Origin of the sequence: Pseudomonas sp. A-RE-19, assembly GCF_019956555.1 — a bacterium.
Classification (GTDB): domain Bacteria; phylum Pseudomonadota; class Gammaproteobacteria; order Pseudomonadales; family Pseudomonadaceae; genus Aquipseudomonas.
Map to the genome: position 1 here is coordinate 57,672 of NZ_JAHBDQ010000008.1, position 57,671 is coordinate 115,342.

General features: G+C 57.1%; 41 protein-coding genes and 3 pseudogenes (1 of these 44 only partly in view). 29 read left to right on the top strand and 15 right to left on the bottom strand.

The genetic code is table 11. The annotated features are described in order from the left end of the window. Positions 1 to 158: 158 nt before the first annotated feature. The 4 genes from pgm to KGB14_RS06300 form a co-directional block, all read right to left on the bottom strand. Entirely contained in the window at positions 159 to 1,805 is a 1,647-nt protein-coding gene (pgm, locus tag KGB14_RS06285; protein WP_223484874.1) for a phosphoglucomutase (alpha-D-glucose-1,6-bisphosphate-dependent), read from the bottom strand. Between the two features lie 109 nt (positions 1,806 to 1,914). Beyond that, positions 1,915 to 3,315, bottom strand: a complete 1,401-nt coding sequence (locus KGB14_RS06290) for a PLP-dependent aminotransferase family protein (protein ID WP_223484876.1) — start codon at positions 3,313 to 3,315, stop codon at positions 1,915 to 1,917. Between the two features lie 67 nt (positions 3,316 to 3,382). After that, positions 3,383 to 4,873, bottom strand: coding sequence for a hypothetical protein (locus KGB14_RS06295; RefSeq protein ID WP_223484878.1), 1,491 nt, complete (start codon positions 4,871 to 4,873; stop codon positions 3,383 to 3,385). Between the two features lie 547 nt (positions 4,874 to 5,420). Next, positions 5,421 to 6,443, bottom strand: a complete 1,023-nt coding sequence (locus KGB14_RS06300; protein WP_223484880.1) for a zinc-dependent alcohol dehydrogenase family protein — start codon at positions 6,441 to 6,443, stop codon at positions 5,421 to 5,423. A gap of 268 nt (positions 6,444 to 6,711) precedes the next feature. Between KGB14_RS06300 and KGB14_RS06305 the strand changes: the two genes are divergently transcribed. From KGB14_RS06305 to KGB14_RS06315, 3 genes and pseudogenes are all read left to right on the top strand, one after another. Next, positions 6,712 to 7,626, top strand: a complete 915-nt coding sequence (locus KGB14_RS06305) for a LysR family transcriptional regulator (RefSeq protein WP_223484882.1) — start codon at positions 6,712 to 6,714, stop codon at positions 7,624 to 7,626. 250 nt (positions 7,627 to 7,876) lie between these two features. Beyond that, positions 7,877 to 8,331: pseudogene (locus KGB14_RS06310) on the top strand (tyrosine-type recombinase/integrase); the annotation flags it as partial. A gap of 24 nt (positions 8,332 to 8,355) precedes the next feature. Then, positions 8,356 to 8,577, top strand: a complete 222-nt coding sequence (locus KGB14_RS06315) for a helix-turn-helix domain-containing protein (RefSeq protein WP_223485044.1) — start codon at positions 8,356 to 8,358, stop codon at positions 8,575 to 8,577. A gap of 256 nt (positions 8,578 to 8,833) precedes the next feature. Here KGB14_RS06315 and KGB14_RS06320 read toward each other — a convergent pair whose 3' ends face one another. From KGB14_RS06320 to KGB14_RS06330, 3 genes are all read right to left on the bottom strand, one after another. Then, positions 8,834 to 10,060, bottom strand: a complete 1,227-nt coding sequence (locus tag KGB14_RS06320) for a maltoporin (RefSeq protein WP_223484884.1) — start codon at positions 10,058 to 10,060, stop codon at positions 8,834 to 8,836. Positions 10,061 to 10,299: 239 nt separating this feature from the next. Then, positions 10,300 to 11,964, bottom strand: coding sequence for a glucose-6-phosphate isomerase (gene pgi, locus KGB14_RS06325; RefSeq protein ID WP_223484886.1), 1,665 nt, complete (start codon positions 11,962 to 11,964; stop codon positions 10,300 to 10,302). Between the two features lie 335 nt (positions 11,965 to 12,299). Then, positions 12,300 to 13,310: a LacI family DNA-binding transcriptional regulator gene (locus KGB14_RS06330; RefSeq protein ID WP_008006387.1), complete on the bottom strand. Its 1,011-nt coding sequence runs from the start codon at positions 13,308 to 13,310 to the stop codon at positions 12,300 to 12,302. 517 nt (positions 13,311 to 13,827) lie between these two features. Between KGB14_RS06330 and KGB14_RS06335 the strand changes: the two genes are divergently transcribed. The 5 genes from KGB14_RS06335 (at position 13,828) to KGB14_RS06355 (ending at position 19,249) form a co-directional block, all read left to right on the top strand. Then, positions 13,828 to 15,387 carry a sugar ABC transporter ATP-binding protein gene (locus tag KGB14_RS06335; protein ID WP_223484888.1) on the top strand — a complete coding sequence of 520 codons (1,560 nt, stop codon included), beginning with the start codon at positions 13,828 to 13,830 and terminating at the stop codon, positions 15,385 to 15,387. Beyond that, positions 15,384 to 16,406 carry an ABC transporter permease subunit gene (locus KGB14_RS06340; protein WP_223484890.1) on the top strand — a complete coding sequence of 341 codons (1,023 nt, stop codon included), beginning with the start codon at positions 15,384 to 15,386 and terminating at the stop codon, positions 16,404 to 16,406. The genes KGB14_RS06335 and KGB14_RS06340 overlap by 4 nt, the downstream gene beginning before the upstream one ends. A gap of 44 nt (positions 16,407 to 16,450) precedes the next feature. Beyond that, a complete protein-coding gene (locus tag KGB14_RS06345) occupies positions 16,451 to 17,377 on the top strand; it encodes an ABC transporter substrate-binding protein (protein ID WP_223484892.1) in 927 nt (308 codons plus the stop codon). Between the two features lie 164 nt (positions 17,378 to 17,541). Further along, positions 17,542 to 18,180, top strand: a complete 639-nt coding sequence (locus tag KGB14_RS06350) for a nucleoside/nucleotide kinase family protein (protein ID WP_223484894.1) — start codon at positions 17,542 to 17,544, stop codon at positions 18,178 to 18,180. A gap of 130 nt (positions 18,181 to 18,310) precedes the next feature. After that, positions 18,311 to 19,249 carry a carbohydrate kinase family protein gene (locus tag KGB14_RS06355; protein WP_223485046.1) on the top strand — a complete coding sequence of 313 codons (939 nt, stop codon included), beginning with the start codon at positions 18,311 to 18,313 and terminating at the stop codon, positions 19,247 to 19,249. Positions 19,250 to 19,466: 217 nt separating this feature from the next. Here KGB14_RS06355 and KGB14_RS06360 read toward each other — a convergent pair whose 3' ends face one another. After that, positions 19,467 to 19,943, bottom strand: a complete 477-nt coding sequence (locus KGB14_RS06360; RefSeq protein ID WP_223484896.1) for a cupin domain-containing protein — start codon at positions 19,941 to 19,943, stop codon at positions 19,467 to 19,469. Positions 19,944 to 20,526: 583 nt separating this feature from the next. Between KGB14_RS06360 and mexE the strand changes: the two genes are divergently transcribed. Genes mexE through KGB14_RS06375 form a run of 3 tightly spaced genes read left to right on the top strand, consistent with a single transcriptional unit; the run spans position 20,527 to position 26,393 of the window. After that, positions 20,527 to 21,780: a multidrug efflux RND transporter periplasmic adaptor subunit MexE gene (gene mexE / locus KGB14_RS06365; RefSeq protein ID WP_223484898.1), complete on the top strand. Its 1,254-nt coding sequence runs from the start codon at positions 20,527 to 20,529 to the stop codon at positions 21,778 to 21,780. 15 nt (positions 21,781 to 21,795) lie between these two features. Then, a complete protein-coding gene (locus tag KGB14_RS06370; protein WP_223484900.1) occupies positions 21,796 to 24,975 on the top strand; it encodes an efflux RND transporter permease subunit in 3,180 nt (1,059 codons plus the stop codon). After that, positions 24,972 to 26,393 carry an efflux transporter outer membrane subunit gene (locus tag KGB14_RS06375; RefSeq protein WP_223484901.1) on the top strand — a complete coding sequence of 474 codons (1,422 nt, stop codon included), beginning with the start codon at positions 24,972 to 24,974 and terminating at the stop codon, positions 26,391 to 26,393. Before KGB14_RS06370 ends, KGB14_RS06375 begins: the two co-directional genes overlap by 4 nt. A gap of 221 nt (positions 26,394 to 26,614) precedes the next feature. On the opposite strand, the gene KGB14_RS06380 is transcribed toward KGB14_RS06375, so the two are convergent. From KGB14_RS06380 to KGB14_RS06390, 3 genes are read right to left on the bottom strand one after another with little or no spacing between them, the layout of a single operon-like run. Beyond that, on the bottom strand, positions 26,615 to 27,580 hold the full coding sequence (locus tag KGB14_RS06380; protein WP_223484903.1) for an HlyD family secretion protein: 966 nt from the start codon (positions 27,578 to 27,580) through the stop codon (positions 26,615 to 26,617). Between the two features lie 4 nt (positions 27,581 to 27,584). Further along, the gene (locus KGB14_RS06385; protein ID WP_223484905.1) at positions 27,585 to 27,785 is read right to left on the bottom strand and encodes a DUF1656 domain-containing protein; all 201 of its coding nucleotides are present in this window, start codon (positions 27,783 to 27,785) and stop codon (positions 27,585 to 27,587) included. Continuing rightward, positions 27,775 to 29,922 carry an FUSC family protein gene (locus tag KGB14_RS06390; protein WP_223484907.1) on the bottom strand — a complete coding sequence of 716 codons (2,148 nt, stop codon included), beginning with the start codon at positions 29,920 to 29,922 and terminating at the stop codon, positions 27,775 to 27,777. Before KGB14_RS06390 ends, KGB14_RS06385 begins: the two co-directional genes overlap by 11 nt. A 126-nt stretch (positions 29,923 to 30,048) precedes the next feature. Between KGB14_RS06390 and KGB14_RS06395 the strand changes: the two are divergent. Both KGB14_RS06395 and KGB14_RS06400 read left to right on the top strand, forming a co-directional pair. Further along, a pseudogene (locus KGB14_RS06395) lies at positions 30,049 to 30,165 on the top strand (bestrophin); the annotation flags it as partial. 75 nt (positions 30,166 to 30,240) lie between these two features. Then, a complete protein-coding gene (locus KGB14_RS06400) occupies positions 30,241 to 31,296 on the top strand; it encodes a tetratricopeptide repeat protein (protein ID WP_223484910.1) in 1,056 nt (351 codons plus the stop codon). 155 nt (positions 31,297 to 31,451) lie between these two features. On the opposite strand, the gene KGB14_RS06405 is transcribed toward KGB14_RS06400, so the two are convergent. The 4 genes from KGB14_RS06405 to KGB14_RS06420 are packed head-to-tail and all read right to left on the bottom strand — an operon-like array spanning position 31,452 to position 37,432. Further along, entirely contained in the window at positions 31,452 to 31,829 is a 378-nt protein-coding gene (locus tag KGB14_RS06405; RefSeq protein ID WP_223484912.1) for a response regulator, read from the bottom strand. 44 nt (positions 31,830 to 31,873) lie between these two features. Beyond that, a complete protein-coding gene (locus tag KGB14_RS06410) occupies positions 31,874 to 33,088 on the bottom strand; it encodes a hybrid sensor histidine kinase/response regulator (RefSeq protein WP_223484914.1) in 1,215 nt (404 codons plus the stop codon). Between the two features lie 40 nt (positions 33,089 to 33,128). Next, a complete protein-coding gene (locus KGB14_RS06415) occupies positions 33,129 to 33,941 on the bottom strand; it encodes a CheR family methyltransferase (protein ID WP_223484916.1) in 813 nt (270 codons plus the stop codon). Then, positions 33,941 to 37,432: a response regulator gene (locus KGB14_RS06420; RefSeq protein WP_223484918.1), complete on the bottom strand. Its 3,492-nt coding sequence runs from the start codon at positions 37,430 to 37,432 to the stop codon at positions 33,941 to 33,943. The genes KGB14_RS06415 and KGB14_RS06420 overlap by 1 nt, the downstream gene beginning before the upstream one ends. 258 nt (positions 37,433 to 37,690) lie before the next feature. Here KGB14_RS06420 and KGB14_RS06425 point away from each other — a divergent pair, with 258 nt between their 5' ends. From KGB14_RS06425 to KGB14_RS06500, 16 genes and pseudogenes are all read left to right on the top strand, one after another. Then, positions 37,691 to 38,059, top strand: a complete 369-nt coding sequence (locus tag KGB14_RS06425) for a response regulator (RefSeq protein WP_223484919.1) — start codon at positions 37,691 to 37,693, stop codon at positions 38,057 to 38,059. Positions 38,060 to 38,111: 52 nt separating this feature from the next. After that, positions 38,112 to 39,404, top strand: coding sequence for a glycosyltransferase (locus tag KGB14_RS06430; protein ID WP_223484921.1), 1,293 nt, complete (start codon positions 38,112 to 38,114; stop codon positions 39,402 to 39,404). 165 nt (positions 39,405 to 39,569) lie between these two features. After that, entirely contained in the window at positions 39,570 to 40,442 is an 873-nt protein-coding gene (locus KGB14_RS06435; protein ID WP_223484922.1) for a phospholipase, read from the top strand. A gap of 185 nt (positions 40,443 to 40,627) precedes the next feature. Further along, positions 40,628 to 41,533 (top strand): AraC family transcriptional regulator, encoded by a 906-nt coding sequence (locus tag KGB14_RS06440; RefSeq protein WP_223484923.1) that lies wholly within the window; start codon positions 40,628 to 40,630, stop codon positions 41,531 to 41,533. 345 nt (positions 41,534 to 41,878) lie between these two features. Then, the gene (locus tag KGB14_RS06445) at positions 41,879 to 43,189 is read left to right on the top strand and encodes an ABC transporter substrate-binding protein (protein WP_223484924.1); all 1,311 of its coding nucleotides are present in this window, start codon (positions 41,879 to 41,881) and stop codon (positions 43,187 to 43,189) included. A 180-nt stretch (positions 43,190 to 43,369) separates the two neighbouring features. Continuing rightward, the gene (locus tag KGB14_RS06450) at positions 43,370 to 44,269 is read left to right on the top strand and encodes a carbohydrate ABC transporter permease (RefSeq protein ID WP_223485048.1); all 900 of its coding nucleotides are present in this window, start codon (positions 43,370 to 43,372) and stop codon (positions 44,267 to 44,269) included. A gap of 10 nt (positions 44,270 to 44,279) precedes the next feature. After that, positions 44,280 to 45,110: a carbohydrate ABC transporter permease gene (locus tag KGB14_RS06455; protein WP_223484925.1), complete on the top strand. Its 831-nt coding sequence runs from the start codon at positions 44,280 to 44,282 to the stop codon at positions 45,108 to 45,110. A gap of 130 nt (positions 45,111 to 45,240) precedes the next feature. After that, a complete protein-coding gene (locus KGB14_RS06460) occupies positions 45,241 to 46,344 on the top strand; it encodes an ABC transporter ATP-binding protein (protein WP_223484926.1) in 1,104 nt (367 codons plus the stop codon). Between the two features lie 14 nt (positions 46,345 to 46,358). After that, positions 46,359 to 47,831, top strand: coding sequence for a mannitol dehydrogenase family protein (locus KGB14_RS06465; protein WP_223484927.1), 1,473 nt, complete (start codon positions 46,359 to 46,361; stop codon positions 47,829 to 47,831). Positions 47,832 to 47,989: 158 nt separating this feature from the next. Beyond that, positions 47,990 to 49,486 carry a xylulokinase gene (xylB, locus tag KGB14_RS06470; RefSeq protein WP_223484929.1) on the top strand — a complete coding sequence of 499 codons (1,497 nt, stop codon included), beginning with the start codon at positions 47,990 to 47,992 and terminating at the stop codon, positions 49,484 to 49,486. 13 nt (positions 49,487 to 49,499) lie between these two features. Further along, positions 49,500 to 50,444, top strand: a complete 945-nt coding sequence (locus KGB14_RS06475) for a carbohydrate kinase family protein (RefSeq protein WP_223484948.1) — start codon at positions 49,500 to 49,502, stop codon at positions 50,442 to 50,444. Positions 50,445 to 50,695: 251 nt separating this feature from the next. Next, positions 50,696 to 52,987, top strand: a complete 2,292-nt coding sequence (gene tssI, locus KGB14_RS06480) for a type VI secretion system tip protein VgrG (RefSeq protein ID WP_223484950.1) — start codon at positions 50,696 to 50,698, stop codon at positions 52,985 to 52,987. Then, a complete protein-coding gene (locus KGB14_RS06485) occupies positions 52,984 to 54,552 on the top strand; it encodes a hypothetical protein (RefSeq protein ID WP_223484952.1) in 1,569 nt (522 codons plus the stop codon). The genes tssI (KGB14_RS06480) and KGB14_RS06485 overlap by 4 nt, the downstream gene beginning before the upstream one ends. A 4-nt stretch (positions 54,553 to 54,556) precedes the next feature. Further along, positions 54,557 to 55,498, top strand: coding sequence for a PoNe immunity protein domain-containing protein (locus KGB14_RS06490; RefSeq protein ID WP_223484955.1), 942 nt, complete (start codon positions 54,557 to 54,559; stop codon positions 55,496 to 55,498). Between the two features lie 15 nt (positions 55,499 to 55,513). Continuing rightward, a pseudogene (tssI, locus tag KGB14_RS06495) lies at positions 55,514 to 56,600 on the top strand (type VI secretion system tip protein TssI/VgrG); the annotation flags it as partial. A 441-nt stretch (positions 56,601 to 57,041) separates the two neighbouring features. Further along, positions 57,042 to 57,671 carry the 5' portion of a DUF2235 domain-containing protein gene (locus KGB14_RS06500; RefSeq protein ID WP_317851015.1) on the top strand. The gene runs 456 nt beyond the window's last position, so 630 of the gene's 1,086 nt are visible here — the first part of the coding sequence; it begins with the start codon at positions 57,042 to 57,044; its stop codon lies beyond the right edge, outside the window.

Below are 57,671 nucleotides of genomic sequence, written 5' to 3' on the forward strand. Positions count from 1 at the left end.
GCGACCGTGGATGGTCGCCCTTTTTTTGGCTGAAATTCCGGGTGACTGTAGCGACGCCTTCGCGGGCAAGCCTCGCTCCTACAGAACGTAGTCGCCCACAAATTATGTGATCGACGCTATTCCTGTAGGAGCGAGGCTTGCCCGCGAAGGGCCCTCAATCACTTCGCAGAAATTGCGCCATCCACAAGTGTCTGAGCTTCTGCCACCAGCTGCTTCAGGTGGTCGTCACTGACAAAGCTTTCCGCATAGATCTTGTAGATATCCTCAGTGCCCGACGGACGCGCCGCAAACCAGCCGTTCTCGGTCATGACTTTCAGACCGCCGATGGCTTGGTCGTTGCCCGGTGCGTGGCTGAGAATGCTCTGGATCGCTTCGCCCGCCAGTTGAGTCGAGGTGACCTGATCCGGCGACAATTTGCTCAGCAGCGCTTTCTGCTCAGGATTCGCCTTGGCATCGACCCGCACCGAGAACGGTTCGCCCAGTTCATCGGTCAATGCACGATAGGCCTGGCTTGGGTCACGGCCCGTGCGAGCGGTCATTTCGGCGGCCAGCAGTGCCGGAATCAACCCATCCTTGTCGGTGCTCCAGACGCTGCCGTCCTTGCGCAGGAACGACGCGCCGGCGCTTTCTTCACCGCCAAAGCCCAGAGAACCGTCGAACAGACCGTCGGCAAACCATTTGAAACCGACCGGTACTTCGTACAGACGACGACCCAGACGCTTGGCAACGCGATCGATCAAGCCGCTGCTGACCACGGTTTTGCCCACTGCGGCATCGGCGCGCCACTGTGGACGGTTCTGGAACAGGTAGTCGATCGACACGGCGAGGTAGTTGTTCGGTGCCAGCAAACCACCGGACGGGGTCACGATGCCATGGCGGTCGTGATCCGGGTCACAGGCAAAGGCCACGTCGAAACGCTCTTTCAGACCGATCAGGCCTTGCATGGCGTGGCTGGACGATGGGTCCATGCGGATCTGCCCGTCCCAGTCGACGGTCATGAAACGGAATGTCGCATCAACCTCTTTATTCACCACTTCCAGATCCAGGCGATAGTGCTCGGCAATCGCCGACCAGTAGCGCACCCCTGCTCCGCCCAACGGATCGACACCCAGACGCAGCTTCGCATCACGGATGGCGTCGAAGTCGATCACGTTGATCAGGTCAGCGACATAGGTGTTGAGGTAATCGTGACGATGGGTGGTGCTGGCCTTCAGGGCCTGCTCGTAACTGATGCGCTTGACGCCAGCGAGTTTGGCCGCCAGCAATTCGTTGGCCTTGGCTTCGATCCACTTGGTGATGTGGGTATCGGCCGGGCCGCCATTGGTAGGGTTGTACTTGTAACCACCGCTTTGCGGCGGATTGTGGGACGGGGTGATGACGATGCCGTCCGCCAGGCCCGAGGTGCGCCCACGGTTGTAGCAAAGAATCGCGTGGGAAATGGCTGGCGTCGGCGTGTACTCGTCGCCTTCGGCGATCATCACCGTCACGCCGTTCGCCGCCAGGACTTCCAGGGCGCTGGCACCGGCCGGCGTGGACAGCGCGTGAGTATCGATGCCGACAAACAGCGGGCCGTCGATGCCCTGGGCTTCGCGGTACAGGCAGATCGCCTGGCTGATGGCCAGAACGTGCCACTCGTTGAAACTCAGGTCGAACGAGCTACCTCGGTGTCCGGACGTGCCGAAGGCGACACGCTGGGTAGAAATGGCTGCATCGGGCTGGCCGGTGTAATAGGCCGTTACCAGTCGCGGGATGTCGACCAACAGTTCTGCCGGTGCCGGTTTGCCCGCAAAAGGACTGAGTGTCATGCAAAACCTCTGAGAGAGAGTGGTTCGGGAATTGAACGCAGTTTACTGACAGTTTGACCCAAGCGCGATGTTATCGATTGTCAGGTATTCAGGATGCTGGCACCTCGGCTCAATCGATCGACTCCAGGCGCAAGGCATCCCCCAGCAGGCCCAATGCGGCGGCGAGGTCGTGGTGGCCACCGAAGGTATGACTCAGGCGCAAGTGTTGCGCATGCAGGCCCCTCAGGCTGAATAACTCCCCCGGCGCAACGACTACATGCTGCTTGAGCAGGCGCTGGAACACTCGATGCACATCGACCTGGCGCAACGAGCGGATCCAGATCGTCGCCCCGCCCCGGGGTTCAATAAAGTGCAGGGCATCAGGCAGACGCTCTTGAAACAGTTGGGTCATCTGCCCCATGCGTTCCCTGAGCAGTCGACGTAACACCAGCAGATGCTGATCGATACGTCCATTGCTATATAACCGCGCAATGGCTTTCTGGCGAATCAGTGACAAGCGGAACGAACGCAGCAGAAAGTACCGCTGCAGTTCGGCGCGCAAAGGTCGCGAAAGCAGATAGCCGTATGGCGCCTCCGGGCCGATGATTTTCTCGAACGTGGAAAACACGATCAATCGGTCAGGGTCCAGCAGATCGCGAAACCGCAGGCCGCTGGGCTCGAACTCAAGTTCACCATAACAGTCGTTTTCCAGCACCCAACTGCCATGTCGCTCCAGCAACTGCGCAGTGGATTGTTTGTTGCTGTCAGGCGCCACACTGCCTCGCGGCATGTTCAGTCCCGATGAAAGCATCACCAGTCGCACCGGCTCGGTTTCAAGGACCTTCTCCAACTGCTCGAGGTCCAGACCCCCATCGGGATTCAACGGCAGTTCGATCACCTGCACGTCTGCGTCCTGCAGCAAGCGCAGAATCACCCAGTCGCACGGCGATTCGACTACCACCGTGGTGTCTTTGAGGCCAAGGACGGCGATCAGTATTTCCAGTACGCCGCGCAGGTCTGCGCCAATATAGACATCGTCGGCATGCCAGCAGCGCGTCGGCGAAGTGGTGTAGCGCGCCGCGAGGGCTGTTCGCAACTCCAGTTCGCCACAGGGTTGCGAAGACGGTTGTGGCTGGCGCGGATACTGACGCAGCAGCTCCCTCTCCAGCAGCAGCAGCGGGCTGTCGAGGGATTGCAACAACGCCGGCTCATCACCACTCAACACCAGCATGCCGGGACGCCTGGCGTTGACGTACACCGTTTCGAGCAGGTCATTGCCACTGCCGGGCATGCCGATGGACGACACGGGCAGCGCGTAGTAGCCGGACTTGGCGACTGAATAGACCCGCCCTTCCTTCTCCAACAGCGAATAGGCGTACTGAATGGTCGAGATCGATACACTCAGACGGTCCGCCAACTGTCGCAATGAAGGCAGACGCACCTGAATGTCGGTGCCCGCTTCATTGATCAGATTAGTCAGATAACGGTACACCGCCTGGTAAGCAAAATCGGTTTCTCGTGGTCCTTTCATGGGTAATGGCCGAACACGCTACGAGCGTCGCGAGGCATGCTTGATGAATCCGGCAAACCAGGCACTCTCACCGGCCCGTCGACCATTCGCCAGGCGCGGTCGTCTGATTTTCAGGGTCCATGGCTTCCGCTTGCACAGGCACCTCGCCGGTTTCGCTGTCAGGCACCCCGCTCTCGTCCCGGACCACCGGGGCCATGCGGTAAAGCGTACCGATCAGGTTCACTGGCAACCCGCTGACATCGACCATCCACTGCACAACCTGCTCGGGCGCGGGCTTGCCTTGCATCGCCCGGTGCAAGTCCGGCAACGCCACCAGCATGCCGGGATGGCATTGACGCAGAAAATGCTCGAGCGCCGCGCCGTTATCGACAAAAGGCGCGAATAGCAGACACACCAGTTGGGCTTCGCTCAGCCCGAGACTCTTCTGCGCCTCGGCGGCCGCCAGGGCACGCCGGTCAGCCATGGCCACCGGATTACCGAAGGCTTCCATTGCCTGCTCGCAAAAACGTTCGGGCAGTTGTTTACGACGCATCATCACCAGCGCCCGCTGCAAATATTCACCGACACCTGCCTCGTAGGTGCGACCCTGCACAAAGCACGCTTGCAGGCCGCGAAGGTGTGCGGATATCGACGGGCTGGCGTAGTCGTTTTCACGGAGCTGAGCCGACAGTTCATCTGGTTGAAACCCGAGGAAATCGGTGAGCAGTGGCCAGCGCTCTTCCAGGTTGCTGACCAGCATGTCGTGAATATCGATGAAGGTCGTGCGGCGACAGGCCTCAAAACGATCGGCGGGACGCCAGGCGGCTTGAGCGACATCAGCGTAAAACTCGCGATAACAGTCGCTACCCAGTTCATCGAGCCGTGCGAACAGGCCCTCGTAGCCCGTTTCATTTTGATCCGATGCCGTGAGCCCGGCCTTGGCCGCTGCACGGTTCAATCCATCGAGGAACTGCTTCTGCCGACGGGGTGTATCGCTACTGACCAATGCATCGACACCGCGGTCCCAGCGGGCAATTTGCCCATAAAACTCACCGGTTGCCAGGTAGCCGTCATCCCACAGATCAAGCGGTTCACTCGAGGCGCGACGGTGCCCGACCATCAACAGGTTGAGCCTGTTCGACTCGCGACCGGCTTCAGAAATGGGCACCAGATGATTGAATGGCAGGACCTCGCGATTATCGACCATCAATACTTCGACCCGGGGATCATCATAGAGAAACAACGCACTGCAGCTGCGATGAATGTTTTCCAGGGCTGTCGAAGCCGCTCCGTTCAAGCGCAAGGTGGCCACTCGCAGTTGAAACGTTGCGGGTGCCCGGCAGGCGATACTCAGTTGCGCGGCGCGCAGCAGCGCCAGGGTGTAGCAGTTGTCGCGAGACCCGGACTGGATCGCCAGCACCTTGTAATCGCCGATACGCTCCATGCCTCCGGCGGACACCATCAGGCGCTGAATCAACAATTGCAACGCCGTGCGCTCGGCACGAGAGAAAAACCCCAGCAAGCGCTGCAGTATTTGTTGATAAACATAAGTCATTGCCTGTTCATGGGTATTGGTCATCATTGTTTACCTGTTACTCATAAGTCCGATGCCACGCAAACGGTTTTATGCATAGCGTGATGGGCTGCCTGTCATGAATGAAGTGCCGACTCATTATCAAATGCTAGCACTTAAGTTCTGTGTAATTATTTGAAATGATTGCGCGAGGCGAAACTCCCAGACAGGGCAAGGCAGCCGCAACATCCCGCAGAATGCACGTCTCGGAGCTGCACCCAACTTCCTAGGAAATTTCCGACAGCGTCCCACAGACATTTAGCACAAGAAATAAAGAAAGAAGTCGCCAATGATTTTATGGCAACGGAATGACGCCACACTATTTGTTGAGCATATATTGCCGCGCACTGAGAAGTTTCAGCCTGATACTTGGCCATGACTCTTTCCTTGAGATGAAAGTAATCATTCAATTATCAGGGCTTATATGATGATTAGAAGATACAGATTGAAAGAAAAAACCAGCTCAGTTGCTGAGCCAGCGCATGACCTGTCGTCTCATTTGGAAGGTATTGCAGCAAAAGAGTCCGTGTGGCCACGGACTCTTACAGAGCGTTTATGCCGGTTCGATCTGAAGGGCGACCCGTTCGCGGCACGGGCATTCGTCCATGTAGCGGTGGGCTTCGACAAACTCGGAAAACGGGAAGACCCGGGTCTTGAGCGGCAGCAGCACACGGTCCGCGGTCAACTGATTGATGTCGCGCAGGGCGCGTTGCAGTGCGACCTGATCCTGAATGATGCCCAGTTCCGGCTTGCCGGTGAAGTTACCGATGCAGTGTACGAAGAACTGGATGTTCTTCTGGAACGCTGCGCAGGCCGGGAATGGCGTCTGGTTACCCCCTTGCAGGCCATAGAGGACCAGGCTGCCACGAGGTGCGAGCACATCGCCAAGCAGCGACATCTGCGGCCCGCCAAGACCATCGAACACCACATCGACGCCGCGGTTGTCAGTCATCTTGTTGATCTGCATCAGCAGATCCTGTTCTTCAGTAACGATGACTTTCTCGGCCCCCAGGGACAGCAGGTATTCTCGCTCATCCGCGGTTTTGGTCGCAGCGATCACTCGCACACCGAGAGCTTTGCCCAGTTGCACGAACGACGGCCCGGCGCAGTGGCTGGCGTCGGTCACCAGGGCGAATTGCCCGGGTTTGACTCGCGCCAGATCGACGTAAGCAAAATAAGCGATCAACAGTGGCGTGTAGTGCACGCTGGCTTCGATCGGGCTGAGCACGTCCGGGTAACGGGTCAATGCCGAGCGCGGCAGAACGATCTGTTCGCCATAGACCGGATAGTCGTTGGGGCTTTCGGCCGGAAAGCTGGCGACCTTGTCACCGACCGCCAGGTCATCGACGCCCTCGCCGACCATGGTGACCACGCCAGCCATTTCATGGCCAAGTCCTGAAGGCAGACGAGCATGGGATGAGGCCAGGTTCTGGCGCCAGAGAATGTCGTACCAGCTGATGCCAATCGCTTCGACGCGCACCTGCACTTCGCCCGGCGCAGGCAGAGCGGCCGCATGCTCTTCGCATTTGAGCACCTCGGCTGGACCAAACTTGTGAAAACGGATCGTGCGGGACATCGCAAACCTCGTCAAAGTAACCTCTAATGCCCCGAACTCTATCTGGGCTTTCTACCCAAGACCATCAGTGGCTATTAATAGTCGACATGCCTGTCATTGATTCCGCAGCGACGGCGACATCATCCAATGCCGTGAAAACCGAAGCAGCCTTTCAGAAAAATCTGAATTACCCTGTGCAGAGTACCAGTCTTTCCCCGTAAGATTCATGCCGGCCATTGTTCTCATATGGTCGCTCACGTCAAGTTTGCTGAATCTGCCAGGACTCCAGATGAATCGTAATGACCTGCGTCGTGTCGACCTGAACCTGTTGATCGTTTTCGAAACACTGATGCACGAACGCAGCGTGACCCGCGCTGCGGAAAAATTGTTCCTTGGCCAACCCGCCATCAGTGCGGCGCTTTCGCGTCTGCGCGGGCTGTTCGATGACCCGCTGTTCGTGCGCACCGGCCGCAGCATGGAGCCTTCCGCCCGGGCGGTGGAAATCTTCGCCCTGCTCTCGCCGGCGCTGGATTCTATTTCCACCGCGGTCAGTCGTGCGGCGGAGTTCGACCCCGCAACCAGCAACGCGGTGTTCCGTATCGGCCTCTCGGACGATGTCGAGTTCGCGCTGCTGCCAATGCTGCTCAAGCGGCTGCGCGCGGAATCGCCGGGGATCGTGCTGGTGGTGCGTCGGGCCAACTACATCCTGATGCCGAACCTGCTGGCCTCGGGCGAGATTTCCATTGGCGTCAGCTACACCGCCGATCTGCCGGCCAACGCCAAGCGCAAAGTGCTGCGCCGCAGCATGCCGAAATTGTTGCGAGCCGACACGGTGCCGGGGCCGTTGAGCCTGGATGATTTCTGCGCCCGCCCCCACGCGTTGGTTTCGTTCGCGGGCGACCTGAGCGGCTTTATAGATGAAGAGCTGGAGAAACTGGGACGCAAACGGCATGTGGTGCTGGCGGTGCCGCAATTTAATGGGTTGAGCACACTGATCAGCGGGACTGATATCGTGGCCACCGTCCCGGACTATACCGCCGAAGCGTTGACCGCGGCCGGTGGCGTTCGGGCTGAAGACCCGCCGTTGCCGGTGCGCAGTTTTGAATTGCACATGGCCTGGCGCGGGTCACAGGATAATGATCCGGGTGAGCGTTGGTTGAGGTCGCGGATTCAGATGTTTTTCGGGGACCCCGATAGCCTGTAATGGAATTCCACAAAATTCCATAAAACTCTTTAATAACAATATCTTATTGGTATTTACAGTCTGTTGTCGCCTGTCTAAATCCAATGGATTCCAAAGGGGGCATAATTGGGGGCAAATTTCGACTTTTAAAAAACGGTGCCCCCACCGATGCCCCCCCAGATAACGCGCCTGTTTTCAGACGAAAACTCAGTGATGCCTTCATCCGCTCGCTGACTGAACCCGGCAAACACGCCGACGGCGAAGTCCCTAGGTCGGCGCCGATTGGCGTTACGTAGTCAGCAAGACCAAGCACCTGGATAAGAGCAAACACATCGTGCCGTTGCCTGAGCAAGCCTTGGTTCTGTTGCGCGAGCTACATAAAACCCGCGAGGTCGATGAAGAAGGCAATGGCTGGGGGTTCGTCTCGCCGGTCTATCCGGGTCGCCCCATCAATCCAACCTCCATCCTCAAGTCCTTTCAGCGTATTTGGCCGGAGTACGACATCACTGCCCACGGCTTTCGTGCTACCTACCGAACGATTGCCCATGAGCACTTAGGCATCGATCCAATCGTGCTTGAACTCTCATTATCCCACCGGATGCCAGGCGCTCTGGGGGCGGTGTACGCGCGCGCGCAACTGCTAGCGCAACGCCGGGAGGCGCTCAGCAATGGGCGAACTACTTAGACCAGTTGCGGCAAAATGCAGAGCGAGTGACGACAGATTGAACCAGTAAACGGCAACTTGAGCGGCTGTTTGTCGCCGAAACCAGTAACACTCCAGCCCAATTCTACCGTCAGGTTCGACTCAGGTTTGGCCGATGGCTCCTCATCAGCTCGGATCGACATATAGGGGAAATCGCTTTCGAATGCGGGCTCGCCGATGCACCTCATTTCATTCGACATTTTCAGAACATGTTTGGCATGTCCCCCGGGAAATTGCGCAAAGAGTTGATGCGAAAAGCGACACAGTGACGCAATTACAAACCCGATCACCGGATAAAAGGATAGTGACGTCGTCTCTCGCTCTGAGTGACTCGCCTGATAAAGCTTCAACAATGTTCGATCGACGATGGCGCTGAACGCCACAACGTTCAGCACCCTCTGACTCGCTCACTTCCTCTCGCGGTTCACCACTCCCTTCTGTTTGAGAAGAAGCGTTAGATTGCCCTCGCTATCCGCAGTTGTTGAAGCAGATCCGGGCTGATTGTCAGCACTGTCATTTCAGGATTTATTTCCACCAATACTCGACCTGAAACCCTACGTTGGAGCCTTGCAGATCTGTACCAAACGCACCGGTATCAGACAACGCCGATCCCGGAGATTGTAAGCTGGCGGCGCGTTGCGCAGCCTTGTTCCAGGTGGCGTAGGTGTAATACAGACGAAATTCCGGCCTGTCCCAGAATCCCGGCCCCTTCGGTGACCAGGTCGGCGCGATGGTGTACTTAGTGAGTTTTCGGGTACCGTCTGGGGCTTCAACCTGGTCGCGCCCAACTTCTGTGATCAACTTGAACTGATCCGTGAACGCATAAATTGGCCGAACACCAATGGATAACCAGTTCTGATCATCACCATCAGGGCGCGTGTCTTTTTGATAGACCAATTCAACTTGACCACTGAAAGCATGAGTCATTTGCCAGTCGAAAAACTCCACGAGCCGCCAGCTCTTGTTGCTCTCATCCAACGTGGTATCACCGGTGTAGCCCAATGCGGTGCCCGGCCCTCGGCCGTATTGAACAGCGAACTTGTTGACGCCGCCGAGAAACGCGACCTGCTTGTGCTGGGCAACCACCGACCAGCCCTGATGAGCATTCTCGCGGCTCGGTTTGTCCAGATAACTGACGCCCAGCTGAACTTCGCCACCGGGATTTGTGTTGAATCCGCTGACAGTCACATCATGGCGGGTAACAAAATCCTTTTGGAAGACGTTGTCCTTGCGTGAGAGCACGTAGCTGTACTTCAGATCTCCCAACGCGACCTGATCGAACCCAAAACCTGTTGAGCTTTGGTTCCAGTAGAAGTAGTCGGAAATATTGATGTCGTTTCGGTTGTAGTAACGACGGCCCGCCCAGAAAGAACCGCCATTCAATGCCGGCATCTTGCTCCACTCAGCATAGAGCTGGCTCATCCGCGTATAGCCGTGCTCCCCGTCAAATTTTGGTTCATGGCCATACTCGTTGTAAAACTGTGCCATGCCTTCCACGCTGACCACCGAGCCGTCGTCCAGTGAAAGCAGATCCTGACGCAAGTCCAGTTCCAGATATTGCTCACATTCGTTGCCAAGACGGTATTTGGATTGCGCGCCCGGTAGCTGAAAACACGACTGTTTCCCTCCTTGAGTCGAATCTCCTACTCCGGTTCTGAAATAACCACTAAAGTCTGTTGCATACGCATCAACCGGCAAAAAGCCGACAGCAAAGGACGCACCCAGAACTGCGCTGAGAGTTTTAACGTTCATTCATAACACCTTTGGTTTGTTATATTTATTGGACAAGGCCGATAACGCGAACAGCATGGTTTTGATTCAGATACGTGACTAATTCCACGCACCGGTTTCCGACAGGGAAATACCAAGTTAAATGGAATACAAAAGGCACTGCATTACCTGAACCAAAAGCATGCGAAAAATCCAGGCAGTGCAAAGTGACCACGACGAGCTAACGATAAGGCATTAGTCCCGTCCAATCTTATGAGGCTCTACCCCCGATGACGTCCTCGGAAGAAATCTATAAGCCCCTGCGTCGAGGAGTCATCAGCCTGTTGCGCGTCATAGCGAGTCAAGAGGCTATGGACGCTATTGCTTAGCTCCTTGCCCAGTTCCACGCCCCATTGATCAAACGAGTTGACTCCCCAAATTACGCCTTGGACAAAGACCTTGTGCTCATAAAGGGCGATCAGCGCACCAAGGCTATGTGGATTGATGATCTCAAGAGCAACTGTATTGCTTGGCCGGTTACCGGGGATCACTTTATGCGGTGCCAGTCGTTCAATCTCACTGGATGAAAGGCCTTTGGCTTTTAGCTCTGCCTCAGCTTCACTGCGGGTTTTGCCCCACATCAGCGCTTGGCTTTGAGACAAGCAATTGGCGTACAGCCATTCCTGATGATCGGCCACTGGATTGTGGCTGACCACAGGCACAATGAAGTCAGCTGGAATCAGAGGCGTTCCCTGATGCAGCAACTGGTGGTAAGCGTGCTGTCCGTTACACCCCACGCCGCCCCAGATTACGGGGCCCGTGGTGCAGGACACTGGCGTGCCGTCATGACGAACACTTTTGCCATTTGACTCCATGTCCATCTGCTGCAGATGCTTAACGAAGTTGCGCAGGTAATGGTCATAGGGCAAGAAAGCATAACTTTGCGCACCCCAAAAGTTGTGATACCAAACGCCGAGTACCGCTAAAAGAACAGGAAGGTTCTGTTCCAATGGTTCGTTCAGGAAATGCTGATCCATAGCGTACGCGCCGGATAGCAGTTCCTTGAAGTTAGCGATGCCAATGGCTAGAGCAATCGGCAGGCCAATTGCAGACCATAGTGAGTAACGGCCACCGACCCAGTCCCACATAGGAAAGATGTTTGCTTCACGGATGCCGAAATCCAGCGCTGCCTGGCGATTACTTGTCACAGCAATGAAATGGCGATATAGCTTCTCTTCCGTCCCGCCCTTAGCCAAGTACCAGCTACGAGAAGCTTGTGCATTCTTCAAGGTTTCAAGCGTACCGAAGGTTTTGCTGGAGATGATAAACAGCGTTGTTTCTACGTTCAGTCCGGCTGTAACCTCTCGGAATTCACTGCCATCGATATTAGCCAGATAATGGCACCGCACCCCATGCCGAGCAAAAGGCGCCAGTGCCTCAGAGACAAGCTCCGGGCCCAGAAATGAGCCACCAATACCAATGTTTACGACATCGGTGATGACCTTGTCGTTGTAACCACGCCACAGATGGTTATGGATACGACTCACAACATCAGTCATCTGCGCCAGGGCGCCATGCACATCGCGCATCAAGTTGCGACCATCGACCATCAACGCGTCCCCCACTGGACGCCGCAGCGCGGTATGCAGCACTGGACGCCCCTCGGAGCCGTTGATTTTCTCTCCACTGAACATGGCATGCGCTGCCTGTTCCACGCCTGTCTCGCGAGCAAGGTTTACAAGTAATGAACGCGTTTCGTGATTGATCAGGTTTTTGGAGTAATCCAAAAAAAGCCCGCAGCCCGCCAAGGAAAAGTCTTGAAAGCGTTTACTGTCATCTCGAAAGGCATCGCGCATACTAAAATTTTTCATGCTCTCCCGATGGTCGAGCAGATTGCGCCATGCCGGCAGTGCAGTTACATCATTCGTTTTGTTGTAGTTATTCATGCCCAGCCCCTCTTCGCCAATATGGCTTGTGCCGTCTAAATCGACTCTTGTCTTGCCATTCAAATTTAAGCATTTCGTAATTCTGCGAACGCAGAAGCGCCATCACAGGAATAAGCCCTGCATTTTGTAGTTACAACCAATTACCTGAAGAAAAACAAAACCGAACGCGGGGCACTCAAGCAGAAAACACTGAAAACATACACATACGTGCACGACAAATGAAAACCAGGTGCTAGTCGTTTAGTCTCAAAGTTATCCAGGCGGCGAGACGTGAACAAGCGTCAAATAATTCACGTCTGCACCGCTAGATCCTCAGGACGAAACCCTGAGTACAGTCATTTGGGAGCGCCGCATGAATCTCGCTGAATTAAAGAAGGTTTCAATCTAATAGTCTGACGTCTACCCTCAGGTTGCTTGATACGCTTCAATAAAAGCTTCACAGCCTGGGCTCCGAGTTCCTCGAGAGGTTGCGCTACAACTGTCAATCTTGGGCTAAAAGCATCCGCCCAGTCGAAATCGTCAAAGCCAACCAACGCGATATCCTTTGGCACCTCAAGCCCCGCTTCACGAAGGGCCTGCATTGCACCAATGGTCATCAAGTTGTTTGCAGTCATTATTGCGGTGGGCGGGTGCTCTAGCGATAGCAAATGGCGAGTGGCTTCCATTGCCGGCGCAATCGCCGATTCACCACAGCAAACCAATTGATCTTCGTACTCAATTCCAGCGTCAGCTAAAGCCGCACGGTAGCCGTCAATTCGCTCATGAGAAGAAGACTGGGTCAATCGTCCGGATACCATCCCGATACGCCGATGACCCAGCTTAATCAAATGTGCAATCAACTCTTGAGAGGAGTGCTTATTCTCTACCCCCACCTGATCAAAAGACGTCGAGAGAAGTCGATCGATGAGAACCGTGGGTATCTTGTTGGCTTTTAAGTAATTAAATACTCGATTTTCTGGATCATATTCCGAAGCGAGTACAATCCCGTCAACACGTCGCTCATGCAGTGCCTTGACCGCTTTGAGTTCCTGTTCCGGATCTCTTTGCGTATTGACCAGTATCATCATCAAACCGCTTTTCGCGCATGCCGCTTCGATGGCACGTACTGTTTCACTGAAGTAATAGTTTGAAAGCGTAGCAATCGCCACGCCGATCGCACCCGAACCCGAAGAGGAGCGAGCCAGAGACCGAGCGAGTGAGTTTCGAATATAGCCTACGGACTCTACAGCCTGATTCACACTACGGACGGTGTCAGGATGTACTTTACGAGTACCGTTGAGAACATGAGATACCGTAGACATTGATACGTTCGCGGCTCTCGCGACATCGCTCATCTTTGCGCCCACTGTGCATCACTCCTTTCTCACGTGATTTGATGGATAGCGCTGAACTCATGTCCAGTTGCTACCTATTGTAAAGCTCACGGCGAGAAAATGCGTCGATGGCTCTCGGAATTGATGCCGGGGCGAGCCCGCAATTTCGTGAAAGACCCAGCGAGATGCGCAGCGCATCTGAAGTCTGTGAATCGAGATGGTGGAATCCGCTATGCAGCATAGCCGGGCACTCCTTTTTATTATCGTAGCGATCATCCTGCGAACCAATTGATGGACGCAGCAGCGCTTGTTGAAAAAAGCATAGCCGAGACGAAAGCGCTTGCGCAAGCGCTTTTCTAACATCCTTTTCATGTGCTCTTTGATCGGAGCTTCCCTAGGGGATGGACGTTGAAGTGCTTTTTGGAGAATTCCTCGAACGAAAAGGAAAGCGCTTGCGCAAGCGCTTTCCTTTCGACTATGTTGCTCAAACAAGAACACCGATGAGAGGTTTCACCTGCTTCTCAAATCGGTAGATAAGGAGTTAACAGCTATGCTGAGCACTGGATCTGAAAGCCCCCCTCCTGCCCTATTGGAAATGCATTCCATCTCGAAGTCATTCAATGGGGTGCGCGTCCTGCATGACATTGACCTCAGTATTTTCCCCGGACAAATCCACGCGCTAATGGGCGAAAACGGCGCCGGAAAATCCACTCTGATGAAAATACTATCGGGGGCCTATGTCGCCGACAGTGGCACTATACGAATCGACGGATGTGATATTCGAAACTATGGCGTGAACGATGCGAAGCGCCATGGCATATCCGTCATCTATCAAGAGCTCAGCTTGTGCGCAAATATGAGCGTGGTGGAGAACATCTACCTGGGTAGAGAGATTCGTCGATGTGGCGTTATAAACCGCAAGGCAATGACCGAAGGCGCGCTCGTAGTACTAAAGCGACTTGGCGTCACATTTGATCCGCATGCACTGGTCGGCACCTTGTCGATTGCGGACCAACAACTTGTTGAAATCGCGCGGGCAATTCATGCCGATACGCGAATCCTGGTGATGGACGAGCCTACAACCCCACTATCCACAAAAGAGACCGAAAGTCTTTTTACATTGATTCGGCAGCTACGTGATGATGGCGTCGCGATCATCTATATCAGCCATCGAATGGCCGAGATATACGCATTGTCCGATTTTGTTTCGGTGCTCCGGGACGGTCGTTACGTTGGTTCGCTGGATCGCGTCACGCTGTCAGCTGAAACCCTGGTCCGGATGATGGTTGGCCGCGATGTTTCCGGCTTCTACGCCCATGAGCGTTCTTTGTGCTCTTACGAGCAACCGATACTACGTGTTCGCAATCTTACAGATGACTTCAATATTCAAGATTGCAGTTTCGATCTGTATGCCGGCGAAATCCTCGGGATTGCAGGACTGGTGGGCTCAGGGAGAACCGAACTTGCCCGATTAATCGCAGGTATCGATGCACACTCAGGCGGAAAGATTGAAATGGACGGCGAAGTTGTAGTCATACGCTCTCCTCGCGATGCAGGTAATGCAGGCATCGCCTATCTGACAGAAGACCGCAAAGCACTGGGCCTTTTTCTCGACATGAGTGTCCACGACAATATCAATGTATGTGTTGTGGGAAGTGATGCTCGACTTGCGGGGTTTGTGGATCGAACGGCCGGAACTGGACGTACCGAACAAGCAATCCAGGCACTCAATATCAAAGCGTCCTCAGATATCAATGTTGGAGCGCTGTCTGGAGGCAACCAGCAAAAAGTTTTGCTGGCTCGTCTGCTGGAGATGAAGCCCAGGGTATTGTTCCTCGACGAGCCTACATCGGGTGTCGACATTGGGGCTAAATCAGAAATATATAAAATCATCAATGCATTAGCAGCATCCGGCGTTTGCGTAGTGATAATTTCAAGTGAACTACCAGAGATCGTTGGAATTGCCGACCGTGTATTGGTCATGTGTGAAGGTAAACTTGTCACCGAACTCGGTGGCCACAGCGGTCTTGATATCACACCTGAAGCCATTATCGCGTCTGCCACAGGCAGCGACAGGTTGACTCTAGCCAACGGAGACTTAGTCCAATGACTTCCCCACTGCAAAGCAAAGTAGCAAGTGACTTCACCGCGCCTGATGTACGAAGCATCGCCGGAGTTTCCACGCAGGATAAAATGCGCCAATTGATGAGAGTGGCGGGCATGCTGCCCGTATTGTTACTCCTTTGTGTGGGCTTTGGCCTGATGAGCGAGAGCTTTTTCTCGGTTCAGAATTTCTCAATCATCAGTCAGCAAGCCTCTATCAATGTGGTATTGGCGTCAGGTCTGACTTTCGTGATTTTGACCGGTGGAATCGACCTTTCGGTTGGTTCGATTCTGGCTGTTTCCGCAGTAGTGGCGCTATTGGTATCGCAAGTTCCGGGCTTTGCTCCCCTGGCCATTGCAGCGGGGCTTGGAGTCGGACTTCTGCTAGGGCTCGTCAATGGTGTATTGGTCGCGTTTGGAAAGCTACCGGCATTTATCGTCACGCTAGGCGGTTTAACTGCGATGCGTGGAATCGCACGCCTCATCGGCGAAGACAAAACGGTTTTCAATCCCGACCTGTCCTTTGCTTACATTGGAAACGATACGTTGTTCGGGGTGCCATGGCTGGTTGTAATCGCGGTAGTCGTGGTTACTCTTTCGTGGGTTATTCTTCGACGTACGGTGTTAGGCGTACAGATTTACGCAGTGGGCGGTAATCCTGAGGCCGCACGGTTGTCGGGAATCAAAGTCTGGAAAGTCCTGTTATTTACTTATGCCCTGTCCGGTTTGTTGGCGGGCGTGGGGGCCATCATGACTTCCGCCCGACTGATGGCTGCTAACGGACTGCAAATGGGACAGTCTTATGAACTCGACGCTATCGCCGCCGTTATTCTGGGAGGTACGCGCTTTACAGGAGGCGTCGGCACTATCGTCGGTACGCTAATTGGCGCCCTGATTATCGCTACACTTTCCAATGGCCTGATATTGCTGGGAGTTTCGGATATCTGGCAATACATTATCAAAGGTGTTGTCATTATCGGAGCGGTAGCCCTCGATCGCTTTCGGCAGTCAGGTGCACGAACCTGAATCATATATAACCCCCCACACTCCAATAACAAGAGACAGTGCTCATGAAAAAAATAATATTTACCGCTGTTTGTACACTACTGGCATTCAGCACCGCTCAGGCGCGAGAGTTGAAATCCGTCGGCATAACTGTTGGCTCGCTGGGTAATCCTTATTTTGTAGCGATGGTAGATGGCGCCAAAGCCGAGGCACTGCATATCAATCCAGCCGCAAAATTTATCTCAGTGTCGGCAGATTACGATTTGAATAAGCAGTTCACTCAAATCGATAACTTCATTTCTTCGGGCGTGGACTTGATTCTTGTCAACGCCGTCGACCCTGTCGCAATCGCACCTGCGATTGCGAAAGCAAGGAAGGCAGGCATAGTGGTTGTGGGCGTAGATGTCATGGTGCAAGGTGCCAACGCCACGGTACAAACCGATAACGTCGAAGCCGGCAGGATTGTATGTCAGTACATCTCTGAGAAGCTGGGTGGCAAGGGTAACGTTATTATCCAGAATGGTACGCAGACTTCAGCAGTCCTGGACCGAGTCAATGGCTGTAAGAGTGTTTTCGCGCAAACACCTGATATCAAGATACTGTCTGATAATCAGGATGCCAAAGGCTCGCGCGAAGGTGGCTACAGCGTGATGCAAGGCGACTTGACTCGCTTTGCAAAAGTCGACGCGGTGTTCGCGATCAATGATCCCCAGGCCATAGGTGCAGACTTGGCGGCAAAACAACTCAAGCGCAAAGGCATCATTATCGCATCGGTGGATGGAGCTCCCGATATAGAGACTGCGCTCAAAAGCGATACACAGATCCAGGCATCCGCCTCTCAATCCCCTTGGGGCCAGGCACAACAGGCCGTAACGATGGGTTATGACCTGTTGAATGGCAAATCTTTGGAAAGCACAACGGTACTGCTTCAACCTTCACTTGTAACCCGGACTAATGTCATGGAGTACAAAGGCTGGCAAGCTGACCACTGACCGACCACTAAGCGGTTGAGTCAAGTGACATCGGGTCTCTAGCCACCCTCTGTAATGCGGGGAATGGCTGCTGCGAGATGCTCGCAGCAGCCGAACGGCATGAAAATCCCTAGAGGGCGAACCTGTGGGACGCCTGAGCGACGGCTGCTGACGAGAGACTTTGCATGTTTACCGAAACAAAACAAATAGTAAGCACAGAGCTACTCAACTACGTTAAGGCTCTGTCTGGGAATCGAATTGTCGTTGCGCTAGCGGGGCCGCCTGGTGCCGGTAAGTCCACCGTCTCTCAGGCCTTGGTAGAGGCTCTTAATAGCGTTATGCCGGGGAGCGCAGCTGTCGTTCCCGGGGATGGCTTTCATTACGATGACGCGGTTCTTGGATCCTTGAACCTTTTAGATCGTAAGGGCTCACCTGATACATTCGATGTGGGTGGCTTCAGGAGTCTGCTGCTACGGCTTCGTGCGAACAACGAACCAGCGGTTGCCGTTCCGGTATTCGATCGAATCCTGGAGATATCCCGTGCTGCAGGACAATTGATTTCCTCTGACGTGAAATATCTCATCGTGGAAGGAAACTACCTTCTATTAGACCTCGCCCCATGGTCGTCCTTAAGAGACTGTTTTGACGCCACCATCATGCTGCAGGCTGACCGCAAAACCCTGGAAGCGCGCCTGCTTGATCGATGGCGATCATTGGGTTTCGATGAGTCTACTTCCTATGAAAAAGTTCATCGCAACGACCTTCCGAATGCCGACATTGTGATTTCGGCCAGCAATATCGCTGACTTCACGATCACAAATTAAGATCCCACTTCCTCTCTTCTGAGAAAAAATCACGCGTTAACCAAGCGCTTTGCTTGGCTAGCTTTTTAACGCTAACAGGCCTACGAACGCTATCAACAACTTGTAGCGAACCTTTAAAGAGCAAATGACTATGTATCTGGTATGTGGTGAAGCGCTGTTCGATTTCTTCAGTGAAAACGACGTCAACGCTCAAGCTTCAAAAGTGAACTACAAAGCGATTGCCGGTGGTTCGCCGTTCAACGTCGCCGTCGGCTTGCGCCGTCTGGGCATCGACGTGGCGCTATTCGCCGGACTGTCCAGCGACTACCTCGGCCGGCGTTTACAGCAAGTGTTGCAGGAGGAAGGCGTGCGCCCGGACTACCTGCAGGATTTCGACGCACCGACCACCCTGGCGATGGTCGCCGTCGGTGCCGACGGTTCGCCGCATTACAGCTTCCGAGGCGAAGGCTGCGCCGATCGCCAGCTGTTGCCGGGGCATTTACCTGAGTTAGGCGCTGAGGTGCGTGGGTTGCATATTGGCTCGTTCTCGCTGGTGGTGCAGCCGATTGCCGACACCCTGTTGGCCCTGGTCCGCCGGGAAAGCGGCAAACGCCTGATCAGCCTCGACCCCAACGTGCGACTCAACCCAGAACCGAATATCGAACTGTGGCGCGAACGTATCAATACTCTGGTCGAGCATGCCGACCTGATCAAGGTCAGCGACGAGGACCTGAACCTGCTCTACCCCGAGCGTGATCCGCAGAGCGTGATCGAAGGCTGGCTGGAACACCGTTGTCAGTTGGTATTCCTTACCCGTGGCAGCCAGGGAGCAACGGTATTCAGCCGCCGCCATGGCACCTGGTCGGTACCGGCCTGCGCCGTGGTGATGGCTGATACCGTGGGCGCCGGCGACACCTTCCAGGCGGCATTGATCGCCTGGCTGACCGAACAGCAGTTGGATTCGGTGGAGGGCTTGCAGCGCTTGAGTCGCGAACAGATCGACGCGATGCTCACCTTCGCCGTCAGCGCCGCTGCCCTGACCTGCGGCAAGACCGGGCCGGACTTGCCGTATCGGCATCAGTTGGATTGATATCTGGTCAGGATCTGTGTCGCGGGCATTGCAGTCTTCGCGGGCAAGTCGGGTCGCCGCACCGCTCCCACAGGAGTACGCACATTTACTGTGGGAGATCCGTATTTCAATGCACGGGCGCGGTACCACAGCGAATGCCGATGGAGTCCCGTCATTCCAATTTGACTCTTGCCTCTTGCCTGAAAGTCGTGCCCACCAGGCAGTCAGCAGGCACTGCCTATTTCGACAAAATTACCAGCGGAGTATCTTTCTTCACGATGTAGGTTGCCAGTTCAGCCCCAGTGGTCGTGCCGATGTTCGTGGCGATATGCGCGGTACCTTCAGGAATGTACAACGAATCACCGGCTTTGAGCGTCACAGTTGGCTGCCCTTCCAGCTGATATTGGAAGGTGCCGCTGATTACGTACGCCACTTCCACACCAGGGTGAGAATGCTTAGGTGCTGCGACGCCCGGTTCGAAATCGACGCGAACCTGAATCACTTCACGATCGGAAACACTGAGATCACGCTTTACAAGATCCGTGCGATGGAGTCCGGTCTGCCAGCTTTTTGCCGCTGCTGTTTCATGGGCAGGTTCAGCCGAGGTCTTTACTTCTTGGGCATATGCCACGCCTGCGAATGCGGCGAAAGTCACGGCAGTAGCAAGGGCTGCACCAAAAAAGCCAGCAGTTTTACGGGTATTGAAACGAGACATTGATCTTCTCCAGGTTAAGCACGGCAAAGACCGTGACAGGGGCCGCTTGTGCAATAACTCCATTTAGCGGCCGCGGTGTATCTGTCACGTGTCGAGAAAGGCGTGCTTTTGTATGTGTAGTTAGCTGACTACATAGGAGATACGTTGAGATACAACCCTTGGGAACACGTTCTCAATTTTGTCCGACACCGCTAATTGGCTGAATCAAACAGCCCCACGAACGCCGTCAACGCCACGGAATATCCCGGCGAGATCATGAAATGCTCATTCACTGGCACGGGTAATGCGTACGCTCCCAACTACAGCCTCGCTCCTACAGGGAATTTCATTAGCACCGTAATTCCTGTGGGAGCGAGGCTTTCCCGCGAAAACCGAGACACGGTTTCAGCCAGTCCTTTGCACTTACTGCAACACTGATTTGTCATCATTTCATTTGATAGCCCACTGATGGAAGGTGCATGCTAGAGAGCTCGCTTTGAGCTGATATCATTCCGAATGATAGTTACCTTCGCCTCATTCGATTCGTGCCATACATCCTCGCCAAGCATCATCCGTCCATCTCAATACATTGGCGGATGCATCCATGGAACAATCACTCAAACATTTGCGCTTCCCTTTGGCCCTGTTGGCCGTGCTGGTGATGAGCGCCTGCGGCAAGACTCCGGGGGCTGCCGCCACGATGCCCGCGGCCAAAGTCAGCGTGGCCAAGGTGCTGGAACAACCGGTCAACGAGTGGGACGAATTCACCGGGCGTCTTGAAGCGCCGGAAACGGTAGAGATTCGTCCACGGGTCTCCGGTCAGATCGATGACGTGGCCTTCACCGAAGGCGCGCTGGTCAAGAAAGGCGATCTGTTGTTCCAGATCGACCCGCGTCCATTCCAGGCGGAGGTCCGCCGCCTCGAAGCCCTGGTGGCCCAAGCCCGTGCCACGGCCACCCGCAGCGAAAACGAATCCCAGCGTGGCGAACGCCTGCGTACCAGCAACGCGATTTCCGCCGAACTCGCGGACTCGCGTACCAGCGCCGCTCAAGAAGCTCGCGCCGCCGTCGGCGCCCTCCAGGCACAATTGGACCTGGCCAAACTGAACCTGAGCTTCACCCGTGTCACCGCGCCCATCAGTGGCCGTGTCAGCCGTGCGGAAATCACCGCCGGCAACCTGGTGACCGCCGATACCACCGCGCTGACCAGCGTGGTGTCCACCGACAAGGTCTACGCCTACTTCGACGCCGACGAGCGTGTCTTCCTTAAATACACCCAGCTCGCCCGCCAGGGTCAACGCGGCGCCACCACCCCGGTTTACATGGGCCTGTCGAATGAAGACGGCAACCCGCACCAGGGCCAGATGAACTTCGTCGACAACCAGGTCAACCCAAAGACCGGCACCATCCGCGGTCGTGCGGTGTTCGACAACAGCGACGGCACCTACACCCCGGGTCTTTACGCACGCCTGAAACTGGTGGGCAGCGGTACTTACTCCGCGGTGTTGATCAACGACGAAGCGGTCGGTACCGACCTGGGGAAAAAATTCGTTCTGGTGATGGATGCCGACAACAAAACGGCTTACCGCCCCGTCGAACTGGGTCCGAAGATCGAAGGTCTGCGCATCGTACGTAGCGGCCTGAACAAAGACGACACCATCATCGTCAAGGGCTTGCAGCGGGTTCGTCCTGGTTCACCGGTCACCCCTGAAGTGATCCCGATGGCCAGCCAGGAAACCCTCGCGGCTCTCGCACAACAACGTCAAGCGCTGGAAGCCAGCAACCTGCCCCAAGTCGCACCTGCCAAGGTCGCGCCGGGTACGGTTGTGAAAGTGGCTGCTGCGACTCCACGCGGTTAAGGGACAACTACTCCGATGAATTTTTCCCAATTCTTCATTTCACGGCCGATCTTTGCAGCGGTACTGTCGCTGCTGATCCTGATCGCCGGCGCCATCTCGCTGTTCCAGTTGCCGATCAGCGAATACCCGGAAGTGGTGCCACCGACCGTTGTGGTGCGTGCCAACTTCCCGGGCGCCAACCCTAAAGTCATCGGTGAAACCGTGGCCGCTCCTTTGGAGCAAGCCATCACCGGCGTCGAGAACATGCTGTACATGTCCTCGCAGTCCACCGCTGACGGCAAGATCACCCTGACCATCACCTTCGCCCTGGGCACCGACCTGGACAACGCGCAGGTGCAGGTGCAGAACCGCGTGACCCGGTCCGAGCCGAAGCTTCCCGAGGAAGTGACTCGCATCGGTATTACCGTCGACAAGGCGTCGCCCGACCTGACCATGGTTGTGCACTTGACCTCGCCGGACAAACGCTACGACATGCTCTACCTGTCCAACTACGCCTTGCTCAACATCAAGGATGAGCTGGCGCGTCTGGGCGGTGTCGGTGATGTGCAGCTGTTCGGGATGGGCGATTACTCGCTGCGGGTGTGGCTCGATCCGAACAAGACTGCTTCGCGCAACCTGACCGCCACCGATGTGGTCACCGCGATTCGTGAACAGAACCGTCAAGTAGCGGCCGGTGCTCTCGGTGCGCCCCCTGCCCCGAATGCCCAAAGCTTTCAGCTGTCGATCAACACCCAAGGCCGTCTGGTTTCCGAAGAAGAGTTCGAGAACATCATCATTCGCTCCGGCGAGAATGGTGAAATCACTCGCCTGAAAGACATCGCTCGCGTCGAACTCGGCTCCAGTCAATACGCCCTGCGTTCCTTGCTGAACAACCAGCCGGCGGTGGCGATCCCGATCTTCCAGCGCCCTGGTTCCAACGCGATCCAGATCTCCAACGACGTTCGGGAGAAAATGGCCGAGCTGAAGAAGAACTTCCCGGAAGGCATGGATTTCAGCATCGTCTATGACCCGACGATCTTCGTGCGCGGTTCCATCGAGGCGGTGGTTCACACCCTCTTCGAAGCGCTGATCCTCGTTGTGCTCGTGGTGATCCTGTTCCTGCAAACCTGGCGCGCCTCGATCATCCCGCTGGTGGCGGTGCCGGTTTCGCTGATCGGTACGTTTGCCGTGATGCACCTGTTCGGCTTCTCGTTGAACGCCCTCTCGCTGTTCGGGCTGGTACTGGCCATCGGTATCGTGGTCGACGATGCGATTGTGGTGGTGGAGAACGTCGAGCGAAACATCGGGCTCGGATTAACCCCTGTAGAAGCCACCAAGCGTGCCATGCGCGAAGTGACCGGTCCGATCATTGCCACCGCGCTGGTGCTATGTGCGGTGTTTATCCCGGCCGCGTTCATCTCCGGCTTGACCGGGCAGTTCTATAAACAGTTCGCCCTGACGATTGCGATTTCGACCGTGATCTCGGCCTTCAACTCACTGACCTTGTCGCCGGCGCTGGCCGCCGTGTTGCTCAAAAGCCATGACGCGCCGAAGGACCGTTTCTCCAAGGTTCTGGACAAAATCTTCGGTGGCTGGTTGTTCCGTCCGTTCAACCGCTTCTTTGACAAGGCCAGCCACGGCTATGTCGGCACCGTGGGCCGGGTTATCCGCAGCAGCGGCATTGCCCTGTTGTTGTATGCCGGCCTGATGGTGTTGACGTTCTTCGGTTTCTCCAGCACCCCGACCGGTTTCGTACCCGGCCAGGACAAGCAATACCTGGTGGCCTTCGCGCAATTGCCGGACGCCGCGAGCCTGGACCGTACCGAAGACGTGATCAAGCGCATGTCCGACCTGGCCCTGAAACAGCCTGGTGTGGAAAGCGCGGTGGCCTTCCCGGGCCTGTCGATCAACGGGTTCACCAACAGCCCGAACGCCGGCATCGTGTTCGTCACCCTGAAACCGTTCGACCAACGTAAGGATCCGAGCATGTCTGCCGGTGCGATTGCCGGTGCATTGAACGGCCAGTACGCCGGGATTCAGGAAGCCTATATGGCGATCTTCCCGCCGCCACCGGTACAAGGCCTGGGGACCATTGGTGGTTTCCGCCTGCAGATCGAAGACCGGGGCAACCTGGGCTATGACGAGCTGTACAAAGAAACCATGAACATCATCACCAAAAGCCGCAGCGTGCCGGAACTGGCCGGTTTGTTCACCAGCTACACCGTGAACGTGCCGCAGGTCGATGCTGCCATCGACCGGGAAAAAGCCAAGACCCACGGCGTGGCCGTCAGCGACATCTTCGACACCCTGCAGATTTATCTGGGTTCGCTGTATGCCAACGACTTCAACCGCTTCGGTCGCACCTACCAGGTCAACGTTCAGGCTGAGCAGCAGTTCCGCCTCGAATCGGACCAGATCGGTCAGCTGAAAGTGCGTAACAACCGGGGCGAGATGATCCCGCTGGCGACCTTCATCAAGGTCAGCGACACCTCGGGCCCGGACCGGGTAATGCACTACAACGGCTTCATCACCGCTGAAATCAACGGTGCGGCCGCCCCCGGCTACAGCTCCGGCCAGGCCGAGAAAGCCATCGAGAAACTGCTCAAGGACGAATTGCCCAACGGCATGACCTACGAGTGGACCGACCTGACCTACCAGCAGATTCTGTCCGGCAACACCGCGTTGTTCGTGTTCCCGCTCTGCGTATTGCTGGCGTTCCTGGTGCTCGCGGCGCAGTACGAAAGCTGGAGCCTGCCACTGGCGGTGATCCTGATCGTACCGATGACCCTGCTGTCGGCCATTACCGGTGTGATTGCCTCGGGCGGCGACAACAACATTTTCACCCAGATCGGCTTGATCGTACTGGTGGGACTTGCCTGTAAGAACGCGATTCTGATCGTCGAGTTTGCCAAGGACAAACAGCAAGAAGGCCTCGGCCCGCTGGCAGCGGTACTGGAAGCCTGCCGTCTGCGTCTGCGGCCGATCCTGATGACCTCCTTCGCGTTCATCATGGGTGTTGTGCCTCTGGTCTTCTCCAGCGGTGCCGGTGCCGAAATGCGCCATGCCATGGGTGTGGCGGTGTTCTCCGGGATGCTCGGGGTGACCTTCTTCGGTCTGTTGCTGACGCCGGTGTTCTACGTACTGATTCGCAACTTTGTGGAGCGCGGTGAGCAACGCAAAGCAGCCAAGGCGCTGAAATTGGAGGCGCAACAATGAGCCTGAAAGCCTTCCTGCCAAGCCTTCTGGTACTGGCCCTGAGTGCCTGTGCCGTCGGCCCGGACTACAAAACCCCAGCTACGGAGGCGGCCAACATCACGGCCGCCACCGATGGCAGCGCCGGTCAGAAGAACTTCGACCGCGCTCGTTTCGAAGGCATCTGGTGGCAGCAGTTCGACGATCCGACCCTCAACCAGTTGGTGACGCAATCCTTGCAAGGCAACCGTGATTTGCGCGTGGCCTTCGCCCGCTGGAAAGCGGCTCGGGCGATTCGCGATGACGTCAGCAATGACGCCATGCCAACCATCACCAGCCGCGCAAGCAGTGACCTGGCCAAAGGGCAGATTCCCGGCCAGACCACTAAACGCGTCAACAGTGAACGCTATGACCTGGGCCTGGACATGGCCTGGGAACTGGACTTGTTCGGTCGTATCCAGCGCAACCTGGAATCCAGCGACGCCGAACAGCAGGCGGCCGAGGCCGATCTTTACCAACTGCAAGTCACCATGATTGCCGAACTGGTGGACGCTTATGGCCAACTGCGCGGTGCGCAACTGCGGGAAAAGATCGCCCTGGCCAACCTGAACAACCAGCAGGAATCGCGCAAGATCACCGAAAGCCTGCGTGATGCCGGTGTCGGCGATCAGCTGGACGTGGTCCGCGCCGATGCGCGCCTGGCCTCTGTCGAAGCCAGCGTGCCGCAACTGCAGGCCGAGCAGGTTCGGCAGAAAAACCGTATCGCCACCCTGTTGGGTGAACGTCCGGACAAGCTGACCGTAGACTTGAGTCCGAAAGACTTGCCGGCCATCGCCAAGGCCCTGCAGATCGGTGATCCGGGTGAATTGCTGCAACGTCGTCCGGACATTCTCAGTGCCGAACGCAAACTGGCTTCGGCCACCGCGCGGATTGGCGTGGCCAAAGCAGATCTGTTCCCACGGGTCAGCCTCAGCGGCTTCCTCGGCTTCACTGCCGGGCGCGGTTCGCAGATCGGCTCCTCGGCAGCCAACGCCTGGGCGCTGGGCCCAAGCATTACCTGGGCGGCGTTCGACCTGGGCAGCGTACGCGCTCGTTTGCGCGGCGCCGATGCTGAAGCCGAAGGCGCACTGGCGACCTACGAGCAGCAAGTACTGCTGGCGTTGGAAGAGTCGGAAAACGCCTTCAGCGACTACGGCAAACGCCAACAGCGTCTGATCTCGCTGATTCGTCAAAGCGAATCAAGCCGCGCCGCTGCCGACCTCGCGGAGATTCGCTACCGCGAAGGCACGGCGGACTTCCTCGTGCTGCTCGATGCCCAGCGTGAGCGCCTGGCGGCGGAAGACACCCAGGCCCAGGCCGAAGTCGAGTTGTATCGCGGCATCGTCGCGATCTACAAAGCCCTCGGCGGCGGCTGGCAGCCAGAGACAGTCGCCAGCAAGTAATGGTTTAAGAGCCCCTTTGGTTGGCCGCAACCCAACCAATTTTTTTGCCCCGCACCTCATTCGGTCGCGGGGTTTTTTTTGTATGCCGATTTTTTGTCAGCTTCACCCGACCCTGTAGGAGCTGCCGAAGGCTGCGATCTTTTGATTTCGATCTTGATCTTCGGCGGCTCCAAGTCCGTCAAAATCAAAAGATCGCAGCCTTCGGCAGCTCCTACAGGGGGTTAGTGGGCGGTCTCGTTATCTCGGTGTTTTTCAACGGTCACGGTAGCCGTGGTCCCGGCACGCAGGCGGTTTTTGGCGACATAGTCGGCATCGATCTGAATCCGCACCGGCACCCGTTGCGCCAGCTTGACCCAGGTGTAACTGGGGTTGATGTTGGCCAGCAGGCGACTGCCGGGGGAGTTCTCGCGATCGGCGATAGCAAAAGCGATGCTTTGCACGGTGCCGCCGAAGGTCTCGCCGCTCATCAACTCGACCCTGACCCGGTCGCCCTCCTCGATTCGCGGCAGCTTTGTTTCCTCAAAGTAGCCGCTGATATAAAACGAGTCGCTGTCCACCAGCGCCAACAACGCCCCCCCGGCACTGGCGTAATCGCCCTGACGAGTCAGCAGGTTGGTCACGTAACCACTGACAGGCGCGGTGACCCGCGTGCGTTGCAAGTCCAGTTCGGCCTGGGTCAATGCGGCGATCGCCAGCTGCACGTTGGCTTGTGCCAGGCCCAGATTGGCCTGATTACGCAACAGATCCGCCTGCGCCACAGCCACTTCGGTACTGGATTTTTCCCATTCTTCGCCGGAGATCGCAAAACGCTGTTTGAGGGTTCGACGGCGACGTTCTTCGCTTTCGCGTTGCCTGAGCAGCGCTTCGCTGGCGACAATCGTCGCTTCGGACTGGCCAAGCGTGGCTTTCGCGACTTCCACCGAACGTTTGGCATGCTCCACTGCCAGCGTGTAACGAGCCGGGTCGATCTCCAGCAGCAACTGGCCCTTCTCAACATGCTGGTTGTCTTGAACACCCAGGCTGACGATGCGCCCCGCGACATCGGCGGATAACGTCACCACATCGGCGCGAACCCGTGCATCCCGAGTCCAGGGCGCGCGGGTGTAATGTTCCCAGGCGAACCAGCCGAGCACAAAGGTCAGCAATACCACTGCCACAGTCACGAGTCGGGCAAGGATCTTCTTCAAAGCATCAAGCTCCCATCACCAGAATCAGCGTCGCGCAAACGCAGGCGTACAACGCACCTTCGAACAAGGCCTCATGCCAGACAAAACGCAGCACACCTAAGCGGCGCAAGACCCAGTCCAGCAGCAGGAAAATCGGCAGGGCCAGCAGTAACGCCTGGGCAATCGGCGGCAAGTAGACGCCACCCAATTCAAAATCAATGGGCAAGGGCCAGCTCTCCTTCCGTTTGGGCGGGTTGAAAGTATTTGCGATGTCGCTCCAGAAACGACACCACGATCAACAACGCCACGCGCATCCTGAATACCGACCACAGGTGTTCGTGAACGTCTAAATGCAAGTCGTCCATTTCATCGCCCAAGACACGCAAGTTCCCGAGCAACAGCTCAAGGTCGATCCCGGGTCGCCCGGCGATCAATCGTCCTGTTTCACGCACGGCAGCCAGCAAGCGGTTTTGTTGTTCTGTACTCAACAACGTGTTGCTTTGCCCCTGTTGCCTGAGCTGGTTCAAAGCCACACCCAGCGCCATGCAACCGAGGCTGACTTCGAACAGCTCCCGGGAATGCTTGTCGTGGGTAGCCGGCAAAAGTCCCAACATCATGGTCAGGCGATCGACCATACGGCTTTCAAACGCAAATTGCTGTTCATCGGTGGCCGGCGTCTTCAGCAAAGCGTAGACCTGCTCGCAGCTTTCATTGAACAGCCGGCGTATCCGCAAAGCTGGCCTGAACGGGAAGATCAAGGCGTAGACGCTGAGCGCCAGCGCGGCGGCGCTGATATACGCACCGGCAAACTCGAACCACTGAATGGCACTGTTTTGGCCGATGCCTGCGTTTTGCGGGCCCAGCAACAGCATTGTCGTCAGTCCAAGACCAATGCCTGTGCCAGTGGTTGACGGACTGGCCAGCCCCACCGCGACGGCATACAGCAATGGGACAAGCAACAAGGCAAGTAACTCAAAGTCGCTGATCATCGGTACCAGCATGAACAGATAGAGCGCCGACACCACCAAGGCCAGACCCAGCCCCCTGGCAAAGCTTTGCGCGGCCAGCAACGGCCGCGGAAAAGTCGCCATCAGCGAACAGAGAATGCCCACTACAATCATGCCGCCACGGGCACCGTCCCAAGCGGTCTCGATCCAGATCAGACCGGCCACCAGCAACGCGGAAAATGCCCGGATTGCATTCATTGCCGCCAATGTGAAGTCCAGATGCAGCGGATTTTCCTGGCCACGGAACACGCAACTGGCTTCACGCCCTTCCTGAATTGCGTCGCTCAGCTCCAGAACCTGCCCCAGTTGCTCTAACATCCGTGCCTGCTCCCAGCGCAGTGCCCAGGCCAATGAACGCAGGGTGGCCGGCATCGTCTCGGTGAGTTGTTCGGCCTTGTAGGCCTGATCTTCGAAACGCTGTTGCAGCGCGGCGAAATGGTGCCGCGCCTCGCTCGACAGTGAACGCCCTTGCAGGGCCAATTCATCGAGAAACGCCAGTTCTTCGGCGCGCAAACGCTGTATCTCTTCCGGCAGTGCACCTTCCCAGCGTTCGGTGAGCAGTAACCGCTGGTGACGCAAGGCCGTCAACCGCGAAGTCAGCAGCACCAATTGATTGCCAAGCAACTGCACCAGACTATTGGCGCTGCGCAACCGTGGCGCATCGTAATATAAATGCCGACGTACCCCCTCCAGAGCACTGATTGCGCCGAGCAGTTGCATCTGCCGCCGATGGAAATCGGCCTCGCTTTCTTCGGTTCGGATGACGGCGGCAGCGTGGGTTGCGAGCAGCTTGATGACCTGATCGATCTTGGCGAAGTAATCCCGCGCCACAGCTTCCGGCCGCGCCGTGAGAAGGCTGACCACGCACACGCAAGCCACCGCCAAAAGCGTTTCGGTCACACGAGTGACCGCCAGCAGAAACGTGCCGGCCTGATCGGGCACCGCCAGCAGCGCCACAACCACCGCTGTGTACCCGCTCAGAACAAATGCCTGGGAACTGGTGTAGCGCAACAAGGTGCCGCCGGCGGTACAGAATGCCAACCACAAGGCCAGGGTGAGGATGAAAGGCAGGGGTGCCTGGGGAAAGATCGCCATGATCAACACCGCCACCGCCGCTCCGAACGTGGTGCCGATGACCTGGCCGAAACTTCGGGCCAGGGCCATGCCGCCCAATGGCTGGCTGACAATAACCACTGCCATGATCGACCACTTGGGCTGTTCAAGGTCGAACAGGAAGGCCAGATACAGCGTCAGCAGGCCGGCCACAATGGTCCTCAGGGCGAACAGCAGTACCTCTCGCCCGGGGTTGAGTATCGCCTTGAAGTATTGAAGCAACGGTTGCATGGGAGCGCTCATCGAGTCCTATCAGCAAGCGTAGTCATTGCTGCGGTGCCTCGACAGGTTTCAGTGTCGACAAAACCTGTAGGCAAACTCGCCGATGGACGCGCTTATATTGATAGACCCTGTCGATTATTCTGTCAGCCATACCAATTTGAGAACGATCTGCCATTGCGCGCGCTGGAGCGCGAAGTGCTGGCAGCGTTGGGGCAAACCGAGTTGCCACCCGCCCTTGAGCCCGTCGACTACGTGCTGAACTGAGCTTGGGTTTGACTCGTAGCCCTGCCTGACCGAAGCTGATGACTTTGTAAAAGTCTGCCAGCCCCGGATTCCTGCATGCCTCAGTCCCGCCGCTACCTGCTCATCAGCCTCTGCGTCCTGTTTGCCCTCGCCCTCGCCTGGTTTTTTTTGCGCAACACGACGCCTGCGGTACCGGAGGCGATCAAACATGGTTACAGCGAAGCGCTGGCCCAGGCTCGTGCGGGTCAACCGGGGGCGGCACGGGTGCTTTACCAGCAATTGGGTCGTCCTGACCTGTCGGTCAAGCGCCGTATCTGGTTGCATGCCGAACTGCCCAACTACCCAAGCCCGCAAGCCATGAAACTGGCCGATGCCGATCTGCAGCATCCCTCGGCGGAAGTGCGCATCGCCGCGATCAAAAGCGTCAGCGGGCTAGTGCCTAACGGACAGCGCAGTTTATTGCTGGGGCCCTTGCTCGATGACAGCGACCCCAGCGTCAGGTTTACGGCGGTCAACGCCTTGTTGGGCCTGTCCCCGGATGAGTTGGGGTTGTATTTCGGCCCCTTGGAGCAAGCCATCGACGCTTGGGAACAGGTCCTCAAGCGTCAACCGGAAAGCGCCGAAACCCAATATCAACTGGCTCGCCTGCACTTGCACAATGCCGAGCTCAAGGACGCGCAGCAGGCTTTGGAGCGCACGTTGCAACTGGCGCCCGGCAACCTGCCGGCACTGGTGATGCAGATCGAAGTGCTGGATAAACAGGGCCAAAGCGATGCCGCCAGGCAATTATTGGCTAAGCAGTTAAAGGCCCAGCCTGACTCGGCCTACCTGCAGCATGCGCTGGGGCTCTGGTTGCTGCATCACGGGCAAAGTGAGTTCGCCCTGCTCGGGCTGTCCAAAGCCGTGGAACTTGAGCCGGACAACAAGGATTACCGCTACGACCTGGCCACCACGCTGCATGGCGAGCAAGAGCTGGAGGCGGCGCAGAACCAGCTGCAGGAAATCGTCCGGCGTCACCCCTCTGATCGCAAGGCCCGCGTGCTGTTGATCAACTATTGGAAGGAAAGCGGACAGTTGCAGAACGTGCAGATCCTGTTGGCGCAGTTGGAGCAGCTCAACCCGGATGACCCGGCGTTGCAGCAAGGGCTTTAATCAAGATCAAAAGATCGCGTTCCCTGTAGGAGCTGCCGCAGGCTGCGATCTTTTGATCCTGGGCCGTCGCGCGAACGCAAAAAAAGATCAAAAGATCGCAGCCTGCGGCAGCTCCTACAGGGGGTCGTGTAGTCAACGACACACCCGCTGCAGTCTCAGGACAGCATGTCCGTCATGATCTGCTGCAATTCATCCAGATCGAACGGCTTGGCAAGGATCGGCGCTGTGAGGATGATCGGGCTGTCGGTTTCGCGAATTTCCTGCGGGTAACCGCTGATAAAAATCACTTTGAGTTCCGGTCGCAATTTCACGGCAGGTTCGGCGATCTGCACGCCAGAGATGCCTCCCGGCAAGCGGAAATCGGTGATCATCATGTCCAGATGCGGTTTGCTCGCCAGAATTTCAAAGGCCTGCTCACCGTTTTCGGCTTGCAGCACCCGGTAACCCTCACCCGACAAATAAGTAGACAGCACCATCAAGATCGAAGGGTCATCCTCGACGATCAGTACCACGTCTTGCGCATCTTCACTCATGGAAAGCCTTTGTTCGGTCAATAGCTGCTGATACGACCATGTGGTCACTCAGAGGTTGCGTGTGTCTGGCTGTTTTCCTGAAGCGGCAGACAAACGCGAAACAAGGCGCCTTCGCCAATCCGGCTCTCGACGGTAATGGAGCCACCATGGGCGGCGACAATCTGCTCCGAAATAAACAGCCCCAGGCCCAACCCCGCCATAACGGTCTTGGCGCAAACCCGTTCAAACTGCTGAAAAATGCGCTGCTGATTCTCTTCACTGATCCCGATACCACGATCCTGAACCTCAACCCGCGCTTGCCCGTCGTGATTGTACACGCGTACGTCGATCAGGCTCTTGGCACCATAACGCAACGCATTGGTCAGCAGATTGGAAATCACCTGTTCGATACGGAATTCGTCCCAGCTGCCCACCACGGGCTGCTCGGCCGTCAAGGTAACCGACGATTCTGCGGCCTCGACCTGCGGTGCGAAATTTTGCAGAAGGTTGCTCACCAACCGCACCAGGTCAAACCGACTGGGACGGATCGACAGCTTGCCGGTGCGGATCCGTGACACATCGAGCATGTCTTCGATCAGGCGGATCAGACTTTTGATCTGCCGTTCGTCGCGCTCGACCATGGCGTGCATCTTGTCCAGGGTGAAGGCCGACGCATTATCCCGGGCCAGGTGCATTTTACGCAGCTGGGTTTCGAGAATCAGGCCATTGAGCGGTGTACGGACTTCGTGAGCAACGATGGACATGAAATCATCACGCATGCGCACCGCTTGCTCCAGATCATTCTGGGTGTTCTGCAATTGCTTGAGCAGCGCCTCCTGCTCCCGACGGCTTTGCTTGAGCGCTTCAACCTGCTGCTTCATCGCTTTGCTCTGGCGATACAGGTCGACGAAGACATTGACCTTGCTTTTGACCGCGTGGATATCCAGCGGCTTGTACAGGAAATCCACGGCGCCGCTTTCGTAACCCTTGAACGCGTAATTCAATTCGCGGCCGGCGGCACTGACGAACACGATCGGGATGTTTTTGGTTTTTTCCGTGCCGCGCATCAACTCGGCCAACTCGAAGCCATTCATGCCGGGCATCTGCACGTCGAGAATGGCCATGGCGAATTCGTGCTGTAACAGCAGCGACAAGGCTTCGTCGGCCGACAGGGCCTTGTAGACGATACGGTCCTCACGCCTGATCAAGGCTTCAAGCGCCAGAAGGTTCTCCGGCAAGTCGTCGACGATCAGTAATTTGGCCTGGATATTACTTAGCATGCGATTCGTTCCAGCCAATGAGTATCCCGCATTGCCCTGTTCATGTTTTTCGGTAGATCCGTTCTTGTTTGACCAACGGCTCAAACTGATTGCCGTAGGCCGAAAATTCCAGGGTTTCCTTACTGCCCAAGGCCAAAAAACCCCGATGACACAGGGATTCGTGAAATAAGCCGAACGCGCGACCCTGAAGTTTTTTGTTGAAATAAATTAATACATTACGACACGAAATTAATTGAGTTTCGGAGAACACGCTATCGGTTGCCAGGCTGTGGTCGGCGAAGGTCACGTTGTCACACAAGCTCTTGTCAAAAATGGCATAGCCATAGGCAGCAGTGTAATAGTCGGCGAACGAACGCTGCCCACCGGCCTGTTGATAGTTGTGAGTGTAGGCCCGGACATTCTCCATGGAGAAAATCCCTTGCCTGGCTTTATCCAGCGAGCGCGGGTTGATGTCGGTGGCATAGATGATGGTGCGATCCAACAGGCCTTCTTCGCGCAGCAGAATCGCCATCGAATAGACCTCTTCACCGGTGCTGCAGCCGGCGATCCAGACCTTGATCGACGGATAGGTCTTGAGCAATGGCACCACTTCCTGGCGCAATGCCAGGAAGTGCGAAGGGTCGCGGAACATTTCGCTGACCGGAATCGTCAGCAATTGCAGCAATTGCATGAATGCGGTCGGATCGTGCAAGACCTTCTCTTGCAGCGCCGAAATGGTATTGCACTCGAATTGACTCAAGGCGTGATTGACCCGGCGCTTGATCGAAGCGCCCGAGTAATCGCGAAAATCGTAGCTGTATTTGAGGTAGATCGCCTCGATCAGCAAGCGCAATTCGATTTCAGTACGTTCCACTAAATGCGTTCCATTTTCGGCAACCACACACGGATCAGCGAGAACAGCCGATCCAGGTCGATGGGCTTGGCCAGGTAATCGTTGGAGCCGGCTTGCAAGCAGCGTTCCTGATCGTCCTTCATCGCCTTGGCCGTCACCGCAATGATCGGCAGTTTGCGCCAGCGCGGGTCTTTGCGGATCAAGGTGGTGGCTTCGAAACCATCCATCTCCGGCATCATCACGTCCATCAGTACCAGGTCGATGTCCTCGACTTCATTCAACTTCTCGATCGCTTCACGCCCGTTGCGGCCAATAATCACGACGGCGCCCTTTTGTTCCAGGGCACTGGTGAGGGCGAAGATGTTGCGTACATCGTCGTCCACCAACAGCACTTTACGGCCCTCGAAGACCTTGTCGCGGCTGCGGGCGGTCTTGAGCATCGTCTGGCGCTCATGGGACAACCGCGATTCGACTTTGTGCAGAAAGAGTGTCACTTCATCCAGCAACCGCTCGGGTGAACGCGCGCCCTTGATGATGATCGAGCGCGAATACTTGCGCAGTTCGGCCTCTTCGTCCCGGGTCAGGTTACGCCCGGTGTAGACGATCACTGGCGGGAACGAGCAGATATCCTCGGTAGACATGCGCTTGAGCAAGTCGTTGCCGAGCATATCGGGCAGTTTGAGGTCGATGATCATGCAGTCGAAAATCGTCGTGCGCAGCAGGTCGAGCGCATCCTGCGCCAGGCCGACGGCGGTGATCTCGATGTCCTCGTCGCCGATCAGTCGGGCGATGCTGTCACGCTGCACATCGTCGTCTTCGACCAGCAAAACGCGTTTGACCTTTTGCGTCAGTTTGGCTTCGAGGCGGGCAAACACGTCCTTGAGCTCCTCGCGGGTGGTCGGCTTGAGCGCATAACCGATGGCGCCCATGTGCATCGCCGCTTCGACGCGGTCTTCGACCGAAATCACGTGCACCGGGATGTGCCGGGTTTCGGCATGTTCTTTCAGGCGCTGCAATACCGTCAGCCCGGAATGATCCGGCAGGCGCATGTCCAGCAGGATTGCATCGGGGATGAACTGCATGGCCAGGTCGTAGCCTTCGTCGGCACCGTGGGCCACCAGGCACTGGTAACCCAGCTCATGGGCCAGGTCGTAGAGAATGTGTGCAAAGTTCGGCTCATCCTCCACCACCAGGATGCAGCGAGTGGCGAATGGCGCCTTGTTGCGATCATCGTCGAAACGTGGAATATCGACGGCGGCAACCGGCGACACAGGCGCGGCAACCACGACGCTTTTCGACAGGGCAACCGGCGTGGCTTTCACCGTCTCGACAGGCGCGTCGCCCGGTTCGACATAGTGCTGCGGCAAGACCAGGGTGAACACACTGCCCTGCCCGGGTGTGCTGGTCACGCTGATGGAGCCGCCCAGCAACGTGGCCAGATCACGAGAAATCGACAAGCCCAGGCCCGTGCCGCCGTAACGGCGATTGGTCGTGCCATCGGCCTGGCGGAAGGCTTCGAAAATGCTTTCGTGCTGCTCCGGCGCAATGCCGATCCCGGAGTCGCGAACAATGAAGGCGATGCCATCGCCCGGCTGAGCAGCGACGCTCAGGCTGACGATGCCCCTTTCCGTGAACTTCACTGCGTTTGACAGCAGGTTCTTGATCACTTGCTCCAGACGCTGGCGGTCGGTGAACAGCATCAACGGCGCTCCGGCCTGCAATTGGACCTGGAAATCCAGTTTCTTGTCCGCGGCCAAGGGCTGGAACATGCCGCGCAGGCCTTCCACCAGACGCGCGACGCTGGTGTTCTCCGGACGCACCTCAAGCTTGCCGGCCTCGACCTTGGAAATATCGAGAATATCGTTGATCAGATTGAGCAAGTCGTTGCCGGCGGAGTAGATCGACTCGGCGAACTTGACCTGCTCGGCGCTGAGGTTTTGCTGCGGGTTTTCCGCCAGCAGTTTGGCCAGAATCAACGAACTGTTCAGCGGCGTGCGCAGCTCGTGGGACATGTTGGCGAGGAATTCGGATTTGTACTTGCTGGATCGCTGCAACTCTTCGGCGCGCGCTTCGAGCTCAACCTGAGCCAGATTCAGTTCAGTGTTCTTCAGGTCCATGGCGTCGCGTTGTGACGCCAGGATCTGCCCCTGTTCGGCAAGTTGTTCGTTGGTTTGCTCCAGCGCGACCTGCTGGGTTTCCAGGTGGGCCTGGGACTCCCTGAGAATCCGCGACTGCTCTTCCAGCTCTTCGTTGGCGGTCTTGAGTTCTTCTTGCTGAACTTGCAGCTCTTCGTTGAGTTGCTGGGCTTCGGCCAGCACTTCCTGCAAGCGTTGGCGATAGCGGGCGGCCTCGATCGAGGTGCCGATGTTGCCGGCAATCAGTTCGAGCAATTCGACGTCGCGATCGGACAAGGGGCGCAGGAAACCCAGTTCGATCACACCGTTGACCCGATCGTCGTCGCTGGTCGGCACCACCAGCACGCTATGCGGCAAGCCTTCGCCCAGCCCGGAGCTGACTTTGAAGTAATCACTCGGAACATCATCGAGACGGATCAGGCGCGCCTGTTGCGCCGCTTGGCCGACAATACCTTCGCCGCTGTAAATCTGTTGTTCGAGCGCGTCCTGTTCCCGGGAAAAACCGTAGGAGGCAACCCGTTTGAGACCACCGTGCTCCTCACGGACATAGATCGCCGCAACGGCAGTGCCCAGGTATTGCGCGCAGAACTGCAGAATGTTGCGCCCCAACAGATTGAGGGATAACTGCCCCAGGACTTGTTCTGCCAGTTCGGTCTGGCCGTTGCGCAACCAGGCTTGCTGCTCGAGACGCCGGGCACTGGCCTTCTGCGCGGCGAGGTTGGCGCTATAGCTTTGGGACAGGTTGAGCAAGTCCCGACGGCCAATGTAGGCCAGCATTGCGCTGATACCGGACACGAACACCAGGTAAAGGGCGATGCTCCAGATGGTGGTGAGGCGCACTTCCTCGTTACGAGTGGTGCGCAACTGCTGTTCCATGTCGATCACATCTTCGAATTGCTTGCGGATCTCATCGGTCAGCCGCTTGCCGCGTCCGGCCTTGATGGCGCCGCGGTAGTCACCGCTGGCGCGCTGCAAATCGACCATCGATTGCGCGTAATTGGCCCATTCCGTCTGCAAGGCCTGAAGCCGGCGCAGACGATCGGTCTGGACCGGATTGTCGGCGGTCAATTCGAGCAAGGTATTGAGCGCGACTGCGATTCTCGGCTTGGCCGTCTCGTAGGGTTCAAGGAAATGTTCGTCGCCACTGAGCAGGAAACCGCGCATCCCGTTTTCCAGATCGACGGTCAGCTTGATTGCCTCATTGGCATTATTGATCACCCGGTCCGTGTGCTGGACCCACTGGATCACCGTCAGCAGATAGGTAATCAGCGAAACGAAGAACACCGCACTGATGACACCGACGCCCAATGGCAGGCTGACGTTGCGACTCAGGAGTTTACGGAATCGTTGTTCATCAACCGAGGACGCAGAGGTCATGGGGAAGCCTTGTCGTACTGTTGAAAACCATCGAGTCTGCCCCAAAACGGCCGAGCCGATCCATTTTTCTGACATGTTTTACGGCAAAAACCTGCATTTAGCTGCTCTGGGACAAAGGAGCGGTTATTCTGTGCGGCACTTGTGCGGCTATTGTTTTTGTAGCGCGTCGGGAACTAGTCGTGATTCGTCACTTACGCACCCAAGCGTCCGGCGATTTCGATCGACGCAACCGCACATTCAACCTTTGAGAGCCCCACTATGCCCACCAACGCCTCCACCATTCTAGTCGTCGAAGACGATGCCAGCGTGCGCATGCTGATCGTCGATGTGCTGGAGGAATTGGAGTTCCGAGTACTTGCGGCGGATGGCTATGAAATGGCGCTGGAGTTCATCAACGATGAAGACCAGGACATCGACTTGATGATGACGGATGTGGGATTGCCGGTCATGGACGGTCGGGAATTGGCGAAACAGGCACACATGCTGCGTCCCGAGTTGCCGATTCTGTTCGCCAGCGGTTATGCCGAAAGCATCGAGGTGCCTGACGGCATGCAGGTCATCGGCAAGCCGTTCTCCATCGATCAGTTGCGGGACAAGGTCAGGGGCATGCTCACACCCCAGCTTTAATTCCCCCCCGTTTCTCCCCTGCCCTCTACTCTGCACCAAGGAATACCCGTCAATGAGTCAGCCCCGCGCAACCAAAGTCCTGGTGATTGGTTACGTCTGGCCCGAGCCCCGCTCTTCTGCGGCCAGTGGGCACGTCATGCAAATTCTCGATACGTTCTTGCAGCAAGGCTGGGAGATTACCTTCAGCAGCCCGGCCGGCACCGGTGAGCACCGCGCGGACCTGACCGCGCTGGGCATTCGCGAAGTCCCGATCGAGTTGAACAACAGCAGCTTTGACACCTTTGTCAGCGAACTGGCACCGGACATCGTGTTGTTCGACCAGTTCATGATGGAAGAACAGTTCGGCTGGCGCGTCGAAAAGCACTGCCCCGACGCCTTGCGCGTGCTCGAGACCTCTGATCTGCAAAGCCTGCGACATGCCCGGCATCAGCGGCTCAAGGAGCGCTTGAAGGCCAGTGACGACGCCAACGATTTCAGTGAGCTATTCGCCCCGGCATTGCGTGAAGAGTTCGAGCTCATGGCCGATACCGATCTGGCGAAGCGGGAGATCGCGGCGCTGTATCGCTGCGACTTGAACCTGATGATCTCCGAAGTGGAGATCGAATTGCTGGTCGAGCAGTTCAAACTGCCACGCAACTTGCTGCACTGGTGTCCGCTGATGGTCGATCCGCCGAGTGCGCCGCCGACAGCCTTTGAAGATCGTGCGCATTTCCTCAGTATCGGTAACTTTCGTCACGCGCCGAACTGGGATGCCGTGCTCTGGATGAAAACCACGATCTGGCCATTGATCCGCGAACAACTGCCCAATGCCCAGTTGCACCTCTATGGCGCTTACACGCCCCCTAAAGCCACGGCCCTGCACAATGCAGCCCAGGGATTTCATGTGATGAACTGGGCAGAAGATGCATTGCAAGTCATGTCTGCAGCCCGGGTATGCCTGGCGCCGTTGCGCTTCGGTGCGGGTATCAAAGGCAAAATCGTTGACGCCATGTTGTGCGGCACGCCCAATGTCACCACCCCGATCGGCGCAGAAGCGATGCACCGCGAACAGCCGTGGCCGGGCGCCGTCACCCGAACCGCGCGTGAATTCGCCGATTGTGCGGTTCGTCTTTATAAAGACAAAGACCTCTGGATGAGCGCCCAATCCAACGGGCAGACATTATTGGCTGATCGGTATCAGCCGTCGATACATGGCCCGGCACTGATCGAGAGGTTGTTGTATTGCCAGCAACACCTGGCCCAACTTAGAAGGGATAACTTTACCGGCAGCATGTTGCGCCACCATCAACACAAAAGCACACAGTACATGGCGCAGTGGATCGAGGCGAAGAACCGAAATCTATAACCAAACTTCCAACTCGCACTAACTAACAAACAATCACATACGTTGCATCAAACCAGCGATTGGCCACTGACTCTTTCATCGTTATAAATACGGAAAAGCCGCCCCTCAACTACATCAACAACCCAGGGTGCGACTTTTTCCATTAATCGATGCAAGGATGCATGAATGAACAACGACACGCTGGATAATTACGCACTCAACAACTGGATGGCCGCCACCCCGGCTCTCGATACATTATCGCTCTGCGAATTGACTCTGCCAGGCACCCACAACGCGGGCTGCGACTGGAAAGCCTCTTATGCACTGGTTCCAGGCGCCCACTGGGTGGCCTGCCAGCACGACTCGTTTTATGCCCAACTGAACAACGGTTCGCGCGCCCTGGATGTTCGACTGGATTTTATCTCCGACGAACCGGGGCTTGGGAAATTCCGTTTTCAGCACAACGGTTACCGCTCTTCCCGTACGTTGGGGAACCTTGTTACAGACGTGAACCGTTTTCTTCAGGAAAACCCGGACGAATTTATCATCCTGGACTTCCACGAATTGAAGGGCGACCAAGAGCGCTTTGACCATCATCTGTTCAACGAGATGATGCTCAGATTTCTCGGCGAAAGAATGATTCCTTCCAGCAACTTGCACCTTAACCTCGGTCAACTCAAGAACCTCAGCAAAATCCAACGAGTCTTGGTCGCTGCCGAATGGAACTACGAGTTTGATCGAACCTGGTTTTGCGGAAAAATCGAGCACCAATGGACTGGCATCGCCGACACGAGTGTCGCAGAACTGGAAAAGCACATTATCGAAGTTCTGAAATACCCTCCTGGCCAATGGGCTCCGTGGTCGCTTTCTGCAACCAGTTACAGTGTTGTGGGTGGCCCCGTCGACATCGCGGGCCATCTCACTTGGTGGTTTGACCCTGCCAAACGCGATTGGGCGACCAAGTGCAACATTATTAATGTCGATTTTATTGAAGAATCAAAACTGGTTTCCTATTGCCGCACGGCGAGCTTGATAAAAGCGAATAAGCGAATTCAATAACCGATTCACACAATCGTGTCATTCGGTGGGCTATAGGGCACCGCGGATGGCGCACACTGCGTGAACGCCTGCAGCCTGAAGCCGTGCAGGGACGCTCGGCGCATGAGCCGGCGATGTAGCGGGCTGGCACAGTGAGCCTGGAAAGAGGCATGATCAACGGGCGATAACAATAAAAGTGTCCTGACATGAGCCGAACAGCCAGAGTTACCGATCCTTCCTACGAGTTGATGGACGACCACAACGGGTTGTCCATCATCTATCGCCAGCACGGCTTCCCTTGTCCGCTGGTGCGCTGGCATTTCCATAAGGAATACGAACTGCACCTGATCGTCGCCAGCTCCGGCAAGGTGTTCATCGGTGACTACATCGGCAACTTTTACCCGGAAACGCTGTTTCTGACCGGCCCCAACCTGCCCCACAACTGGATCAGCCAGGTGGCCGAAGACGAAGTGGTGCCCAAGCGCGACATGCTGGTCAATTTCACTGACGAACTGTTTGAAAGCGGCCATCAGGTGTTCGCCGAACTCAAGACGCTTGCGCCCTTGCTGGAGCGCGCGCAGTACGGCATCGAGTTTCGCTGCAAGCGCACGATCCGCCAGGCCATGACCTTGATGCAGCGCATTGCCGACACCCGGGGCATGACCCGGCTCGGGCACTTTTTCATTTTGCTGGAGTTGCTGGCGGCGTCCGATGACTATCAGTTGCTTTCCGGTGCCACGACACCGCAATTGGCAGACGAACATAACGTCGACCGCACCAACCGCGCGGTGGATTACATCTTTGCCCATTACGCCCGGGATCTGCCGCTGGAAGAAGTCGCCGAGCACTTGGGGCTGAAACCGACTTACTTCAGCCGAGTGTTCAAACAGGCCACCGGGCGCTGCTTTATCGAATTCGTCAATCGCCTGCGCATCAGCAAATCCTGCGAGCTGCTGGCCGATGGCGACAAGACAGTGACCGATGTGTGTTTCGAGTCGGGTTTCAATAATATTTCCAACTTCAACCGGCGTTTCCAACAGCTCAAGGGCATGACGCCGTCGCACTACCGGGGGTTGGCGGTGCAGCGTTTGACTGAGCAAAACCACGGTTAAAAGCAGGATCAAAAGATCGCAGCCTTCGGCAGCTCCTACAGGAATCCGGCATGACCGCGGAAATTGGGTCGTCCACGGTCAATGTAGGAGCTGCCGAAGGCTGCGATCTTTTGATTTTCGCCCCTAAACCTATACGGATTTAATCAGGGCTAATCGCTAAATCGCCGTTCTCCACGCCTCCCACACTGAACCCCAGTGCAAAATAGTATCGGTCACAGTGCGATGGATGATTTGTCAGCCCATCGATTGAGGGCTGTAATCAGTGCACATTCTTCCCTACGCAGGAAGACACAAAAACAATAACTGTCCTTCTGTAACCCGCCGGGTGCAGAAAAGGAGTGCACGATGCAACCTTCTGTAAAAGCTCTGCTTGCCCTCACCTGTATGACCCTCAGCAGTGTCAGCCTCGGCGCCCAGACCCTGACCATCGCCACCGTCAACAACAGCGACATGATCCGCATGCAAAAACTCTCGAAAACATTCGAGGCCGAGCATCCGGACATCAAGCTCAATTGGGTGGTGCTCGAAGAAAACGTCCTGCGCCAACGCCTGACTACCGACATTGCCACCCAGGGCGGACAGTTCGATGTGTTGACCATCGGCATGTACGAAGCCGCACTCTGGGGTGCCAAGGGTTGGCTGGAGCCGATGAAGGATCTGCCGGCCAGCTACGCCCTCGACGACGTGTTCCCTTCGGTGCGTGAAGGCCTTTCGGTCAAGGGCTCGCTCTACGCCCTGCCGTTCTACGCTGAAAGCTCGATCACCTATTACCGCACCGATCTGTTCAAGGACGCCGGGCTGACCATGCCGGAACGCCCGACCTGGACTCAAATCGGCGAATTTGCCAGCAAACTCACCCATAAAGATAAAGAACAGTACGGCATCTGCCTGCGCGGCAAGGCGGGCTGGGGCGAGAACATGGCCCTGATTACCACCGTCGCCAATGCATACGGCGCACGCTGGTTCGATGAGAAATGGCAGCCGGAATTCACCGGTCCCGAGTGGAAGAACGCGCTGAACTTCTACGTCGACACCATGAAGCAGTCCGGCCCACCGGGCGCGTCGAGCAACGGTTTCAACGAAAACCTGGCGCTGTTCAACAGCGGCAAGTGTGCGATCTGGGTCGATGCCAGCGTCGCCGGCTCGTTCGTCACCGACAAGACCCAAAGCAAGGTCAGCGATCACGTCGGCTTCGCCTACGCACCGCATGAAACCACCGACAAAGGTTCGGCCTGGTTGTATTCCTGGGCGCTGGCAGTTCCAACCAGTTCCAAGGCCAAGGACGCGGCGAAAACGTTCAGCGCCTGGGCCACTTCCAAGGAGTACGGTGCCCTGGTCGCGGAAAAAGACGGCATCGCCAACGTACCGCCAGGCACTCGCGCCTCGACCTACTCCGAGGCCTACATGAATGCCGCGCCGTTCGCCAAGGTAACGCTGGAATCGCTGAAAGCGGCAGACCCGAGCAAGCCGTCCCTCAAACCTGTGCCGTACATCGGCATCCAGTTGGTGACCATTCCTGAGTTCCAGGCCGTGGGCACCCAGGTCGGCAAGCTGTTCTCGGCAGCGCTGATCGGCCAGACCACGGTCGACCAGGCCCTGACCGCTGCCCAGTCAACCACCGAACGTGAGATGAAGCGCGCCGGTTACCCCAAGTAACCCCGGCAACCTGCTCCCGCCTTCTGTGGGAGCGAGCCTGCTCGCGATGACGGCCTCCCATTCGACATTGCGGGTGATTGATACACCGCCATCGCGAGCAGGCTCGCTCCCACATTAGATCTTCATAGGTCTGCATGAATCGGTTCTATCGCCATGAATATTTCAACTGTCAAAGCTCACATGGACATCCCCCAACCGGTGCGTAAAAGCCGGTTGGCCAACCCCGGCTGGTTTCTGGTCAGCCCCTCGGTGGCATTGCTGCTGCTGTGGATGATTGTGCCCCTGGGCATGACCGTTTACTTTTCAATGATCCGCTACAACCTGCTCTACCCCGGCGAAAATGAGTTCGTGGGGCTGGAGAACTTCAGCTACTTTCTGAGCGACTCGGGCTTCCTGCCCGGCGCCACCAACACCCTGTTGCTGGTGGGCAGTGTGTTGCTGATCAGCGTGGTGTTCGGGGTGTTGATCAGCGCGTTGCTGGAGGCCAGTGAGTTTCTCGGTCGCGGCATCGTGCGAGTGATGTTGATCTCGCCGTTCTTCATCATGCCCACCGTCGGTGCGCTGATCTGGAAGAACCTGATTTTCCATCCGGTGTCGGGGATTCTCGCCTACATCTGGAAGCTGTTCGGCGCGCAGCCGGTGGACTGGCTGGCGCACTACCCGCTGCTGTCGATCATCATCATTGTCTCGTGGCAATGGCTGCCCTTTGCGATCCTGATCCTGATGACCGCCATGCAGTCCCTCGATCAGGAGCAGAAAGAAGCCGCACGCCTGGACGGTGCCGGTCCCATCGCGATTTTCTGGCACCTGACCCTGCCGCACCTGGCGCGGCCGATTGCGGTGGTGGTGATGATTGAAACCATCTTCCTGCTGTCGGTGTTCGCCGAAATCTTCACCACCACCAACGGTGGCCCCGGCTACGCCTCGACCAACCTCGCCTACCTGATCTACAACCAGGCGCTGGTGCAGTTCGACGTCGGCATGGCGTCCGCCGGCGGTTTGATCGCGGTGGTGATTGCCAACGTCGCGGCCGTCGTGCTGGTGCGCATGATCGGCAAAAACCTGACAGACAAAGCCTGAGGCCTGCGCCATGACTCTTCAACAATCCCGCCGTCTGCAAAGCCTGCTGCTCGGCACTCTGGCCTGGGCCATCGCGATCCTGATCTTCTTCCCGATCTTTTGGATGGTGATGACCAGTTTCAAAACCGAAATCGACGCGTTCGCCACGCCGCCGCAGTTCATCTTCACGCCGACGCTGGAGAACTACCTGCACATCAACGAGCGCAGCGACTACTTCAGCTTCGCCTGGAACTCGGTGGTGATTTCCTTCAGCGCTACGGCTCTGTGCCTGCTGATCGCGGTGCCCGCGGCCTACTCCATGGCGTTCTACGAAACACAGCGCACCAAAGGCACGCTGCTGTGGATGCTCTCCACCAAAATGCTGCCGCCGGTGGGCGTGCTGATGCCGATCTACCTGCTGGCCAAGAGTTTCGGCCTGCTCGATACGCGCATCGCCTTGATCACCATTTACACCCTGATCAACCTGCCGATCGTGGTCTGGATGATTTACACCTACTTCAAGGACATCCCCAAAGACATCCTCGAAGCCGCACGCCTGGACGGTGCCACGTTGTGGCAGGAAATGGTCCGGGTACTGCTGCCGATCGCCAAAGGTGGCCTGGCGTCCACGGTTTTACTGTCGCTGATCCTGTGCTGGAACGAAGCGTTCTGGTCGCTGAACCTGACCTCATCGAAAGCCGCGCCACTGACCGCGTTGATCGCCTCCTACTCAAGCCCCGAAGGTTTGTTCTGGGCCAAGTTGTCGGCGGTGTCGACCCTGGCCTGTGCGCCGATCCTGATCTTCGGCTGGATCAGCCAGAAACAACTGGTGCGCGGCCTGTCGTTCGGCGCAGTGAAATGAATCAAAAGCAAAAGATCGCAGCCTGCGGCAGCTCCTACAGGGGTACCGCATCGGCCGGACGTTCCGTGTAGGAGCTGCCGAAGGCTGCGATCTTTTGATCTTAAAAAACAACAAATGGAGGCCCATCATCATGGCCAACCTGAAAATCAAAAATCTGCAAAAAGGCTTCGAAGGTTTTTCCATCATCAAAGGCATCGACCTGGAAGTGAATGACAAGGAATTCGTGGTGTTCGTCGGTCCGTCGGGCTGCGGCAAATCCACCCTGCTGCGGCTGATCGCCGGTCTGGAAGAAGTCAGCGGCGGCACCATCGAACTGGATGGCCGCGACATCACCGAAGTCAGCCCCGCCAAGCGCGATCTGGCAATGGTGTTCCAGACTTACGCCCTGTACCCGCACATGAGCGTGCGCAAGAACATGTCGTTTGCCCTGGACCTGGCCGGCGTAGCGAAAGCCGAAGTCGAGAAGAAAGTCGGCGAAGCGGCGCGCATTCTCGAACTGGGGCCGATGCTCGAACGCAAGCCGAAACAGCTGTCCGGCGGCCAGCGTCAGCGCGTGGCCATCGGCCGGGCGATCGTGCGTAACCCGAAAATCTTCCTGTTCGACGAACCGCTGTCCAACCTCGACGCCGCCTTGCGTGTGCAGATGCGCCTGGAACTGTTGCGCCTGCACAAAGAACTGAAAGCCACGATGATCTACGTGACCCACGATCAGGTCGAAGCCATGACCATGGCCGACAAAGTCGTCGTCCTCAATGGCGGCAAGATCGAGCAGGTCGGTTCGCCACTGGACCTGTATCACCAGCCGGCCAACCTGTTTGTCGCAGGCTTCCTCGGCACACCGAAAATGGGCTTCCTCAAGGGCAAAATCACCCGGGTCGAAAGCCGGAGCTGCGAAGTGCTACTGGACGCCGGCAGCCGTATCAGCCTGCCGCTGAGCCGGGCCAACCTGAGCGTCGGCGACGCGGTGACCTTAGGGATTCGCCCGGAACATCTGGAACTGGCGCGACCCGGCGACTGCACGCTGCAAGTGACGGCCGATGTCAGCGAGCGCTTGGGCAGCGACACCTTCTGCCACGTCCTGACGTCTTCCGGCGAAGCCCTGACCATGCGGGTTCGCGGCGATCTGGCCAGCCGTTATGGCGAAACCCTGAGCCTGCATCTGGATGCCGAACACTGTCATTTATTCGATGCCGACGGCGTGGCGCTGACCCGCCCACTGCGCGCTGCAGCCTGATTCGAGAGCACGCGATGAAACTGAATAAACAGAACCTTAACCGCCTCGCCCCCGAGGTGGCCCTGCCCGCCTACAGCCTGAGCGATACCCGCCAAGGCATCGCCCATATTGGCGTCGGCGGTTTCCACCGTGCGCATCAGGCGTACTACACCGACGCGTTGATGAATACCGGTGAAGCACTGGACTGGGCCATTTGCGGGGTCGGCCTGCGCGCCGAAGACCGCCGCGCCCGGGACGATCTGAAGGAACAGGACTACCTGTTCACCCTGTTCGAACTGGGCGACAGCGATGATGCCGAAGTCCGGGTGATCGGTGCCATCCGCGACATGCTGCTGGCCGAAGACAGCGCCGAGGCGCTGATCGAAAAACTCGCCAGCCCCGAAATCCGCATCGTCTCGCTGACCATCACCGAGGGTGGCTACTGCATCGATGACAGCAACGGCGAGTTTATGGCGCAGCTGCCGCAGATCCAGCACGACCTCGCTCACCCGAACGCGCCGAAGACTGTATTCGGTTTCCTCTGCGCCGCCCTGGCCAAACGTCGTGCAGCCGGTACGCCTGCATTCACGCTGATGTCCTGCGATAACCTGCCGCACAACGGCGCCGTGACCCGTAAAGCCCTGCTGGCATTCACCGCCCTGCGCAACGCCGATCTACGGGACTGGATCGAGCGCCATGTCAGTTTCCCTAACGCCATGGTCGACCGCATCACGCCAATGACCAGCACCGAACATCGTCTGCAACTGGCCGACAAACATGCCGTCGACGATGCCTGGCCTGTGGTCTGCGAACCGTTTGTGCAGTGGGTACTGGAAGACAAATTCGTCAACGGCCGCCCGGCCTGGGAAAAGGTCGGTGTGCAGTTCACCGACGACGTCACGCCTTACGAAGAGATGAAGATCAAACTGCTCAACGGCAGCCATCTGGCCCTGACCTATCTGGGCTTTTTGAAGGGTTACCGCTTCGTTCACGAAACCATGAACGACCCACTGTTCGTGCGCTACATGCGCGCCTACATGGACCTGGACGTGACGCCGCAACTGGCGCCGGTGCCGGGGATCGACCTGACCGAGTACAAAAACACCCTGGTGGCGCGCTTCTCCAACCAGGCGATTGCCGATCAGCTGGAGCGGGTGTGTTCGGATGGCTCCTCGAAGTTTCCTAAGTTCACCGTGCCGACCATCAACCGCTTGATTGCCGATGGCCAGGAGACCAAGCGTGCGGCGCTGGTGGTGGCGGCGTGGGCGCTGTACCTCAAAGGCGTGGATGAGAATGGCCAGACCTATGCCGTTCCCGATCCGCGGGCGGCGTTCTGTCAGGCGTTGGTGGCCGATGATGCGTTGATCACTCAGCGGTTGCTGGAGGTTGAAGAGATTTTCGGGACGGCGATCCCGCGTTCTCCGGAGTTCGTGGCGGCGTTCGAGTGGTGCTGTAACAGCTTGCGGGAGGTTGGGGTGACGCGGACGCTGGAGCGGGTGTTGGCGTAAGAATGGCGGTCAATTGACCGCCGTCATCGCGAGCAGGCTCGCTCCCACATTAGATCGTTGTCGAACACAAATCCTGTGTCCTCTAAACATCTCCTGTGGGAGCGAGCCTGCTCGCGATTGGGCTCACTGATATCGACCTGACGATCCAAGGATCTTCCATGGCAAACCAACAACTATTCCTCGGCATCGACTGCGGCACCCAAGGCACCAAAGCCGTCGTCCTCGACGCGCGCAGCGGCCAGGTCCTCGGTCAGGGCGCCGCCGCCCATAGCCTGATCAGCGGCGCCAATGGTCGTCGTGAGCAAGACACCGCCCAATGGCTGGAGGCCTTTACCCTCGCCACCCGCCGCGCATTGCTCGCAGCGAATGTAGACGGTCAGGCCATCCTCGGCATCGGTGTTTCCGGGCAGCAACATGGCCTGGTGCTACTCGACGAGCACGGCCAGGTGCTGCGCCCGGCCAAGCTCTGGTGTGACACTGAATCCACGCCGGAGAACGACCGCTTGCTCGCCCATCTGGGGGGCGAAAAAGGATCGCTAGAACGCCTCGGCGTAGTCATCGCGCCAGGCTACACCGTGTCCAAACTGCTCTGGACCAAAGAACAGCACCCGCAGGTGTTCGCCCGGATCGCCCGCATCCTGCTGCCCCATGACTACCTCAACTACTGGCTCACCGGCCGCAGTTGCGCCGAGTATGGCGATGCCTCGGGCACCGGCTATTTCAACGTGCGCACCCGCCAGTGGGACTTGCAACTGCTGCGCGACATCGACCCCACCGGGCGCCTGCAAGCCGCACTCCCGGAGCTGATCGATGCCCATCAGCCGGTCGGCACAATCTTGCCGAGTATCGCCGAACACCTCGGCATCAACCCCCAGGCACTGGTCTCCAGCGGAGGCGGCGACAACATGATGGGCGCCATCGGCACTGGCAACATCAAGCCCGGCGCGATCACCATGAGCCTCGGCTCCTCGGGAACGGTTTACGCCTATGCCGAACGAGCGAACGTCAGCCCGGATGCCTCGGTCGCGACGTTTTGCTCCTCCAGCGGCGGCTGGCTGCCATTGATCTGCACGATGAACCTGACCAACGCAACCGGCGCCATTCGCGAGTTGTTCGAACTGGATATCGAGTCGTTCAATGCCTTGGTCGCACAAGCGCCGATCGGTGCCGAAGGCGTGTGCATGTTGCCGTTCCTCAATGGCGAGCGCGTTCCCGCCCTGCCCCATGCCCACGGCAGCCTGCTGGGCCTGACCATGACCAACCTGACCCGGGCCAACTTGTGCCGCGCCGTGGTGGAAGGCACCACCTTCGGCTTGCGTTACGGGCTGGACCTGCTGCGCCACAATGGCTTACAAAGCCGCAGCATCTGCCTGATCGGCGGCGGTTCGAAGAGCCCGGTGTGGCGACAGATCGTCGCCGACATCATGAATACGCCAGTGATTTGTACCGAACACAGCGAGGCCGCGGCCCTCGGCGCAGCGATTCAGGCAGCGTGGTGCAAGTCCTGGGCAAACGGACACGAAGACAGCCTGGCGGATTTGTGTGATCGCTGTGTGAAGCTCGATCTGGCCAGTGAAACCTTACCGATTGCAGTAAATGTGGTGGCCTGTCAGCAGGCCTATGAACGCTATCAACAGCATGTCGCAACCCTTTAAAGAGCGAGCAATTATGTATCTGGTGTGTGGCGAAGCGCTGTTCGATTTCTTCAGCGAGGACGATGCCAGCGGTCTGGCATCCAAAGTGAATTTCAAGGCCATTGCCGGCGGCTCGCCGTTCAACGTCGCCGTCGGTTTGCGCCGACTCGGTGTGGACGCCGCGCTGTTTGCCGGGCTGTCGACCGATTACCTCGGTCGACGTTTGCAGCAGGTGCTGCAGGATGAAGGTGTGTGCCCGGACTACCTCGTGGACTTTGCCGCGCCGACCACGTTGGCGATGGTCGCGGTCGGTGCCAATGGTTCACCCCATTACAGCTTTCGTGGCGAAGGCTGCGCTGATCGCCAGTTGAGCCTGGCGCATCTGCCAGAGCTGGGGCCAGAAGTGCGAGGTTTGCACGTCGGCTCGTTCTCGCTGGTGGTGCAACCGATTGCCGATACCTTGCTGGCGCTGGTGCAACGGGAAAGCGGCAAACGCCTGATCAGCCTCGACCCGAACGTGCGCCTGAATCCCGAGCCGAACATCGAGTTGTGGCGCTCGCGGATTGCCACGCTGATTGAGCTGGCCGACCTGATCAAGGTCAGCGACGAAGACTTGAGCCTGTTGTATCCCGAGCAGGACCCTCAACGCGTCATCGAAGGCTGGCTGCAGCATCGCTGTCAGTTGGTGTTCCTGACCCGAGGTGGCGAAGGCGCGACGGTGTTCAGTCGTGCGCACGGTTCGTGGTCGGTGCCGGCTTGTTCAGTGAAAATCGCCGACACCGTGGGGGCCGGGGATACCTTCCAGGCGGCGTTGATTACCTGGCTGACCGAGCAGCAGCTGGATTCGGTTGAGGGTGTGCAGCGGCTGAGCCGTGAGCAGATCGATGGGATGCTCAGGTTCGCAGTGAGCGCGGCGGCGTTGACCTGCAGCAAGACCGGGCCGGATTTGCCGTATCGACAGCAGTTAGAGTTGCGCTGAATGTGAGGGCCTCTTCGCGGGCAAGCCTCGCTCCTACAGTTCCCAATGGGGCTGCGCAAATCCTGTAGGAGCGAGGCTTGCCCGCGAAGGCGATCTAACGGTCAAAATCCCGTATTCATTGGCTAAAACCCTGTAACTAGGGGTTTTCCCTATACTGCTGACCCTCTGCATCTACGGCATTTGAGCCTTGAACATGGCACTTTAATCCTGCACCATCCGCCCCAGCTTTTTCAAAGGACGGAATTCAAGGCATGCTGGACGCAAACGCAACCCATATTTCCCTCACGCTCGAAGGCGTTTCCGTCGACCTGCAGGTCCTCAGCTTCGTCGGCCGCGAAGCCCTCAACCAGCCGTTCTGTTTCGACATCGAACTGGTCAGCGCTCGCCCCGACCTGAAACTCGAAGAGTTGCTGCACAAGCCCGGTTGCCTGACCTTCGGCGCCACCGGCCAGGGCACAATCCATGGCCTGGTGTATCGCATCGAGCAAGGCGATTCCGGCAAAAGCCTGACCCGCTACAGCATCAGCCTGGTGCCGCAACTCGCCTACCTGCGACACAACCACGACCAGCAAATTTTCCAGCAGTTAAGCGTGCCGAAAATCATCGCCCAGGTACTCGAAGCCCGGGGCATTCTGGCTGACGCCTACAGCTTCCAGCTCGGCGCGATCTACCCCGAGCGCGTGTACTGCGTGCAGTACGACGAATCCGACCTGCACTTCATCCAGCGCCTGTGCGAAGAGGAAGGTATTCACTTCCATTTCCAACACTCGAGCAGCGGCCACAAACTCGTCTTCGGCGATGACCAGACGGTGTTCCGCAAACTCGCGCCGGTGAGCTACCAGCAAGACTCCGGCATGGCCGCCGAAAAACCGGTGATCAAGCGCTTCAACCTGCGCCTGGAAACCCGCACCACTCGCGTCAGCCGCCGCGACTACGACTTCGAAAAACCACGCTTGCTGCCGGAAAGCGCAGCCAAAAGCGAATTCGCCCCGGACCTCGAAGACTACGACTACCCCGGTCGCTTCACCGACCGCGCGCGCGGCAAGCAACTGGCGACCCGCGCCCTCGAACGCCATCGCAGCGACTACCAACTCGCCGAAGGCAAAGGCGACGAACCGACCCTGGTCAGCGGCCATTTCATGGCCCTGAGCGAACACCCGCGCGCCGAGTGGAATGACCTCTGGCTGCTGCTGGAAATCGTCCACGAAGGCAAGCAGCCGCAAGTGCTCGGCGAGAACGTCACCAGCGACGTCACCAACAACAAGGATGACTTCCACCAGGGCTACCGCAACCGCTTCCTCGCCACGCCGTGGGACGCGCATTACCGCCCCGCCCTGGAACACCCGAAACCCAAAGTGCTGGGCAGCCAGACCGCCATCGTCACCGGCCCCGCGGGCGAAGAAATCCACTGCGACGAATACGGCCGGGTCAAGGTGCAGTTTTTCTGGGACCGCGACGGTCAGTCCGATGACAAAACCAGTTGCTGGCTGCGCGTCGCCACCGGCTGGGCCGGCAATGCCTACGGCGGCATCGCCATCCCGCGCATCGGCATGGAAGTGCTCGTCACCTTCCTCGAAGGCGACCCCGACCAACCGCTGATCACCGGCTGCCTGTACCACAAGGAAAACGTCGTCCCCTACGACCTGCCGGCGAACAAAACCCGCAGCACCTTCAAAACCCTGAGCTCACCGGGCGGCAAGGGCTACAACGAGTTTCGCATCGAAGACAAAAAAGGCGCGGAACAGATCTACCTGCACGCCCAGCGCGACTGGGATGAAAACATCGAGCACGACCAGAAGATTCGCGTCGGCAATGAACGGCATGACACGGTCGAGGCTAACGTGTTCAGCGAATTCAAGGTCGAAGAGCACCGCCTCACGCATCTGGATCGCAAGACCGAAGCGCGGGCGGATGATCACCTCACTGTCGGCGTGACTCAGCATGTGAAGGTGGGGACGGCGCAGTTTGTCGAGGCAGGGCAAGAGATTCACTACCACGCTGGGGAGAAGGTGGTGGTTGAGGGTGGCATGGAGCTCACGGCTAAGGCTGGCGGGAGCTTTGTGAAGGTTGATGCGGGTGGGGTGACGATTAGTGGGGCTGAGGTGAAGGTGAATTCTGGGGGTGGGCCGGGTTCCGGCACTGGGATTGGCATCCTCGCCCCGCTTATTCCAGGCCTCGCCGCTGCCGACATCGCCGGTCGCCTGATGAACGAAGCCAAGGCCAATCCGACCTGGCTGGAATTGAACCTGCACTACGACAACCTTGAGCCCGTCCCGGGCGCGGCCTACCGCGTTGACTTTGCTGATGGCTCGACGCGCGAGGGAGTGCTGGACGATGACGGCTTTGCCCGGTTGGAGGATGTCCCGAAAGGACCGGCCAAGGTGTATTACGGCGAGGATCCAAGGCCATACAGCCGTGAAAACGTCACGGTCGTGCAGAACTCTGACGAAAAGGTTAACGCAGATTTACGCAAGCTCGGCCTGGACCCGGACCAGGTTGATTTACAAGCATTGGTGGAGAAAGCCGCAGGGAGGCTGTCATGAGTGACGAAGCAGTTGAGAGCGCAAATGAAGGTGGCGAAGACCGTAGCGCCGCCTACCAGGAGGCCGCGGTAGAACTGGCAAAAGGCATCGCGCTCGGCGCAGTGCCATTTCTTGGCCAGGCCATCGACGCCTACGACACCATCGAATCCTCTATCGTCCTCTACAACGCAGAGTCGACAGACGGTAAGGAAGAAGCTCAGTTTGACCTGCTGATGGCCGTCATCGGCTGGGTTCCAGGCCCGGGCGATGGGCTGAAGAAGAGCCTGCGCATCGTCAACAAAGACCCGCAACGCTATGCCCCGGTGTTGTTTGACTTGCTTCGCTTCGTACTGCAAGAGTGCGGGATCAAAACCAGCCCCGAAGAACTGCTCAAGCAGGTATTCGATGCAGGCAAACTGCGCGCTGAACTCGACGAGATCATCACCGGCGTAAAAGGCTCGTCCACTTTCCAGGGCCTTCCAAACTGGGCGAAAACGGCGGTCGTCACCGTACTCGCCACCTCTCGCGACAATATGCCGGCCATGGTGGGGATTGTTGAGAAACGGCTGGTTAAATGGAAAGGGATGCAGCGCAATAGCTCGGCGGCCTCCTCTGGGTCAAGCCACCCAAAAAAAGCGGAAAAACCTGCAAACAAAGACTCGGCTGTTGCGGCAAAGGGAACCGAGGGTGCGAGCGGCACCCATTCCAACCAGGTTGAAGCCTCCAAAGTAGGCCTTCAGGCGCCAGCCAGTATTTTGAATGAAGGGCTGGGGGTTAGTGGGGAGCATATTGCCGACTACATCTGCGCGGTGGAGTTTGGTTGGGGGAAGGATTGGGATGGGCATGATAAGGGGGCGGATGGGAAGTGGCTTGAGGGAGTGCCAAGTGCGAGTAAGACGGGGAAACTCTCCGCAGGTGGAAGCCCCAAGGCAAAACACGTTCTCTACAAACTGTCTGATGGCGCTAATGGAACGGGGATAGATGCCGTTTGGCGAGCCAACCCTTCCAACAATGGAGGCGAGAAATTTGCCATTGTTGAGGCTAAGGCAAGCCGCGATGAAGATGCGCCGAAATTCATGCGTAAACCCAACAACACACGCAAACCTAGTGTTGGTTCTAAGCTAGGTGTATCAGGATTGGGCGATCCAAGCACGCTGCTTGAACCCATCGAGAACGAGCAAGATGCCAGTAGTAAAAAAAGCCCGAGCACCAAGAACACCGGCAGATCAAAAAAACTGCCTTCCAAAAGCTCAAAATCCAGTACTACTAAACCCAAAGACGTACTCGTACAGATGAGCGTGGAATGGATACTCAGTAATCTTCAAAAAGCGGTCGGTAATCGAATACTCGCCGCCCAAGTAGAAGCTTCTTATAGTCGGCATTTGTTTTATTCCCCACTCTACCACCCGAGCTCCAGCCCTAAAGAGCATGCTGAGGCCAGAACAAACAATGCAAATGAAAGCGAACACCACACTCACAAAGCCTTCCATTACAATGAGGCAGAGGTTAAAGCGTTTGTGAATAAGCGCAAAAAGTCCCTGACCAAAAAGCATGGCGCATTGAACACTCTAAAGGTTGAGGCATGACACTATGAACATACGGCAAAAATTCTTTAGTCAAAAACACTATGAGAACTTCCTCAGAGAACATGACGAGCTAATCGAATTCTTTAAAATAAATAAATTTAAATCTGACTCTGCTTTAGAGGAAACCTCTCAGCGCGCTAAATATTTCCAGACGCTCTCTTTAGACAAGTTACTTGCCACTTACACTGCGGGTGAGAATATAGAGACCCTTATTCCTCTCCTTGAGGACCTCGTGGAAAAGTACGAAATTCGCCAAAAAACCTTGGCCGAGTATCAGGGCATCCCGAATATATCGCCACTGGCAATAGACGACTGGCCAAACCAATATGAAGAAGCAGTCCAGGTGATCAGTCTGTGTATACTTTTACACCGGACTGACTTGCTTCCACGCTTCGTCAAGCTCATTGACGATGCAGGATACGCAAGTGACGATACGCTTTATGAAGCCTTACTGAACAAGGTGATGCCTAATCGGCATGATGTAGACGAATGGTATCACGACGTATATACGTTACTAATTCAAGCGATTTACAGCGATGACAAAGAAGAGCCACCAAAACTTCTGAAAAAATATTGCCAGCAATGGTATCCAGCCTTCAAGCAAGCTCCTTGGCACGACACTCATCTTCAAGGGGAGGAAGGAATCTACGTGGGCTACTGGGCCTTTGAAGCTGGTGCGGTTGCCTTCTTATATGGCATAGATGACAGCAAAATAGACCATATGGTGTATCCGAAAGCATTGGTCGAATACGCTAGAAATTATAAGACTGCAATAGGCTCCCAGATTGGCCGTATTGTTGCTGGCGAACCCTGCAGCAAAACTGGCTATTGGTTTACCCCAGCTCAAGCCAACTCAAGACGCCACTTCCAACAAGGCGAAATCATGCCAAGTTTCAGTGACTCGAAATGGGGCGATACGCTTTGGTATTGGTCCGGTGAAGAGTGAACTTATCTACAAATTTTGCTCAGCGGCCACTTTATGGCCCTGAGCTAACACCCGCGCGCCGAGTGGAACGACCTCTGGCTACTGCTGGAAATCGTCCACGAAGGCAAGCAGCCGCAAGTACTCGGCCAGAACATCACCAGCGACGTCACCAACAACAAGGATGACTTCCACCAGGGCTACCGCAACCGCTTCCTCGCCACGCCGTGGGACGCGCATTACCGCCCGGCCCTGGAACACCCGAAACCCAAAGTGCTGGGCAGCCAGACCGCCTTCGTCACCAGCCCCGCGGGCGAAGAAATCCACTGCGACGAATACGGCCGGGTCAAAGTGCAATTCCACTGGGACCGCGACGGCCAGGGCAACGACACCACCAGCTGCTGGCTGCGCGTCGCCACCGGCTGGGCCGGCAACGCCTACGGCGGCATCGCCATCCCGCGAATCGGCATGGAAGTGCTCGTCACCTTCCTCGAAGGCGACCCTCGACCAACCGCTGATCACCGGCTGCCTGTACCACAAGGAAAACGTCGTCCCCTACGACCTGCCGGCAAACAAAACCCGCAGCACCTTCAAAACCCTGAGTTCACCGGGCGGCAAGGGCTACAACGAGTTTCGCATCGAAGACAAAAAAGGTGCCGAACAGATCTACCTGCACGCCCAGCGCGACTGGGATGAAAACATCGAGCACGACCAGAAGATTCGCGTCGGCAATGAACGGCATGACACCGTTGAAGCGAATGTCTTTAGTGAGTTCAAAGTGGAAGAGCATCGCCTCACCCACCTGGACCGCAAGACCGAAGCGCGGGCGGACGATCACCTCACTGTCGGCGTGACTCAGCATGTGAAGGTCGGCACGGCGCAGTTTGTCGAGGCCGGGCAAGAGATTCACTACCACGCTGGAGAGAAGGTGGTGGTTGAGGGGGGGATGGAGCTGACGGCTAAGGCTGGCGGGAGCTTTGTGAAGGTTGATGCGGGTGGGGTGACGATTAGTGGGGCTGAGGTGAAGGTGAATTCCGGGGGTGCTCCTGGCGCCGGTACGGGTATTCAGATTCTCGCCCCGGTTATTCCTGGTGCCGCTGCGGCCGCCATTTCGGGGCAACTGTTGAGCGCCCCACCGGTTGGAAAATTCAACGCCACCGCTGATTCGACACCACCTGCAGTAGAAGAAGAGTTTGAAGAAGAGGAAGAAGAAGTCGAGGTGGAAGACATCACCTTGCGGGTTGGGGTGTTCTTCGATGGGACGGGCAACAACCGTAGTAACAGCGAACGTGTCTATGGCTGTTTTGCCCCAGACGTTAACTTGCAGGAAATGGCGGAAGAGATTCGCAAGTACTGCGCATCTTACGGATACGACGGCAAGGGGAGTTCCCCGGATAACAGTTATGGGAATGACGTCAGCAATGTGGCCAGGCTGTATGACCTTTACATAAACCAAGTGGATGAAGCACTGCCCGTCGATGCGGAAATGGCGAGCTTGTCAATTTATGTGGATGGGATCGGTACTAGCAGCACTGGGGAAGATTCCGTTTTTTCGCAAGGTACAGGCATGGGGACGCAGGGGGTCAGGACTCGGGTTGAAGAAAGTCCAGCGCTACTGGTTAAAGCTCTCCGAGCGTTTAGGGCGAACAACCCGGATAAACGTATTGTGCGGATCGAATTCGATATTTTCGGCTTCAGCCGTGGAGCCGCAGCCGCACGGGACTTTGCCAATGAAGTGCTCAAAGGCGACAAAAGCATTCTGGCCAAAGCCATTCCCGCTGGCACTTCTGGTCTGGCAGATAGCTTCACCTGGAAACCGCACAGCGACATTTCCATCAATTTTATCGGTATCTTTGACACTGTAGCCGCCACCGCCAATCCATTGGTGGGAGACTTCAGTGGTCATAACGCCAGGAACCCCGGGCTCAATATCTTCCTGGCTCCAGATGCAGCCAAGAAAGTCGTCCATTTGGTCGCCCGAAATGAGCGGCGCTACAACTTTTCCCTGAACAGTGCCGGAGCGGCCGATATTGTCTTGCCCGGCGTGCATTCCGACTTGGGTGGTGGCTATCTACCGAAAGCCAAGGAGCGCGTACTGGTCAGCAAACCGCGAAGAAGTGCCGTTGCACTCACAACCCCGTTTACCGAAGCCAATAGCTACAAGCTTGCCCAACAAGACTTGCGACGGCTTCAAGAT

Bases quoted from the DNA above. Each gene is read 5' to 3' on its own strand.
- pgm (WP_223484874.1), bottom strand. From the start codon at position 1,805: ATGACACTCAGTCCTTTTGCGGGCAAACCGGCACCGGCAGAACTGTTG.
- KGB14_RS06290 (WP_223484876.1), bottom strand. From the start codon at position 3,315: ATGAAAGGACCACGAGAAACCGATTTTGCTTACCAGGCGGTGTACCGT.
- KGB14_RS06295 (WP_223484878.1), bottom strand. From the start codon at position 4,873: ATGACCAATACCCATGAACAGGCAATGACTTATGTTTATCAACAAATA.
- KGB14_RS06300 (WP_223484880.1), bottom strand. From the start codon at position 6,443: ATGTCCCGCACGATCCGTTTTCACAAGTTTGGTCCAGCCGAGGTGCTC.
- KGB14_RS06305 (WP_223484882.1), top strand. From the start codon at position 6,712: ATGAATCGTAATGACCTGCGTCGTGTCGACCTGAACCTGTTGATCGTT.
- KGB14_RS06320 (WP_223484884.1), bottom strand. From the start codon at position 10,060: ATGAACGTTAAAACTCTCAGCGCAGTTCTGGGTGCGTCCTTTGCTGTC.
- pgi (WP_223484886.1), bottom strand. From the start codon at position 11,964: ATGAATAACTACAACAAAACGAATGATGTAACTGCACTGCCGGCATGG.
- KGB14_RS06335 (WP_223484888.1), top strand. From the start codon at position 13,828: ATGCTGAGCACTGGATCTGAAAGCCCCCCTCCTGCCCTATTGGAAATG.
- KGB14_RS06340 (WP_223484890.1), top strand. From the start codon at position 15,384: ATGACTTCCCCACTGCAAAGCAAAGTAGCAAGTGACTTCACCGCGCCT.
- KGB14_RS06345 (WP_223484892.1), top strand. From the start codon at position 16,451: ATGAAAAAAATAATATTTACCGCTGTTTGTACACTACTGGCATTCAGC.
- KGB14_RS06350 (WP_223484894.1), top strand. From the start codon at position 17,542: ATGTTTACCGAAACAAAACAAATAGTAAGCACAGAGCTACTCAACTAC.
- KGB14_RS06355 (WP_223485046.1), top strand. From the start codon at position 18,311: ATGTATCTGGTATGTGGTGAAGCGCTGTTCGATTTCTTCAGTGAAAAC.
- KGB14_RS06360 (WP_223484896.1), bottom strand. From the start codon at position 19,943: ATGTCTCGTTTCAATACCCGTAAAACTGCTGGCTTTTTTGGTGCAGCC.
- mexE (WP_223484898.1), top strand. From the start codon at position 20,527: ATGGAACAATCACTCAAACATTTGCGCTTCCCTTTGGCCCTGTTGGCC.
- KGB14_RS06370 (WP_223484900.1), top strand. From the start codon at position 21,796: ATGAATTTTTCCCAATTCTTCATTTCACGGCCGATCTTTGCAGCGGTA.
- KGB14_RS06375 (WP_223484901.1), top strand. From the start codon at position 24,972: ATGAGCCTGAAAGCCTTCCTGCCAAGCCTTCTGGTACTGGCCCTGAGT.
- KGB14_RS06390 (WP_223484907.1), bottom strand. From the start codon at position 29,922: ATGAGCGCTCCCATGCAACCGTTGCTTCAATACTTCAAGGCGATACTC.
- KGB14_RS06400 (WP_223484910.1), top strand. From the start codon at position 30,241: ATGCCTCAGTCCCGCCGCTACCTGCTCATCAGCCTCTGCGTCCTGTTT.
- KGB14_RS06405 (WP_223484912.1), bottom strand. From the start codon at position 31,829: ATGAGTGAAGATGCGCAAGACGTGGTACTGATCGTCGAGGATGACCCT.
- KGB14_RS06410 (WP_223484914.1), bottom strand. From the start codon at position 33,088: ATGCTAAGTAATATCCAGGCCAAATTACTGATCGTCGACGACTTGCCG.
- KGB14_RS06420 (WP_223484918.1), bottom strand. From the start codon at position 37,432: ATGACCTCTGCGTCCTCGGTTGATGAACAACGATTCCGTAAACTCCTG.
- KGB14_RS06425 (WP_223484919.1), top strand. From the start codon at position 37,691: ATGCCCACCAACGCCTCCACCATTCTAGTCGTCGAAGACGATGCCAGC.
- KGB14_RS06430 (WP_223484921.1), top strand. From the start codon at position 38,112: ATGAGTCAGCCCCGCGCAACCAAAGTCCTGGTGATTGGTTACGTCTGG.
- KGB14_RS06435 (WP_223484922.1), top strand. From the start codon at position 39,570: ATGAACAACGACACGCTGGATAATTACGCACTCAACAACTGGATGGCC.
- KGB14_RS06440 (WP_223484923.1), top strand. From the start codon at position 40,628: ATGAGCCGAACAGCCAGAGTTACCGATCCTTCCTACGAGTTGATGGAC.
- KGB14_RS06445 (WP_223484924.1), top strand. From the start codon at position 41,879: ATGCAACCTTCTGTAAAAGCTCTGCTTGCCCTCACCTGTATGACCCTC.
- KGB14_RS06450 (WP_223485048.1), top strand. From the start codon at position 43,370: ATGGACATCCCCCAACCGGTGCGTAAAAGCCGGTTGGCCAACCCCGGC.
- KGB14_RS06455 (WP_223484925.1), top strand. From the start codon at position 44,280: ATGACTCTTCAACAATCCCGCCGTCTGCAAAGCCTGCTGCTCGGCACT.
- KGB14_RS06460 (WP_223484926.1), top strand. From the start codon at position 45,241: ATGGCCAACCTGAAAATCAAAAATCTGCAAAAAGGCTTCGAAGGTTTT.
- KGB14_RS06465 (WP_223484927.1), top strand. From the start codon at position 46,359: ATGAAACTGAATAAACAGAACCTTAACCGCCTCGCCCCCGAGGTGGCC.
- xylB (WP_223484929.1), top strand. From the start codon at position 47,990: ATGGCAAACCAACAACTATTCCTCGGCATCGACTGCGGCACCCAAGGC.
- KGB14_RS06475 (WP_223484948.1), top strand. From the start codon at position 49,500: ATGTATCTGGTGTGTGGCGAAGCGCTGTTCGATTTCTTCAGCGAGGAC.
- tssI (WP_223484950.1), top strand. From the start codon at position 50,696: ATGCTGGACGCAAACGCAACCCATATTTCCCTCACGCTCGAAGGCGTT.
- KGB14_RS06485 (WP_223484952.1), top strand. From the start codon at position 52,984: ATGAGTGACGAAGCAGTTGAGAGCGCAAATGAAGGTGGCGAAGACCGT.
- KGB14_RS06490 (WP_223484955.1), top strand. From the start codon at position 54,557: ATGAACATACGGCAAAAATTCTTTAGTCAAAAACACTATGAGAACTTC.